Annotated in this window: 47 protein-coding genes and 2 pseudogenes; 21 read left to right on the forward strand and 28 right to left on the reverse strand. The window is 59.5% G+C overall.

From position 1 onward, the window contains the following. Positions 1–354 (forward strand): annotated as a pseudogene (locus C8J40_RS18510) (hypothetical protein); the annotation flags it as partial. Between the two features lie 299 nt (positions 355–653). Beyond that, positions 654–875, forward strand: a complete 222-nt coding sequence (locus C8J40_RS18515; RefSeq protein ID WP_056019259.1) for a hypothetical protein — start codon at positions 654–656, stop codon at positions 873–875. Positions 876–903: 28 nt separating this feature from the next. Here the strand turns inward: C8J40_RS18515 and C8J40_RS18520 are convergent, their stop codons facing one another. The 4 genes from C8J40_RS18520 to C8J40_RS18535 all read right to left on the reverse strand — a co-directional run bounded on the left by C8J40_RS18520 (position 904) and on the right by C8J40_RS18535 (position 5,241). Continuing rightward, positions 904–2,562, reverse strand: coding sequence for a chloride channel protein (locus C8J40_RS18520; protein WP_243693493.1), 1,659 nt, complete (start codon positions 2,560–2,562; stop codon positions 904–906). Between the two features lie 121 nt (positions 2,563–2,683). Continuing rightward, on the reverse strand, positions 2,684–2,965 hold the full coding sequence (locus tag C8J40_RS18525; protein WP_132833781.1) for a hypothetical protein: 282 nt from the start codon (positions 2,963–2,965) through the stop codon (positions 2,684–2,686). A gap of 25 nt (positions 2,966–2,990) precedes the next feature. Further along, positions 2,991–4,766: an SLC13 family permease gene (locus tag C8J40_RS18530; protein ID WP_056019265.1), complete on the reverse strand. Its 1,776-nt coding sequence runs from the start codon at positions 4,764–4,766 to the stop codon at positions 2,991–2,993. Between the two features lie 37 nt (positions 4,767–4,803). Next, positions 4,804–5,241, reverse strand: a complete 438-nt coding sequence (locus tag C8J40_RS18535; RefSeq protein WP_056019268.1) for a DUF202 domain-containing protein — start codon at positions 5,239–5,241, stop codon at positions 4,804–4,806. A gap of 1,138 nt (positions 5,242–6,379) precedes the next feature. On the opposite strand from C8J40_RS18535, the gene C8J40_RS18540 reads away from it, so the two are divergent. The 3 genes from C8J40_RS18540 to C8J40_RS18550 are packed head-to-tail and all read left to right on the forward strand — an operon-like array spanning position 6,380 to position 11,100. Continuing rightward, positions 6,380–6,964 carry a recombinase family protein gene (locus tag C8J40_RS18540; RefSeq protein ID WP_132898277.1) on the forward strand — a complete coding sequence of 195 codons (585 nt, stop codon included), beginning with the start codon at positions 6,380–6,382 and terminating at the stop codon, positions 6,962–6,964. 4 nt (positions 6,965–6,968) lie between these two features. After that, positions 6,969–9,947, forward strand: coding sequence for a Tn3 family transposase (locus C8J40_RS18545; protein WP_132898278.1), 2,979 nt, complete (start codon positions 6,969–6,971; stop codon positions 9,945–9,947). Between the two features lie 34 nt (positions 9,948–9,981). After that, on the forward strand, positions 9,982–11,100 hold the full coding sequence (locus C8J40_RS18550) for a hypothetical protein (RefSeq protein ID WP_132898279.1): 1,119 nt from the start codon (positions 9,982–9,984) through the stop codon (positions 11,098–11,100). A gap of 745 nt (positions 11,101–11,845) precedes the next feature. On the opposite strand, the gene C8J40_RS18555 is transcribed toward C8J40_RS18550, so the two are convergent. From C8J40_RS18555 to C8J40_RS18590, 8 genes are all read right to left on the reverse strand, one after another. Then, positions 11,846–12,118, reverse strand: coding sequence for a ribbon-helix-helix domain-containing protein (locus C8J40_RS18555; protein ID WP_132898280.1), 273 nt, complete (start codon positions 12,116–12,118; stop codon positions 11,846–11,848). A 1-nt stretch (position 12,119) separates the two neighbouring features. Then, positions 12,120–12,797 carry a ParA family partition ATPase gene (parA, locus tag C8J40_RS18560; protein ID WP_132898281.1) on the reverse strand — a complete coding sequence of 226 codons (678 nt, stop codon included), beginning with the start codon at positions 12,795–12,797 and terminating at the stop codon, positions 12,120–12,122. Positions 12,798–12,883: 86 nt separating this feature from the next. Continuing rightward, positions 12,884–13,492, reverse strand: coding sequence for a histidine phosphatase family protein (locus C8J40_RS18565; protein WP_132898282.1), 609 nt, complete (start codon positions 13,490–13,492; stop codon positions 12,884–12,886). Beyond that, positions 13,489–14,106 (reverse strand): recombinase family protein, encoded by a 618-nt coding sequence (locus C8J40_RS18570; protein ID WP_132898283.1) that lies wholly within the window; start codon positions 14,104–14,106, stop codon positions 13,489–13,491. The genes C8J40_RS18565 and C8J40_RS18570 overlap by 4 nt, the downstream gene beginning before the upstream one ends. Before the next feature lie 329 nt (positions 14,107–14,435). Next, complete coding sequence (locus C8J40_RS18575; protein ID WP_132898284.1) at positions 14,436–15,110, reverse strand: type I restriction enzyme HsdR N-terminal domain-containing protein; 675 nt, start codon at positions 15,108–15,110, stop codon at positions 14,436–14,438. 174 nt (positions 15,111–15,284) lie between these two features. Further along, positions 15,285–16,808 (reverse strand): UvrD-helicase domain-containing protein, encoded by a 1,524-nt coding sequence (locus tag C8J40_RS18580; RefSeq protein WP_132898285.1) that lies wholly within the window; start codon positions 16,806–16,808, stop codon positions 15,285–15,287. Next, on the reverse strand, positions 16,808–18,514 hold the full coding sequence (locus C8J40_RS18585) for an ATP-binding protein (protein ID WP_207901270.1): 1,707 nt from the start codon (positions 18,512–18,514) through the stop codon (positions 16,808–16,810). The genes C8J40_RS18580 and C8J40_RS18585 overlap by 1 nt, the downstream gene beginning before the upstream one ends. A 120-nt stretch (positions 18,515–18,634) precedes the next feature. After that, positions 18,635–20,173, reverse strand: coding sequence for a hypothetical protein (locus C8J40_RS18590; protein ID WP_132898287.1), 1,539 nt, complete (start codon positions 20,171–20,173; stop codon positions 18,635–18,637). A 448-nt stretch (positions 20,174–20,621) separates the two neighbouring features. On the opposite strand from C8J40_RS18590, the gene C8J40_RS18595 reads away from it, so the two are divergent. The 3 genes from C8J40_RS18595 (at position 20,622) to C8J40_RS18605 (ending at position 24,483) form a co-directional block, all read left to right on the forward strand. Next, on the forward strand, positions 20,622–22,769 hold the full coding sequence (locus tag C8J40_RS18595; protein ID WP_165911510.1) for a hypothetical protein: 2,148 nt from the start codon (positions 20,622–20,624) through the stop codon (positions 22,767–22,769). A 163-nt stretch (positions 22,770–22,932) separates the two neighbouring features. Then, complete coding sequence (locus C8J40_RS18600; RefSeq protein ID WP_207901271.1) at positions 22,933–23,469, forward strand: hypothetical protein; 537 nt, start codon at positions 22,933–22,935, stop codon at positions 23,467–23,469. A 66-nt stretch (positions 23,470–23,535) separates the two neighbouring features. Continuing rightward, a complete protein-coding gene (locus C8J40_RS18605) occupies positions 23,536–24,483 on the forward strand; it encodes a hypothetical protein (RefSeq protein WP_132898290.1) in 948 nt (315 codons plus the stop codon). A gap of 1,157 nt (positions 24,484–25,640) precedes the next feature. On the opposite strand, the gene C8J40_RS18615 is transcribed toward C8J40_RS18605, so the two are convergent. Further along, a complete protein-coding gene (locus tag C8J40_RS18615; protein WP_132898292.1) occupies positions 25,641–26,546 on the reverse strand; it encodes a hypothetical protein in 906 nt (301 codons plus the stop codon). 35 nt (positions 26,547–26,581) lie between these two features. Then, positions 26,582–27,565: a hypothetical protein gene (locus C8J40_RS18620; protein WP_132898293.1), complete on the reverse strand. Its 984-nt coding sequence runs from the start codon at positions 27,563–27,565 to the stop codon at positions 26,582–26,584. A gap of 359 nt (positions 27,566–27,924) precedes the next feature. On the opposite strand from C8J40_RS18620, the gene C8J40_RS18625 reads away from it, so the two are divergent. From C8J40_RS18625 to C8J40_RS18645, 5 genes are all read left to right on the forward strand, one after another. Next, a complete protein-coding gene (locus tag C8J40_RS18625; protein ID WP_132898294.1) occupies positions 27,925–28,116 on the forward strand; it encodes a CopG family transcriptional regulator in 192 nt (63 codons plus the stop codon). Between the two features lie 89 nt (positions 28,117–28,205). Next, entirely contained in the window at positions 28,206–29,297 is a 1,092-nt protein-coding gene (locus C8J40_RS18630; protein WP_347812487.1) for a DNA cytosine methyltransferase, read from the forward strand. Positions 29,298–29,309: 12 nt separating this feature from the next. Then, positions 29,310–30,359 carry a DNA cytosine methyltransferase gene (locus tag C8J40_RS18635; RefSeq protein ID WP_132898296.1) on the forward strand — a complete coding sequence of 350 codons (1,050 nt, stop codon included), beginning with the start codon at positions 29,310–29,312 and terminating at the stop codon, positions 30,357–30,359. Then, positions 30,356–31,756, forward strand: coding sequence for a restriction endonuclease (locus C8J40_RS18640; RefSeq protein WP_165911512.1), 1,401 nt, complete (start codon positions 30,356–30,358; stop codon positions 31,754–31,756). Before C8J40_RS18635 ends, C8J40_RS18640 begins: the two co-directional genes overlap by 4 nt. Next, positions 31,757–32,746: an HNH endonuclease gene (locus C8J40_RS18645; RefSeq protein ID WP_132898298.1), complete on the forward strand. Its 990-nt coding sequence runs from the start codon at positions 31,757–31,759 to the stop codon at positions 32,744–32,746. 1,266 nt (positions 32,747–34,012) lie between these two features. Here the strand turns inward: C8J40_RS18645 and C8J40_RS18650 are convergent. The 5 genes from C8J40_RS18650 to traJ all read right to left on the reverse strand — a co-directional run bounded on the left by C8J40_RS18650 (position 34,013) and on the right by traJ (position 39,409). After that, positions 34,013–35,296, reverse strand: coding sequence for a DUF4062 domain-containing protein (locus C8J40_RS18650; protein WP_132898299.1), 1,284 nt, complete (start codon positions 35,294–35,296; stop codon positions 34,013–34,015). Beyond that, positions 35,296–36,282 (reverse strand): alpha/beta hydrolase, encoded by a 987-nt coding sequence (locus C8J40_RS18655; RefSeq protein WP_243693491.1) that lies wholly within the window; start codon positions 36,280–36,282, stop codon positions 35,296–35,298. Before C8J40_RS18655 ends, C8J40_RS18650 begins: the two co-directional genes overlap by 1 nt. Positions 36,283–36,406: 124 nt before the next feature. Next, the gene (locus C8J40_RS18660; protein ID WP_132898301.1) at positions 36,407–36,826 is read right to left on the reverse strand and encodes a hypothetical protein; all 420 of its coding nucleotides are present in this window, start codon (positions 36,824–36,826) and stop codon (positions 36,407–36,409) included. Between the two features lie 77 nt (positions 36,827–36,903). Next, entirely contained in the window at positions 36,904–38,985 is a 2,082-nt protein-coding gene (gene traI / locus C8J40_RS18665) for a TraI/MobA(P) family conjugative relaxase (RefSeq protein WP_132898302.1), read from the reverse strand. A 13-nt stretch (positions 38,986–38,998) separates the two neighbouring features. Beyond that, on the reverse strand, positions 38,999–39,409 hold the full coding sequence (traJ, locus tag C8J40_RS18670) for a conjugal transfer transcriptional regulator TraJ (RefSeq protein ID WP_132898303.1): 411 nt from the start codon (positions 39,407–39,409) through the stop codon (positions 38,999–39,001). A gap of 411 nt (positions 39,410–39,820) precedes the next feature. Here traJ and C8J40_RS18675 point away from each other — a divergent pair, with 411 nt between their 5' ends. Beyond that, complete coding sequence (locus tag C8J40_RS18675; RefSeq protein ID WP_165911513.1) at positions 39,821–40,156, forward strand: TraK family protein; 336 nt, start codon at positions 39,821–39,823, stop codon at positions 40,154–40,156. 80 nt (positions 40,157–40,236) lie between these two features. On the opposite strand, the gene C8J40_RS18680 is transcribed toward C8J40_RS18675, so the two are convergent. Continuing rightward, positions 40,237–40,500 carry a hypothetical protein gene (locus C8J40_RS18680; protein ID WP_132898305.1) on the reverse strand — a complete coding sequence of 88 codons (264 nt, stop codon included), beginning with the start codon at positions 40,498–40,500 and terminating at the stop codon, positions 40,237–40,239. Between the two features lie 907 nt (positions 40,501–41,407). Between C8J40_RS18680 and C8J40_RS18685 the strand changes: the two genes are divergently transcribed. Continuing rightward, entirely contained in the window at positions 41,408–42,283 is an 876-nt protein-coding gene (locus tag C8J40_RS18685) for a replication initiation protein (protein WP_132898306.1), read from the forward strand. 468 nt (positions 42,284–42,751) lie between these two features. Here C8J40_RS18685 and C8J40_RS18690 read toward each other — a convergent pair. Then, positions 42,752–43,629 (reverse strand): annotated as a pseudogene (locus C8J40_RS18690) (LysR substrate-binding domain-containing protein). Positions 43,630–43,793: 164 nt separating this feature from the next. Here C8J40_RS18690 and C8J40_RS18695 point away from each other — a divergent pair. Genes C8J40_RS18695 through C8J40_RS18705 form a run of 3 tightly spaced genes read left to right on the forward strand, consistent with a single transcriptional unit; the run spans position 43,794 to position 46,470 of the window. Continuing rightward, positions 43,794–44,831: a putative sulfate exporter family transporter gene (locus C8J40_RS18695; protein WP_051583497.1), complete on the forward strand. Its 1,038-nt coding sequence runs from the start codon at positions 43,794–43,796 to the stop codon at positions 44,829–44,831. A gap of 59 nt (positions 44,832–44,890) precedes the next feature. Continuing rightward, the gene (locus C8J40_RS18700) at positions 44,891–45,961 is read left to right on the forward strand and encodes a sulfite oxidase (RefSeq protein WP_037535043.1); all 1,071 of its coding nucleotides are present in this window, start codon (positions 44,891–44,893) and stop codon (positions 45,959–45,961) included. Continuing rightward, positions 45,958–46,470 (forward strand): MgtC/SapB family protein, encoded by a 513-nt coding sequence (locus C8J40_RS18705; protein WP_107963382.1) that lies wholly within the window; start codon positions 45,958–45,960, stop codon positions 46,468–46,470. The genes C8J40_RS18700 and C8J40_RS18705 overlap by 4 nt, the downstream gene beginning before the upstream one ends. 73 nt (positions 46,471–46,543) lie before the next feature. Here C8J40_RS18705 and C8J40_RS18710 read toward each other — a convergent pair. From C8J40_RS18710 to C8J40_RS18740, 7 genes are all read right to left on the reverse strand, one after another. Then, a protein-coding gene (locus tag C8J40_RS18710; RefSeq protein WP_132898307.1) for an IS5 family transposase occupies positions 46,544–47,301 on the reverse strand; the annotation gives its coding sequence in 2 pieces (ribosomal slippage) (positions 46,544–46,968 and positions 46,968–47,301; 759 coding nt in all). Between the two features lie 60 nt (positions 47,302–47,361). Next, a complete protein-coding gene (locus C8J40_RS18715; protein WP_037535047.1) occupies positions 47,362–47,838 on the reverse strand; it encodes a hypothetical protein in 477 nt (158 codons plus the stop codon). Positions 47,839–47,851: 13 nt separating this feature from the next. Then, positions 47,852–49,096: a molybdopterin-dependent oxidoreductase gene (locus C8J40_RS18720; RefSeq protein WP_207901272.1), complete on the reverse strand. Its 1,245-nt coding sequence runs from the start codon at positions 49,094–49,096 to the stop codon at positions 47,852–47,854. Positions 49,097–49,202: 106 nt separating this feature from the next. Next, positions 49,203–50,354 carry a TDT family transporter gene (locus C8J40_RS18725; protein WP_056056383.1) on the reverse strand — a complete coding sequence of 384 codons (1,152 nt, stop codon included), beginning with the start codon at positions 50,352–50,354 and terminating at the stop codon, positions 49,203–49,205. Further along, positions 50,351–51,223: a LysR family transcriptional regulator gene (locus tag C8J40_RS18730; protein WP_132898309.1), complete on the reverse strand. Its 873-nt coding sequence runs from the start codon at positions 51,221–51,223 to the stop codon at positions 50,351–50,353. The genes C8J40_RS18725 and C8J40_RS18730 overlap by 4 nt, the downstream gene beginning before the upstream one ends. A gap of 88 nt (positions 51,224–51,311) precedes the next feature. Then, on the reverse strand, positions 51,312–52,295 hold the full coding sequence (locus C8J40_RS18735; protein WP_037535050.1) for a malate dehydrogenase: 984 nt from the start codon (positions 52,293–52,295) through the stop codon (positions 51,312–51,314). Between the two features lie 46 nt (positions 52,296–52,341). Continuing rightward, entirely contained in the window at positions 52,342–53,511 is a 1,170-nt protein-coding gene (locus tag C8J40_RS18740) for a hypothetical protein (protein ID WP_132898310.1), read from the reverse strand. Between the two features lie 244 nt (positions 53,512–53,755). Between C8J40_RS18740 and C8J40_RS18745 the strand changes: the two genes are divergently transcribed. The 3 genes from C8J40_RS18745 to C8J40_RS18755 form a co-directional block, all read left to right on the forward strand. Next, positions 53,756–54,235, forward strand: coding sequence for a hypothetical protein (locus tag C8J40_RS18745; protein ID WP_043150680.1), 480 nt, complete (start codon positions 53,756–53,758; stop codon positions 54,233–54,235). Between the two features lie 35 nt (positions 54,236–54,270). Continuing rightward, a complete protein-coding gene (locus tag C8J40_RS18750; RefSeq protein ID WP_132898311.1) occupies positions 54,271–54,639 on the forward strand; it encodes a DUF305 domain-containing protein in 369 nt (122 codons plus the stop codon). After that, the coding region (locus tag C8J40_RS18755; RefSeq protein WP_132898312.1) for a beta-propeller fold lactonase family protein at positions 54,636–55,795 on the forward strand (1,160 nt) is incomplete at its 3' end. The genes C8J40_RS18750 and C8J40_RS18755, both read left to right, overlap by 4 nt.

Genomic DNA, 55,795 nt, shown 5'->3' on the forward strand with positions numbered 1-55,795 from the left:
AACCTGGTGCCGCTCGCGCAGGCCGGCATGAAGATCCAGCTGACTCTATCCGGGACTGGGCGCAGCCAGGTCACGCTGTTCGATCAAGGCCAGGTCCAGATTTTGCAGGCGGCGGTTGCGGGCCTCAGCCCAAAGATGCCCTATGTCCTTGGATTATCCTCCCACGCTGACGGCAGCGGCGTGATCCAGCCTCTGGCGAAGTTCATGACCAATCCGGCGGGCGGCGCGATAGTAAACACGCTCGGACCGCTCCGCCAGATCGTCAGCGACGCGAAAGGCGACATGCGCCGTTACCTCGTCATTGCTCCGGGCGACCCGATGATGCCGGGCGCTGTCGTTCAGGTGCAAAAATGAGGATTCCGGTGAAACCTGCGCCCCGCTGTCCGTGTCCGGTATATTCGGCATGACGCTGGGCTAGGTCGACACGACGTCTCGAGAGTGTCGGAAAGCACTTGTTTGTCGCACAATGGTGATTACGACTGGGTTTTCTACATATCGGGCCGCTGAATGCCGACAATGGGAAGGAAAGCGGACTGGCTGCTTTAGAGAGGGCAGGTGCGCTCCACTACCTGGTGCACTTCCATTTCGTCGCAGCAGGATGCCTTTACGCCTAGCTCATTACAGGCCCCGATCCGGCGCCGCATCGGCCTTCCGTGCCTGCCCGCCTGATAGTGCTGGGGGTCGCCGTCGTGATCCACTCGATCATGTCGCAGCTGCTCTACGCCGGGCTGTTCGTCGCCATATCCGTGCCGGTTGAACAGTTTCGCCGCGGTGCGGAGCTGATGTCAGTACATGGCGCCCAACTCGCCGGAATGGGTCTGCGATGCGGCATGTTCTGGGTCAAAATCGAAGCCCGGCTTAAGCGAGACCGGTAGGACGAAGCGTTTGCTGCGTGCCGGCTGGTCAGCTTTCTCCAAACAACTCACGTTGCGCCTTGTCCAATTCCTCTGCGTAGCGGCGTCGCGCATAGCTCTCGGAGAGGATGCCGAGAACTGCCCCGTCGCTTCCAACTACCGCCAGTTCGTCCGCACCTTCGGTATCGAACGTAGTCATGACGCTTCTGATGTCTGAATCCGGCGTAAGGGCGAGACCCGTGTGGATCGCCAGCGACCCGATCGGTGCCTTCTGATCGACCTCTTCGGCAAATGCACTGGCAGTCTGTACGATACCGCCATAATTTTCGTGGTCATCGACTAGTAGGACCCGACTTGTGGAACCAAGCGGAAACGCCCGACGAAACTCGGCGATCGTCGTGTTGCACGGCGTAGCCCTTTCGACACGTCGCATCATCTTGCCCGCTGTAAGCGTTCTGACCCAGCCGACATCGCGGGCGCTTTTGATGGTTTCGCCCCGGAGATGCAGGCGCCACGTAGAAAAGGAATAGCCGAACAGCTCGCGGACGATGGTGGACGAGACCAGCGATGCTGCAATGGCCGCGCCGGCAAGGGAGAAGTCGTGGGTCGCCTCAAGGACTAGCATCGCCATCGTCATCGGCCCGCCAACTACGGCGACCGCTAATGCGGCCATCCCCACCAGGGCCGCATTGTGCGGGTCGATCACAGGCGATCCGACAATCCATTCGAGTGAACCAGCAAACAGGTGACCCAGCAGGCTGCCCAAGAACAAGGATGCGAAGAACAGGCCACCGCGGAAGCCAAAGCCAAGTGAGATGATGGAGGCCGCGCACTTGACGACGAAGATGGCGGCGAGGAAGCGCAGCGATACCTCGGCTTCAAGATTGAGGTGGAGGGCGCCGTGACCAGCAGAGAGAATTTGCGGCGTGAGCATCGCCAGAGGGATGAGCAGAAGACCGCCCAATATCGGCCGGCAAATCGAGGGTATCGGCAGTTTGCGTGTAGCTGCTTCCATCTCCGCAACAGCCCGCATCAGCAGTATACCAGCGCCAGCGGCACAGGCCCCAAGACCGGCGTAGAGAAGGTAGTGGAACGTCTCGATCTGTTCGCCTGCATTAGCCGCAACCAGATACGGTTGAGCACCAAACGCCTGCGCCACAAGGACACTCGCCAGGCACGCCGCAGCGACAGGTGCCAGCGCTGATATCGTATAGGCCCCGATTACGATCTCAAAGGCATAGAAGGCCCCAGCTAATGGAGCCCCGAATGCACCTGCGATGGCGGCGCCCGTTCCGGCGCCGACCAAGATGCGCAGATCGGACCTGCGTAACGCAAACCAGTTGCCGCTGAGCGAGGCGACGAGCCCTCCCAACTGCGCATACGCCGCCTCAAGCCCCACAGACGCACCGAAGCCGTTGGAAAGGATCGTTTGCCCGGAGATAACGAGGCTGTCGGACCATGACATGCGACCACCATGAAGGGCGTTCGCCTCTACAGCGTCGACCATCCGGCGCCGGCGAGCATGAGTAACCCAAGAGAAGAGTGCGAGGACGGCTCCACCAGCCGGCAGGGCAAGTAGAGCAAGGTAAGGGATCGTCGTGGCCGCACTCAGCCTTTCATCCGGCGACAAGGCATAAAGCAGATGCTGCATCGCCTGTGCGAGCGTACCCTGGACGACACTGAGCAATCCGGCTGCACTGCCGATCATGATGGCCAGCACGATGAGTGCAGCTTCGCTGGATCGAAAAGCTTTACGGAGCCACGATGGCGCCACCCGACCAGATCCAGGTGGACTAGCTGCGCTATCGATCAGTGGCGCTGAAGCCATGTCAGTCGGCGTCCTGCATCAAGGTTGCAAACAGGGCTGCGGCGAGAACGGCGCTCGAAAGCCACATCACAATCGACAGCGTCCAAGACGTCGCCAGTCCAGCTGCCGTGATTGTTGCAAGCAGTAGGACGATGAGAACGGGCATGGCTGCCCGCGAGTGGAAAAAACGCATGAAGCCGCCTACGCCTGCTACATCCGCGGTGCCACAACCTTCCGAGCCGCCCGGTACGCTTCCTCGCCACGGACGCCATTCAGTATCTTCGAACGCCTGCGGCTTGGCCATGCTGCCCATCAACAGTACCCGGCGATCAGTGCAGTGGCCAAGTCCACATCACTAGAGGCGTACCAACCAAGACCACCAGAACCGATAGTGGTGCGCCCAGCCGGGCGTAATCGCTGAAGCGGTAGCCCCCAGGACCAAAAACCAAGGTGTTACACTGATGCCCAATCGGCGTCAGGAAATCGCATCCTGCCCCGATAGCGGTCCCGATGAGGAAGGCTTCGGGGCGATATCCGAGGTCATGCGCGAACACCGCCGCGATTGGCGCCATCACCAAGACCGTCGCGGCATTGTTGAGAAACGGCGTCACAGCCATCGCCGCTACGAGGATCAGGGCGACCGCGCCCCATGGCGGCAAGGAGGCCGCCAGATGGGCAAGCGAGGTCGCGAGTACATCCGACGCGCCGGTGGTGCGCAGGGTTTCACTGACCGGAATGAGCGCGCCCAGCATGATGAGAATTGGCCATTCGACGCCATCATAGGCATCTCGCAGCGGTAGCGCTCCGGTCGCCATCATTAGACCGGCAGCGGCGAAGAAGGCGACGGCCACAGGCACATAGCCGGTCGCGGTTACGGTCATCGCCACCGCGAGGATGATAAGTGGTAGGAAGCGACGCTTCGAACTTCCCAGACGCAGGGCACGCTCTGCCAGCGGCAGCGTACCGAGGTCACGCATGCGTTCCGGCAAGAGTGTGAGGGGTCCTTGAAGAACAATGACATCGCCGGCGCGCAAGACGGTCTCGCTGAGCTGCTTGGTCAGCCGTTTGCCGGCGCGCGATACCGCGATGAGATTGACGCCATAGCGTTGCTGAAGCCGCAGTCGTCCAGCGGACTGGCGGACCAACACGGAGCCGGTGGTGATGACCGCCTCAATGACGCCAACCTCATCATCTTCGCTGCCTTCCGGTAGGTCACGATGCTGTCCGGCAAGTGCTAGGTGGTCACCCGCAATGACACGCTCAAGCGTATCCGGGTCACCGCCCAAGATCAGCGTGTCGCCGGCAGCCAGAAGGAACTCGGCCGTAATGCTCGTGCGCACATCGTCACGGACAACATTGGCGATCGTCACCTCATTATCATGACGGTCGATGAAGGACTCAACCGTTTCGCCGACAGCGGGCGATCCGTCTTGGATGGTCGCCTCAGTGACATAGTCCGTGATGTTTAGAGCTTCGCCCATGGTCGGCGCTGCGCGGCGTTCCCTGGGCAGGAGGCGGTAGCCGAAACGCAGGAAAATGAGGCCGACCACAAGCAGGCCCAGCCCCGTTGGCAGATAATCGAACATGCCGAACGGCTCACCGGTCATCTGCTCTCGTACTCTGCTGACAATAATATTCGGCGACGTACCAACGAGGGTCATCAACCCGCCAAGGAGCGAAGCGAACGACATCGGCATCAGGAACACCGAGGGGCTAGTGTCCGATTTCTTCGCCGTCTGCACGGCTGCCGGCATCAGCATAGCCAAGGCACCGACGTTCTTTACGAGCCCGGACGATACCCCGACTGCCGTAGTCAGCACCACGAGTTGCGACCGGACGCGTGTCACGCGCCGCGCCAGTATCCCGAGCGCGCTCTCGATTAGGCCGGAACGCTGCATTGCCGATGAGATCACCAGCGCCGATCCAACGATGATAACGATGTCATCGGAAAAGCCAGTAAATGCCGCTTTGGGCTTCACCAATCCCAGCGACAGCCCGGCAAGCAGGGCGATGATGGCCGTGACATCATAGCGAAATCGGCCCCAAAGAAAGAGGCCCATCATGCCAATCAGCAGGCCAATCGACATAAGTTGCGGCGTGGTCATGCAAGCAGAATCCGTAAAATGGCGATAGTCACGCCGGTTATTGCAGCCAAATCCCGACGAGTGCCGCCAAGACGGCAATCGCTAGGAAGCCGTTCACAGAGATCAGCAACCAAGCCGGCAGTCGCTGAGTGTCGGGCCGCGGTGGGGCGATAGGAATCATTTCACGCCAGACCGCTGCAACGAAGCAGAAGCCGCTGAACAGGATCAGGACGGTTGCGGTCGCACCGGCAAGCCAGCCGGGCACGATGTTCTCAAGCAATGCGCGGGCGCCAATTCCTGCGGCTAGAGCGGCAAGCCCGGTACGGACCCAGGCTGCGTAGGTGCGCTCCGCTGCCATGACTGTTCGATCGGCAGCAAGCTCCGTGCGCCGATCGGCGCTATCTGCTTGCTGCTTGGCGCTATGCTCCAACCGGTCCGCACCGTGAACGAATGGGCCGTTGAAATCACGGGTCAATGACAGTCGTTCGTTGGCCATGGATGATCAACGATACCCACACGCTTTCAGCACATCGAATGTTAAAAAGGATCATGCCGAATAAGTTATCGAGGTTAGCAGATCCCCCGCCTTCACAGGTGTCAAAACCGGCTGGTTGCGGCACGAAACCTTTCTCGAAAACGATCCAGACCGTGCGAAAACTCCAACCCCGAATGTAGCGTACTAATATAGCTGCGTGTCGGTTGCCAGGTGATTGGCTATCTTGCGTCGCAGCCATATCTGGCGACGTTATGTTTCGAGCATCACGTCTGTATCGGGGGCGGCGGTGAGTTTTCGCACGGTCTGGATCGAATTTCGGGAATGTCCGGGTTGGGCAGGAAAGCGGAACGGCGGCTTTCGGGAAGGTGCTGGCGATGGCCGACATTCTGTGGCGCTGCCTCCTTTTACAGGAGTATCTATCGTTACATTCACACGCTCGGCGGTCTGCTACGATCGAACTCCATTTTGAAGATTCCGTCAGACCTCAAAACATAGGTGCAATGATGCCAATCTTCCTGACTCTCTTTAAGCATGTCACGCCTTAGGGCGGATAGAGCATCATTGACGGATCGGTTCATGGTTCTCTCACCTTCCACCCCCTCAACAAGCTTACCGTTGCACACGACATCGTAGCGCCTCTGTATCCAGTCGTCATGAACTTCTGCCACGATCCATACTTCGGATACAGAAGTCGCTAGCATTGGAGCAATTGCGAGGGCGATGCTCTCCAGCTGACGGCTACTTTCCATTTCTGCATTTACCTCCGATGCCAGATTATATCAGCGTAATCGCTTTTGCGATCCATTTTACCGCGCTTGCCCATTGGCCGTAACTAGACAGCTTTACCAATCCCGAGCGCCCCGATTGCAACTCATGTCTGGAAAGTTCCCCATAATCCCACTGAACGAATGACTACTACCGGGACTCCGAATTACTAACCCGAGCGTCCGGGTGTGGGCGTGAACGGCCCTGCCGTTTTTAAGCGCCGACTAGCCCCGCCAGTGTCGGAAAACACATGATAGCCGACACCCCTGACCTGGGCCTTCGCCGAACCACACGCGCCTCGGCCCATAACGATCGACAAACCCTGTCGCTTTGATAAAGTGTGCGACAACATGCTTTTGATGGTTTGTCGTACATGCTCGTCGGATATATGCGGGTATCGTCGGCTGACGATCGCCAAACGGTCGATCTCCAGCGGGACGCGCTAGTCGCAGCCGGCGTCGATCATCGGAATCTCTATACCGACAAGGCATCCGGCGCGCGCGACGATCGACCGGGCCTGAAAGCCTGCCTCGACTATCTGAACGCGGGCGACACGCTGATCGTGTGGAAGCTCGACCGGCTCGGGCGCTCGCTGCCGCACCTGCTGACGATCGTCACCGACCTGAAGGCGCGCGGCATCGCGTTCCGGTCGCTGACCGAGCAGATGGATACGACCACGCCGCACGGCGAGTTGCTGTTCTCGCTGTTCGGCGCATTGGCGCAATATGAGCGTGCGCTGACTCGCGAACGGGTGATGGCGGGACTGGCCGCTGCCAAACGCCGGGGACGCCAGGGCGGTCGCCCGCCGATAATCGACGCCGAAACGCTCGAGCGGATCACCGCCGCGCTGGATGGTGGGGCGAGCAAGGCGTCCGTCTGCCGGACCTTCAAGGTGCCGCGCTCGACCCTGCTCGGAACGCTGTCGCGGATCGGCTGGACCGCACCGGCCAAAGTCTGATTCGATGCCGCGTCGCGCCGTCCAGTCGGATGAGCAACGCGCGGCGTTGCTTGCGCTTCCCGACGACGAAACCCTGCTCGTCCAGCACTGGACATTGAGCCAGGACGATCTGGCTGTCATCGTGCGCCGGAGACGGCCGCATAACCGGCTCGGTTTCGCGATCCAGCTTTGCGCGCTGCGCTATCCCGGCCGCCTGCTTCGCCCCGGGGAACTGATTCCCGATACCCCGCTCGCATTCGTTGCCGAGCAATTGCAGGTCGAACCCGATGTGCTGGCCGACTACGCGACGCGCGGCCCGACCCGGTACGAACAGCTCGATGCGCTGCGCGACGCGTTCGGTTTCACGCCGCTCAGTCGGCCGCTGCGAACAACATTGCAGGAATGGCTCCTGCCGATCGCGCTAACGACCACCAGCGGGCCCCGGCTCGCGCGGGTGCTGCTGGATGAGTGCCGGCGACGGCGCATCATTGTGCCGGGCATCAGTTCCGTCGAGCGGATGGTCGCCCAGGCGTTGCTCGATGCCGAACGCCATGTTGCCGAGCATCTCACCCGAGGACTGGACGCCGGGCAACGCCAACTGCTCGACGCCCTTCTTTTGCCTCATGCCGGCACGAACCAGAGCGATCTGGCCTGGGTGCGGCAACCACCCGGCAAGCCGGGCCGCAAGACGTTTGCCGCCATCATCGAGCGATTGACACTGCTTCGAGCGATCGGGATCGATCCCGATATCGCCGCAGGCGTACATCCCGAACGCCTGCGACGCCTGTGCCAGGAGGGTGCGCGGCTGACCGCGCAGCACGTTCGGACGCTGCAAGCGACACGGCGTCGCGCCACATTGGTGGCGACCATACTTGAAACCATAGTGACGCTCACCGACGATGCGGTGCTGATGTTCGATCGCCTGCTGGGCCAGATGTTCCGGCGCGAGCAGAACAGCGCGGACACGGCGCTCAAGCGTGACCGACGTACCATCAACGGCAAAATCCGGTTGCTCGCCCGGCTCGGCGATGCCCTGCTTGCCGCCAGGGTGTCGGGCGGCGACATCGCCGCTGCGGTCGAGGCCGCGATCGGATGGGACGATCTCGGCCGTGAGGTCGATGAAGCCCGCAAGCTGATCCGCCCCGATGCCGTCGATCCCGTCACGATCGCCGCGACCCACTACCCCGTTCTCCGACAGGTCGGCCCCTCATTCATCGCGTCGTTCACGTTCGGGGCGGTGCCGGCCTGCCATGCGCTCGCGCGAGCGGTTGCGATCATGCGCGACCTTCATCTCGGCCGCCTACGAAAGATACCGACCGACGCGCCGGTCGGCTTCATCCGGCAGGCTTGGCGTCGGGGGATCGGCTCCGACATTCCGGATCGCAGGATCTATGAACTGTGCGTGCTGGTCGAGCTTCGCGACCGGCTTCGCGCTGGCGACATGTGGGTCGAGGGAAGCCGGCGATATCGTGCCGTCGAGCAGCAACTCATTTCCGGACGCGTATTCGCCACCATGCGCGCGGCTGGCCCATTGCCAATCCCGGCACCGGATACGGCCGGTGTCTGGCTGGCCGAACGACGCACCCGCCTTGCCCGTCGATTGGCCGAGGTCGAGCGAAAGGCGGAAACGGACGCGCTGGAAGACGTGCAACTCAGTCTCGGAAGGCTGCGGATTTCGCCGTTGAAGGCGGTCACGCCCGAGGAAGCCGATACCGCGCTTGCGCCACTCTATGCCCATCTACCCACGATCCGCATCACCGACCTCCTTGCCGAAGTCGATCGATGGACTGGGTTCAGCCAGTGCTTCACGCATCTGCAAAATGGGCTTGTCGCCGATGAACCACGCGCGATCCTGACAGCGGTACTCGCCGATGCCACCAACCTGGGCCACACGCGCATGGCGGAAGCCTGCAATTTTGTGACCCAGCGCCAGCTCGGCTGGCTCGCCTCATGGCATCTGCGCGAGGAGACCTACGGCCGCGCTCTCGCCCGGCTGGTCGATGCCCAGCACACCGCACCGCTCGCCGCCCTGTTCGGGTCCGGCACCTCATCCAGCTCGGACGGTCAGAACTTCCCGCTCGACCGACGCGCCCAGGCAACCGGCGCGGTCAATCCGCACAAGGGGACGGAGCCGGCCATCTCCTTCTACAGTCATATCTCGGATCGCTACGCGCCGTTCCATTCCACCGTTATCTCGGCGTCCGCGAGCGAGGCGGCGCAAGTGCTCGACGGGCTGCTCCACCACGGCGCCGATCTGCACATCGAAGAGCATCACGTCGATGGCGGGGGCGTCTCCGACCATGTGTTCGCGCTATGCCATCTGCTCGGATTCCGGTTCGCGCCGCGCATCCCAAACATCGCCGCACGCCGCTTGCACTTGTTCGACGGCATCGAACCCGGCCCCGATATCGCGCCGCTGGTTGCGGGCAGGATAGACGAAGGTCTGATCGCCGCGCACTGGGACGACGTGTTGCGATTGGGAACCTCGATCCGCACCGGCGTCGTCAGCGCATCGATCATGCTCGAACGGCTCGGCGCCTACCCGCGCGCCAACGGCTTGGCACTGGCATTGCGCGAGATCGGTCGCGTCGAACGCACGCTGTTCACGCTCGACTGGATCGAACAGCCCGAACAGCGTCGCCGCGCCACCCGCGAACTCAATAAGGGAGAAGCAGAAAATGCACTGAAACGCGCCATTTTCTTCCACCGCATCGGCCGTATCCGCGATCACGCGCTGCAAGCCCAGAGCCATCGTGCGAGCGCGCTTAATCTCGTCGCCGGTGCCATAGTCCTGTGGAACACGACCTACTTGCAAGCCGCCCGGATGCATCTCGCCAACCTTGGCCGACCGGTCCCGCCGGACTTGCTCCAACACCTATCGCCGCTCGGCTGGCAGCACATCAACCTCACCGGGGATTACCTCTGGACCGATCCCGATGCGCCGTCCACCGCGCTCAGGCCGCTCCGCCTCATGCGCGCCGTCGAAGGTCTGGCAAAACCTTAGCGTATATCTGGGTCCGTTCTATGTACCGACCCCGGTGAAGACGCTGGCACAGCGGTTCAACATCTCGGACGTTGGCCTGCGCAAGGCGTGCCAGCGGGCTCACATTCCCCTCCCGCCGGCAGGCTATTGGGCCAAGGTCGCAGCGGGCAAGAGGGTCACACAACCCTCGCTACCAGCCCGACCGCCGGGCATGCGCGACACGGTGGCGCCAGGTGCAGGCCGTTATGACAGCTACTCTTATCGGCAATGGAGCGACACCGTACTGCTGGGACCCCTGCCCGCGCGTCCGACATTCACGCCTGACCTCGACGCTGTCCGAGCAGCGTGCCTGAAGCAAATCGATAAGGTCGCTATCCAACATGATCTCACGCGCGCCCATCACGCCATCGCCAAGCTTCTCGCGACCGACGAACAGCGGCGCATCGCGCAGCTAGGTAGGGGTTATGTGTCGTCTTGGGATGCTCCGCGTTTTACCTCCCTCTTCGAGCAGCGGCGACTGCGTGTTCTCAGTGCCCTCATGATTGCGCTCGCCCGGGCAGGCGCCAGCGTCAGGCTGACCGGCAAGAATGCACGCAGCATCTACGTCACCGTTCACGATACCGCCTTCTGCCTCAGGCTCGATGATGAAGCCGGTGTTTCGAAAGAGGCCAATGAATATGAGCCCCCCAAGACTGCGGCGGGATCGGCACTTTTCCTTGCCATTCCATCAAACCATGGCGGTGCTTCATCAATCCAATGGGGCGACGACAAGATCGGCAAACTGGAAACGAAACTGCGGGATGCCGTCGCAGAGATCCTGGTACATGCCGAGGCCAGCTATCGGTCGACGTGCGAACACCGGCATCAATGGCGCATTGAACGGCGCGCAGACCGCCTCAAGGAAATTCATCTGGCGCGACTGAAGGCTGAGCAAACCGAGCGCGATCGTATAGAACGCTTGAAACAGGAACGCGTCACGCGTCTGTTGGACGAGGCTGCAGCGTTTCAGAAGGCAGAAACCATCCGCGCCTATGTCGCTAGCGCCCGTGACCGGGTGAGCGCTCACGCCAGCGATGAAGTTGCGACATGGGCACAGTGGGCACTCGACGTAGCAGCCAGTATCGATCCCGTGGGGAACGGCACGTTCCTTCTCGGCTTCGCGCGGGACAGCTAGTGACCTAGCGAATTATCAAACCCGGCCATTCCCAAAACTCGATCCAAATCGAGACGCTTGCGGGCACCTAGCATACGGTTCGGACCATCTTATAGCCCGCGTCGCACCATCAAAGCCCTGGTCTACATATTAACGTGTTCACACGTGGGTATGTTCACGTGTGCTCGTGCTCGCCAGCGAAAGCTCTAGTGAAACCGTGGGTTCCGATGCCCTGATGCGAGCAGCGACCTGATCGCCTTCTCGTAGAAGCTCTAACACTTGCCGTTGGATTTCATCGAGCCTGGCTTGGTCATCACTCTTGGCTCGGGGTGGGTCTGTGACGCTGTAAGCCGCCAGAAAGGTGGTTATCCGCTGCCGCCTTTCCTTTAGGATCGCCGCTGGCAAGTCGAGCCCCGTCAAGTGGACTTCCCACGTTTTGTTTCCTTTGCGGGAATTGCATGGTTTGCAGCAAGGGAGCAGATTCCCAATCCGGTGGCCATGCCCACTAAATCGGCTGTTTTGAACCGTCGCGAACACGTGGTCCCACGTCTCAGCCGGCTGACCACAGTAGGCGCATGTCAGATCATCGTTCGGATCAATACCCAGCAGCAAGAGGGCGTCGCGGACCCTCCCCTCGTCATAAGTATCCGAAGGCGCGACAGCGGATGCGAACGCGTGATTGATCGTGGTACGCCGTCTTGCCAGCATGATGTACGGGCGCAAATGGGTAGCGATGCTTTTTAGCTTCATTGCCTAATTGCGCTCGTTATCGCTCGCCGAATGGATGTTTTCCATACTGCCGCATTAGAAGGTCGATCGCTTCTCCAAGCAACGCTTGCAACGTCGTTCCGTTCTCGGCGGCTAGGATGTTGAGGCCCCGGCTCACCTCTGGACTGAAATAGGCGCTTACCGCCTTCTTTCCTTGCCGTGCTGCCGCTCTCGATGCCGTCGCACCTTCACTCACCGGTACAGCCGGGTTCGACTCCGGAGCCTTCGCGCGCTCCGCTCGCTGCTGCTTCATCGCACCGAACTTGCTCATGTCAGCCCCGCTTTTTCTTAGGTTTTTTGCGTGTGGACAGGTTCGCATGTTCACGTGCCCACACCCAAAGTGCTGCGACTTCCTCGGCCGCTTTGCCCTGCGGCTCAACCTCGGTCGCCGTTTTCCCCTGAGCGGTGCTGTGGTGGTAGATCGCGCGCTGGGTCAGCATGACAGGTGCTACCGGAACACCCATGCCTGCCACGCCATCGCTACCTTCGATCAGTTCTCGTGCATCCCGATATGTCGTGGGGGCTCGTTGTGGGCCTCCCATAAACAGTACGAACGCCGGCTTGCCTGCGGCCTTCACTAGCTCGGCGGTCGTCTCCACGGCTGACAGGTCGAATGCCTGAGGGCGACACGGAATAAGGATGAGGTCCGCAATCTTGCAAGCCTCGCGCGCCATAATATCAGCATGGGGCGGCGTATCGATGACGATGAGGTCGGCACCTAAGTCGGCCGCCTGCTGCACCTTGCGCGGCAAAAGGGTAGGAGAGGCGCAATCCACAACCTCCGGGTCATTACCGCCCCGCCAGTGATTCCACTGGCTTGCCGTTGCCTGAGGATCAGCATCGAGAATCAACGTAGACAAGCCAGCGGCCGTAGCTGCACCTGCAATATGAATGGCCAGCGTGGTCTTACCCGCGCCCCCCTTCTGGCTGATTATAGATATGGTTCGCATGTCGCCACCTGAACGTGTCCGCGTGTGAACACGCGTGATAGCGCGCATGTTCACATATTAGCAAGCACACATGTGAACTAGCGGCGCTAGGAGAGACGCTCCCACCGTTGGTCGGAATATACAAAGCTGACCAGCTCGGCATTTCCGATCACAGGAGGCTCGCCCTTGCGCCAGAAGCGGAGCATCTTTCCCCGATCGTCCAGTTCGGATTCCGTCACCACGGCGCGCACCGCCTGGATGAATTGCCCATGGCTGAAAACATAGACCGGGCCGGGTGAGGGCAGGGCGGCAAGCCGCCCCAACGCGGTCTCGGCGCGGCGTAGCAGCGCCCCAAAACTCTCCGCGCCGTCACCATCGCAATAGGCCGGGTCGGCCTCGCCCCAATACCGTACCAGATGCGGCGCCCGGTCCGCTGCCAATGTGCCGTTCCAGCGGGAGGGCTGGAGATAGGTGAACTCCTCGATCGGCCACACCTCAACCTGCACGTTGGGGTAGCGCTCGATCGTCGGGGCGGCTGTCTGCTGGGTACGCAGGAAAGGCGAGGTCACGATCAGCGATGGTGTTTCGGTCCAGTCCGCCGCAACCTGGCGTGCCTGGTTCCAACCCTTCTCGGTCAGCTGGATCGTCGCCAGATCATGACACGGCATGCCGGCGTTGCCGGTGCTCTGGCCGTGCCGGATGAATATGGCTCTCATGCCTTCCCTTCCTTAGCCGCAAGCTCCCTCAACCCCTTGTAGAGGGTGGTCCGGCTTACCTCGTAGCGTTCGGCCACGGCCGTTACCGTCGCGTCCGGATCAGTGAGCAACAGCCGTGCTTCGCGAAGCTGCTTGGAGGTGAGGGCAGGGGGCCTGCCTCCCGATCGGCCGCGAGCGCGCCCGGCGGCCAAGCCGGCACGGGTACGTTCGCTGATAAGGTGGCGCTCGAAGTCAGCGAGGCTGGCAAAGATATTGAACACCAGCTTGCCGGACGCCGTGGTCGTGTCGATCGCCTCGGTGATGCTCTCAAAGGCGATACCGCGCGTCGCCAGCTCGTTCACGTTCGCGATCAGGTCGGGCAGCGATCGGCCGAGCCGGTCGAGCCGCCACACGACCAGCGTATCCCCGGCGCGCAGCGCCTTCATGGCGTTCAACAGTTCGGGGCGGTCGGACTGCTTGCCGGACGCGTGCTCCGAATAGATCGGATCGCACCCCTTTGCGCGCAGCACGTCGAGTTGGGGCGCAAGATCTTGGTCGACCGTGGACACCCGCGCATATCCGATCCTGCGCGTGTCGGCTTGGCCGGGGCGAGGGGAGGGCGTCGCGTTCAACATTCAATCCATACGATACGTTTTCTAAACGTAGTTTCTCGCACGGGTTGTTGAACATATCAACGCCATAAACGACTAGGTTTCCAGCCGCTACCAGCGGTGTGCATCAAACGGTCGTTTGTTGAACATCGCGGCCAGCTATGAACGAGCTTTATTGTGACGTGGGATTCTGCACCGGCCGACACTGCGGTCAAACGCAACTCAAGCTCTCAAGTCAGAACCGACCGGATGTGACACCCGCGGAAGTGAGAAAGCCAGCCTTCCCCAATGACGGAAAAATATCCAAGTCCGCTGTATCCAGCGTAGATTAACTGACACATCTCTATATTGCGTCAAATATTCCTGTACTTGTTGTCGTATGAGAAGTCGTGCATCATTACATGAGCTTCATCAATAACCCTATCGAGATAGGTATGCTTCTTAAAATCACTATCAATGCCTGGCCACTGCCCTCCGTCTAGTGCTTGATAGTTGAAATTGTATAAAAACTCATCCAGCATGTCACCGTCATTATAGAGGACGGTGTCATATAGATTAGTGCGCATCGCCTCGTATTGGTAGGGGTATTGATTTTGCGGATTGGTAAGGGCTTCACGAAAGACGATCCACTCCAATCCATTTGTCAGAATGGCGTATCGGGGGTGTAAGCAATCAAAATAACGGAGAGTCTGGTCAATAGGACTCCAGGAATTTGGATAGCCATGTCTCGCACTCAAGTCAGACGATGCCTTTTTCGCTTCAATTATGCCAAGCTCCTTGCCGTACAGTCTAATAGAAAAGTCGGGCCTTAAACCAAAACCATCTTTGTGTTTTATCTGTTTAACAGTTTGCCGAATCGATCGTGTTGGAAACCTTAGAAGCATGAGAACGGGAATTATACACAAGTATATTGTATCTGCCTCTTGCCAGTTGAATCTATCGCTTTTCAGAGTTTGAAAGATATCTCGTAACTTTCGCAGCGTCTCATTGTGCCAATCAGGATGAATGCGAGGCGTATAATTCAACATTTACAACACCTAGACCAATTTTTTTGTCTCAGAGTCTTACCACTATGGCAGGTACATCTCCATAACGAATTTGCTCCTAGCGCACTCTTCACCTTCACAGCCCTCCAGTTTTGACACTAATCACTTCGTCGTTCCAGCCTGCAGGCACGCCATCAAACTCCAAAATAGTGGTCTTCAAATCAAAAATAATGGACTTGGCTGACCGCGCGAAACCACCATCAGTATACTGCTGGTGGCTCGGCTGAGGGCGACATAGAGCTTCGCACGGGCCGCCCGGGTGTTGCTGAAATTGGCCGCGTCGCAGGGCAAAAGCATCACGTTCTCAAACTCCAGCCCCTTCGCTTTGTGGATCGTGCTTATCGCCTTCAAGGGGAGCTTGGGCCGCGCGTGGGTGCGACGTCGAGCGAGTTCTGCGAACCCTTCATCAGCATTCTCGAATTTGGCGAGCTGTATCGCCTCGGAAAATTCGCGGCCATGATGAACCCTCACGTCAGCGAAGGCGGCCTCGTTCGTCACTAAATCGCGGAGGTGTGCCAAGGCCGCACCAACTCCCCGGTGATCCGGGGTCTCAACAATATGTCGCGCCATCGCCTGAAGGTGCAGCGGCTTGCCGGTGCAATTCGCTGCGCAGCCGTTCTGGGCTTCGACCACGAAGCGGTTGCCAAACGCTGACGGAGAAAAGCCCGTTGCGACAGCTCCCATGAAAGTAAGTGCGCCCCTCGCCAGTTCGGTCGGGTTGCCTTTGTGTGCGTTTGCATGGGTGATCAATCCCGCCAAGCCGTCCCTGACGTGTCCTTCCCAAATCGGAATCTGCCTGCCGAAGAACGTGCGGAGCGAAGTCACAGTCGCATTTTGGCCTGTCAAAACTAGAAGGCCTGCTGCCCCGCCTGATCGGACATATATCGGTTTCCGAAGATTGCTTTCGACGCTGAAAGCGCCATGCTGCTGCGCATTGTTGTCAGCGTAATGAACGGATAGCCCTTGAGGCAGATTTTGGGTGAGGTCGATCTGCCCGCCATCGCGAAGCCTCGCTCGGGCATCCAGTATCCATGTGCCAAGAGCAGGCTGGCTGTTCGCCCAGCGGTGCGGCACATCCAATTCTTCAAAACGGTTTGCCTCATTTTTTAGGTCGGCCCACCGTTGATCGGATGCTTCCATTTGCGCCTGTGTGCCGCTGAATATCTGCTGCATGGGATCGGCAAATATCCGAAGCGCGGAACCTGCCGCGTGGAGGGTCATGATGACGGCGTGCTGATCCGCGCTTGCGTCCTGATGCTCATCGCAAATGATGATCGGATAGCGATGGGCGAGGCTAGCCACGATCATCGGATTGGCCGTCAGGAGAGCAGCTGCTTTTTGGGCTACGGTACTATATCCGTTCGCACCCTCTCGCCGCGCCCACGCCCCGACATCGGCAGGAAGGTCCAGCGCCTTGTGATAGGCACAAGCAATTTCGGTGGTCAGGCTATCGATCGTGCGGATTTCGACCCGACGGCTCATGCCCTTCGTGCGCAATGCGAACACGTCGCAAGCCGCGTTGGTGTGAGTGAGAATGAGAAGACGGCCTTGGCCGAGTGTCGGGGCAACGTCCCGCGCGTAGCTCGCTCCCTGAAAAGTCTTTCCGCAACCGCCCGGCGCTTCGACAACGACTAGGCGGGCATTAGACCTCAAGGCTTCGGCAACGGAAGCATCGCTCATCAATCCACCGTCTGCACCGGTGGCAAATTTACAGCGGCCCGAACGGCGTTTACGAAGGGCAGAAGCCGGTCCTGCATCTTCGGCCAAAGGCCGAGTTCAAACATCTTATTGGCAAGCTCGACGCCACCGGGAGACGACTTGAACCAGCGCTGGCCGTGCTTTTTCCAAGCCTTCTTGATGGCGTCAGGCAGGTCGTTGGTGACGCTGCCGCTGGCCGCCTCGACCATGAGTTTTCGGATATTGTCCGTTGCAGCCTGGACGGCTGCTAAAGTTTTATCTTCGGTGCCCGCACGCTCTGCCAATGTCCGCAACCGCTCACCGTCGTCGCCGTCTGGATCGCGGATGAAGGCTTCGAGCTGATCGTCGGCCAAATGGGGAATGACGTTCGTTTCCAAGCATCCTTCTGGCCAGCGCATTAGAAGATCCCCAAGCTTCGCTTTGACCTCCGCCCAAAGGCCGGTTTGTGTTCCTTCGTTGTCGGCGAACCCGGCGACTTTCAGGCCGCTATTTGAAAGGCCGCGCAGGACGGTCAATGCTTCGGAATTGCTACCACCGTCGCTGACCCAGATACCATAGCGGCGCATATCCTCGCCTAAGGATCGGTTGATGAGCGTGGTGACAAAGCCGACCTCCGTTGCCCCTTCGGCGATGATCGCAACACGCGCGAGGAAGGTTTCAGGGTCGCGCTTTTGCTGGGGACCGATCGCGGCTGGCAGTTCGCCAACGGCGCCGCCTGAATCAACGTACCAGAGGCTCGCTCCCACTGCAGCATTTACGGCAGGCGCGCTGTGCGTGGTGATGAACACCTGTGAGGGCCGGGCAATCAGTTCTTCCATCAAAATGCGCTGACGGTAGGATTCCAGCCCGCGTTCGATCTCATCCACGACCATGACGGGATGCTCGACCTGATGCGCTGCCGCCACTTCCAGCGCAGCTAATCGTCGTGTGCCAGCGCCCCAACTCGACATTGGAAGCAAGGTGCCGTCTTTAGTCGCCGTCAGGCCGATAAGCGCATTGAGCGAGAAACCCGGCCCGCCAACGAGGCCGAGGCTCAAGTCCGTCGGCAAAGCTCGCTTCTTGAAACGCCCATCAAGCGTATCGAGCGCGGTTTTCGCGTCATCTTGAAGAACGCTTTTGACGTCGGTCTTAGCGATTTCATTGCCGAGCCGGGACCGCAAAGTTTTGTCGTTCAAAAGGCGCTCCAGCGCCGAGCCTTGGATAAGGCGAAGATCCCGGTCATTGCGATCATCACCGCTCAACCGCACCAGGCCAATATTCCGCCGCACCGAAACAGGAAAATGATCAACGGTATCGTCTGGCTGCAAGATTTCGTGCTGCAACTCAAAGTCCGGCGTGCCGGAAACGCGAAAGCAATAGACAGGATCATCAACTTGGCCATCGCCGGCCTCCATGTCAGGAACCTTCGCAGTTTTTCCGTTCCAATGCCAAGGCCAGACCGTCCTCTTCTGATCGCCTATGCCCGATGATAACGGCAAGGCCATGATGGCGCCGATCTCGAAACCGTCCTCATATTTCCGCTGCCAATAATCCGCGTCAGACAAGGAAATGGCATTGGTCGGGTTGAGCAGCAGAGCGATTGCTTCAAGAATAGTTGTCTTGCCGACATCACCCCCGCCGAGGAGAATGTTAACGCCGCGACCGGGGCACCAGACGAGCTTTTCGATCCCCCTAAACCGCTTGATCATTAGCAGGCGGATATAGGGAGCCTCGGTCACGGGCGGGGCTGGTTGAGCGGGTTGGTCTCGCATGACTTAGTCCTAGCGGAAGCCGCGACCAGAGAAAGCGGAAAGGCGTTTTCCGTAGAACTAGGAAATGAGCTTTCCCGCGTCGTAAGGGACAATTGCTGTTCTGATTGGTGTCGGATTTAGAAAGTCCGGCAACGCGGGCGTCGGCGGCGTGGCGACGATCTTGTTCACTTCCGACAGCGGGTGCGATAAGAAATGCTGGTAAAGCGCATCCGCGATGGCCTTTTCCTTCCCAGCTTTTGCCACCTCCAAAACGCCTTGCCCGTCCTTCCAATTTATCTCCGATTTGGTCCATTTGGCTTTGGTGCTTTGCAGAAGTGCCAACGCATCTGGGTCAATCGTGCCTGTCGTCCAAATCTCAAAGACCTGTTTCGCTTCGCGCAAGGTTGGATGGGCGCGTAAATGGCCTCGGAATGTTGGCAACTTTGTGATCCATTCTTCTACTTCCGCTTTGGAAAGCGACCCGCCGGGCATTTTGCCCTTCGCTTCGATTGTCGCCGCCTCGCTTCCAAGAGCTTTGATTTTTAGAATGTCGATGTCGGCGGTCTTGCCCGTGATGGGATCGCGGGCAGTCACGCCCATCTCGATCGAAACTGCGTCCCTGCGGGCCAGGTAACCTGCAATCAACTCAAAAAGAACTCCGCGCAGGTTGCCTGCACGGCCTTCGATCTCGGTCAGCGTGTCAAGCAATTGGGTGAGACGCTCGGGGCTGGTAGAAGCGTATGCCGCCGCATTGTTCAGAGTTTCCATGAGGGTTACGAGGGCGGCACCGACACGTCGGCCAAACAGATCTTTCGGGGTCGCCATCATGATGCCCGCGGCGTGGCCCGCTTTTAGGGCCGCGCCCGTGAAGCTCCCTGCGACAAGCATGGACATTACGCCGATCTTGGGCAGGAAGGATTTGAGCATCCTCGCTTTGCGGATGAAATACTGAATGTCAGATTCTTCGAGCATTCCCTCAGCAAAGGCGTCGGCGACCAAAAATCCCGGTTGAGAGCCCTGGCCCTTGAGCGGCAACAGATAGCTCGGGCCTGCGAGATCGAACGCGAAAGGTCCGATTGCCTTCAAATCCACTTCACCGCGAATGCGAATGGAATTGAACCCGGCCATTCCGATGTGGCGTGCCCATTCGCGCACTGCGTCCAGCAGGACGCCTTCGGCAAGCATCCGCGCACGCATGTTTCCGAACCCGTGCGAATGGAGGCTGGGCTGAATTTGATAGCACATGCCGTGATCGGCCGTTTCAACCTCCTTAATGAAACTGGCTTTGATCAAGGTTTGCGCAACGACATCGACCGATAGCTGACCTTGAATTGGCAGAATCGGCGCGCCGCTTATCACCTTGAACGCATCCTTGGTGACAAGTCCGCCGCGTGCGCTCATCCCGTCGATCGCCGCACCATAGACCGATCCTGATGCGCGCAAATCGCGCATGAAATTATCCCAGAATTTTTCGGTGTTCCGCTGATCATCGAGGTAGAGAAAAAATTCCCCTTTCGGCAGGAGACTGAGCGGAAATGAATATACTGGTGGCTTCGACCTGGAGACGCGCTGGCGCGCAGCGGCGGCCGATATCCCTTCTTTTTTGAGTGCCGCCACTATTGTAGCGGAACGGCTCGGACCATGCTCGTACAGGTAGCTGGATATGCCTAAAGTCACGGTGTCACACTGCTTAATTTATTAATTCTCCTACCTTGCGAGCACTACTTTTTGAAGGTCTATGTAGCGTCGTTTAAAATCAATTAGTTAGAAGCCGGTTTCAGGCACTATCGGGCGATGGAATGTCACAGTGGAGCGTCACAGAGGCGTTGCCCCTTCGCAGACGGCAGCAGTTCAGCTAGACCTTTTTACCTCCGCTCGGTGTGTCCGTACCGGTGTCAGAACCGACCGGTTGTGACACCAAGACCCAATCTCAGCCACTCAGCCACGCTGCAGCGCGTCCTTAAAGCAGACCCCGTTCAGTTGATTGCCCATTTGAAGGGTTAGGTGCCTCGTTTGCAGCTGGGAAATGCTGGCCGCGGGCGGGGCCGGCGTCTAGACGTGGGCCATGACTGGACATCAGGATCAATTGAGCGAGGCCATCGTCACCGACGCCATCGACGCGCTCAGCTGGAAGGATCTGCGCGACCACTTCGACGCCTTGACGCTCGACGCGGATTCGGCCGAGCGTCTGGTCGGCATCGTCCTGCGGTCGCGGTCGCTCGTCTTCCGCTATCCCGGCAAAGTCGCGAAGCGCGCGGCGATTGTCGCCGGCGTCGTGGCGAAAATCCGTGCCGATCTCGGCGACGAGAACGCGGACGGAGTGGCGAGGCGGCTGGCCGTCTTCGAAATGATCGACGAGGGCTACGCCGGGATCCGGGCGCTAATCGACGGCCTGCCGCTCGCCGCGAGGCCCAGGACGGAGATGATCGCCGCTTACCTCGCGTACGCCGCCAAGGCGTGGGCCGACCTGCGCCGCCAGATCGAGGAGGCTCCGCCCGCGACGCGCGTCGGCGGCAGCGTCGTGCTTTCAACGGACTACGGCGATCGGTTCGGCGCCGACGCGATGACGTCGGTGCTCGTCGGCCTGCTCGGCATGAACGTCACGCTTGCCGCATACCAGGGCAAGTGGTTCGACGGTGACGACCTCGTCCGGCTGCCGGAGCTGCCGATCGCCGCCGAGGCCGACGTCGTGCTGGCTGGCGCGGCGGACGGGACCGCGCTTGCGTGGCAGCAGTGGCAGCTGGTTGAGGAGCGCTGCCGGTATCTTCAGGGATCGCTCGCGCGCAGGGCGTCGACTGACGAGGATGGTGTGCCGGCTGGGAGTGAGATTTTCGTCCACGAGCCCGGGCTGGTTGAATGGGAGTTGCTGGACACGGTCGCCAACGAGCGTCTCGGCGACCGCCTGCGCCAGACGTTCCAGGAAATGTGGATTAAGACGAACCTGCCGACGGTCGGGCGGGGCGTATCGCCCGGCGCACCTATGCCGCCGGCTGGCTACGTTTCCCCACAGGAGATGCACAGCGTCGTCATGCTGAGCGAATACCTCGGAATCAACGTCGCGACCCATTCCGCTGAACTGGGCGGTCTCCGACTGTGCGAGTGGATGCGTGGTTTCGCCGTCCTGCAGCAGTTGGCTAACGACCGTCTCGAGGCCGGAGGCGACGAAGAGGAGGCGGCCTTTCCGCGTTTCGAGGTGACCGACCTAGAGGACATGCTCCGGCGGAACGGGCTCGCTGGCGGGAAGGCGGGCAGGTTCATCGACCACGCGAGCTTCGCCAAATCCAGCCGCGACCTGTACGACGCGCCGATCATCCGCGGCGCCGGCGACTGGTGTTTGCTCGCGGTTCCGGCGCTCTCCGAGGCGCTCCTACTTCGGCTGGTGTTATCGACCCTCGCAAACAAGCGGCTCGACGTCGTCGGGAAGGGCGAAGCGTTCGAGGAGCAATTCCGGACCTCTATCGCCACCCAGGGCCTGCCGGTCTACCACTTCGAGGCCCGCCGCGACGGCAAGACCTACGAATACGACGCCGTGGTGCCGTGGAGCTCCCACCTGTTCGTGTTCGAGTGCAAGAACCGCGCGCTCTCCGGCACGAACCCGATCGCCTCCTCAAACTTCCTGCGCTCGGCGCTGGACCACATCGCGCAGGTCCAGCGATTGGCAGCGGCGCTGAAGGCTCATCCCGATATTCTCGTCGAACACGTGCCGGAGGACTGCAGCGGGTTGACCATCGTGCCGGTCGTGCTCAGCTCCATGCCTTTCAGCATCGGCGGGGATATCGATGGCGTCTACTTCAGTGACGCGGCCTCGATCGGCCGCTTCTTCCAAGAACGGTATTCCTTTACGAGCCGCCTGCACGAGGTCGCCGGCGTGAAGGTGCTGCACCGCGTCGCCACCCACTCTCAGTGGTCGGGCGACGAGCCGACCCCCGAGGACCTCATCAGGCATCTGGAGAAGCCGCTGCAGTTCCGCGTACTGCTGCCGCACATGGAGGTGCGTCCGATCGGTTTCCAGATCGGTTCGCACCTCTATGCGCACACTCCCGTCGTCCGTCGCAAGGAAATGACGATGGAGTCGATGGCGGAAACCGCAGGCCTCACGGCCGAGGCGATCGAGGCAGAGATGGCGCGCGTCGCGGAGGAGGCGATCGAGCCGCTTCGCGCCAAGCTGGAGGAGCCTCCGGGGAATGGCGACGGTGCCGACGTTGAGGGGTGACCATCCCATCATGCCGAGCACCGCCTCTCCGCCAACGCGACCGGCTGGTCGAGCCATGAAAGTGTGGAGGGCCGTTGCGGCGGCAATGTCTCCCACCTTCGCTTTCGCCGACCGTCGGAAGCGCGACCACGATCGCGCGGGCAGGGCGCGTTTCATACGCCGCATGAACGCGCGCTATCTCGCGGTCGGCGCGACCCTCGCGGGCATTGCGTTCGTTGCCTCCCATCATGGTGCCGGAATGGTGGACTGGACGGCCTGGTGGCCGGTCCTCGCCCCGGTCGCGTGGTATCTCCTCTCGCGGTGCAACGAGGTGTTCCTGGCCTTCTACCTCGACGCGTTCGACAAGCTGCGCGTCAACCAGCGGCCGTCGAGCGCGCTGGCGTGGCCCACCCGGGTGCGGCTCGCGCTGAACAGCTACGCGGAGCTCGTCCTCAACTTCGCGGTGCTCTACGCCATGACGCCCGCCGACTGGTGGCAATGCGGGGCGCAGCGCCCGACTTCGTTCACCGACCTGCTGACCTACAGCGCCCTGACGATTACTACGAGCGGCGGCGGCGGGTTCGTGGCGAGGCACTGGGTGCCGCAGCTACTGACCGTCTACGAGGTGATGTGCGGGCTCATGCTGCTGGTCGTCAGTTTCACGATCTACACCGGGCGTGGACTGTCGAAGCGAGCGGCGACACACCTAGGCAAAGGGTAATGGTTCGCGATAGTCGATAATAAAACCTGTATCGGATAGCCAAGCAGCGAGATAGAAAAGTAGTCAATGACGCCAAAAAGAGATACTTCCGCGGTTCTGGTCAAGGCTGAAATGCAGCCAAGCCCGCTAACTGCAATGGATGCGCTGGCCTCATACGTCACAGCGATGCTCATAGCAGCTACATGCATTGCCATCGTCACTGCAGCGGCCGTTCAACTCCTCAGACCCTTGCTTAGTGCCGGCAATCAAATGCGTTGCATTTACGATTGGGGATTGGAACGACTGAGACGCTCTTACCAAAAAGTTCACTCATTTACCGATCAAGATAGTTGGCTGGCCCGGCAGGCGTACCATTATCCGATTCTGATCGCCGCGCGATCAGAAGCATTGGACACCCTGCGTGACGCTGCGAATAAGCCGATCCGCACTCTGAATATTTTGCTGATTAAGTGGGGTAAAGATCTTATAATTGAACAGTTCGGCATCCGAACCCAACCAGCTATGCTTTCTGATGAGGTTTTTATGGCCGGTATTCAGAATGAGGTAAGATCGGTCATTGCGCGCCCCGCTGACAATGTTCCGCTATTTCTTATCGCAACTGCCGATCTTTCCGCAGTTGACCAGATTGATCTGTTAACCTTGAACTGCGCTGCTCGCCGAGACCCGAGTGCAATGGCTCGCCTACTGGCCCCGGTAGATACCAAAGACCATTCTATGGGAGAGGCGGATGACCAAAATTATGACCTCAACTCCATCGTTGCCAATCTTGAGGATGTAGCTTCAGGATCGATGGAAACGGCATTGGATCAGCTGCAGCGGCGCCTGCTATCCCGCCGGAGTATTGTAAGCCGTCTCTTCACGCTGACTCTTGCGCTGCTGGTGTCTATGGGCGCTGCCTGGGCCTCGTCCGTCATGCTGTCAGTCAACGTATACGCAGTAGGTTTCATCTCAGGCCTTCTGGCCGTCGCCCTGAGAGATATGCTCAGTGTCGGAATGAAGCGCCTCCCCCGTTGATGTTGAGGTAATGACGGGCATGACACAGAAACCAGATCCGCCTGTGGCGTACCATGCCTTCCCACGTATAAACCTAAGATGTGGTGATAGCGGGGGTGCAATGCTGCGCACCGCGCAGGTTGTCCCGAGATACTTGCTAGTAAACGCCACAGAAGTGTTGCTTCTTATTCACGGTTACAACAATGACCGTGATACTGCACTGATCTCCTACGCCGGGTTCCTGCATAATTTAGGCAATCCATGGCACGAGCTCGCCGCCGGACTGTTCTGGCCAGGTGATGGCATTACCTCTTACGGCGGGGGGCGCAAACCAGGATTGCTGTCCCGCATGTGTGGTAGGGCTACATATATGTGGCAGCCTCCTCGGGCACAGGAGGCTGCCACGTATGTGAATGAGCTACTAATCGCCACAGCTAAGGCAAAAAGTGCTCAAGCCAGTAGACTTGGGCGTACAGTTCGCCCCCTTACTTTGAACATCGTAGCCCATTCGATGGGGTGTCGCCTCGCACTAGAACTTCTTCGATTACTCCAAGGGATGGTTTCGTTAGGACAGCTTCGCGTACGCAGCGTTACCCTAATGGCAGCAGCAGTTCCGCTTTATCACGTAGAGGAGCGAGGCCTTTTAGAGTCAGCTCTGCAAACAGCAGAAATTACGCGAGTACTCTGGTCCAAAGCCGACCTCACCCTAAAGTACTGGTTCCGCCTAGGGCAATCACTGGAGCGCCATGTGTCTCGTGGCTTTCTGCTCAGCGGCCGCCAAGCACTTGGCAGGAGTGGGCTGACCACACGTCCACGAGTCTATACACAGGAGACGCAACTAGATCATTCTGATTACTGGAAAAGTTCAGACGCAGCTCATTGCGTCCGTAAGGACTTAAACACGCAAGGAGTGCCTTCAACAGAAAGATACCCTGCTTCCCGTACCATCTCTTTCAGGCGGCTAGGAGAGCGCCATCTTCGTGATAGCTGCTAAGGATGGGTCCCTAAGCAGCATAACGGACGTTCGGAAATGCAACCACCATGCTGTTCACTTCTGCTCAGATCATATCTTCGGCCGTCCGTTCGCTGAAACAATTCGTTTGACCATTCTACAATCTGTGCAACGTAATTTGCTTATTATCTATTGGTAACCGGGCAGCCCAGAAGGTATACGCAAATCATGATAACGCTGCTACTTTCGGCAATGTTAAAATTCTTTCAGAAACCCAATCGACAAGCTTCGCAGCCAACTCCCCGCTTACCCAAGCTTTCTCTCCGAGCCCTGGTGCGAGGAGACGATGACGATCTAGCAAAAGTCCGTCGACAACGTTCGTTCGCTGAATGAACTCTTCCTCTTCGATAGCGTAAGGCATTGAAAACGCCTTTTTGGGATCCGCTGCGAAAGTGATGATTTTAGTCCAGATCCTAAGATCTGGTGTTTTCAGCTTAGTCTTCCAATCGGCGCCGCTTGCACATTGCAGGAGGTAGACAGGTATCCCAACCCGTCCATCTGGGAAGGGGCGGAAGCACAAAAGATCAAGTCCCGCCTCTTTCGCACTTGCAGCGGTCCAACGCTTTAGTTCCCCCGTTGCCTCACCAAGTTGGGCGGCCAAGTCCTCAACGATTTTACCAAGCTGGCTAGGATTAGATTTGGTCCACCCTGTTGGATGGACTGTCCAGTCTTGAAAAGAGCGTGAAACACTCTCAGCTGTTAAAGCTTCAAAGAGCTCGCCTTGGGCAGTATAATCCTGTCCGAAGTCGCGAGCCCAAGTTGGATAGACGCTCGGAAGCGAAAGTGCGAGACAGAAAGCATAGGCTGGAAACTCGCGCCAATCTTCTACTCCGACAACACGAGTACCGCCACTTACGCGAATTGGATAGCCCTCGCCAAGCTTTCTCGCCCTCGACCTGATAGCAGCGAATACTATATTAACCAGATCCCAAGCAAAGTCTTGATCTCGGTATATCTCGTTTTCCCGAAGAAGATCGACTATATCAGCCCCCGCAACGTCCTCCCCCAAAAAAAGGACGCTTGCCTCAATCCAGTCATAGATTGCGGCAAAGTCTACATTATGGTTCTTCACTGACCGATGAAGACCCCGAGCCGGTAAACCAAGCATCAGCCTTCGTCTTCGTCGAGCACTTCGGCCTTTAGGCCGGGAATAATAGTTAAAAGTTGTAGAGCATCTTCTCCGAGACGCTTCGCAGCAACTCGGAGCTTCTTAGATTTGGCATACCTATGTGCTCTACTAAGAGCCGCCTCGATATTATCTGCCGCTGCTTCAATCATTCTTACTATTTCAGGCTCATCACCTCCAGCAAGTTGGTAAGCAGCTTCAAAGCTGGGACGTGGCGTCCTTTCCAAGTACTCAATAGCTTTTTTGCTTAGCAGTACCTGACCAAACTGATCCACCTGGCGTGAGTCTCGAACTATCGGCGCCTTAGTGCTTGTTCCAAACAACCATAGTGCGAAGTTCGCTAATTGCTTGAGGTGAGAACGCGGAACGGGGTGCTGAGCCTGCCCTGGCTCAGCCTGCATGTCTATTTGCAGATACTTTTGCACGCCCTCGGTACGAAGAGACAGGAAAAGAACGCTAAACCTTTCTTCCACTTCTTCGGTAGAAAGCTCATCCACTTCTTCCATTTGCAAAAGAAGACGATAGGATATGTAGTTTTGGCGAACCGTAGGGGTCTTGCTTCCTATCTTACGCATTACCTCACGATAGGTGGAACCGTCTTCTACCAACTTGGCAATGTATTCTGCCTTTTCTGCCGGTTTCCACTCTTTAATACCGGTGACATGGCGAAATCCGAGAAATGCGTCGACATCCGATCGCGCATCTACCTCAATATAAGGAATACGCTTAAAGAGTGTCGCAGAGAGTTTTAAGCCATCGGCTATTTCTAACCATTTCCGGTCCTTAATTGAACCATTAGTAGCATCTTTTAGGAGTTTTAGGGCCGCTAATCGCCGATTCCCTTCCACAACGACTAGCGATGGCTTCCCATAAAGCTTTTCACGTACAACAATAAGTGCTTCTTGGGGCCAAAAACCATTTTCTATGAAAGAAACCGCCAGTTCGTCAAGCGTCCAGTCTTTCATCAAATCTATAATTTTTGTCTGTCGCACAGTCGCGCCAGTATTCCCGCGCCCTAATCGCGGGTTCATCGGGTCTAGAAACAAGTCCTCGACGCTGGAGTACTTAATTTCGCTGTGAACTGCCATTCCACCCTCAGAAGCCCGACGTCACGATAGCCGTAATGCGGATGCTTCACGCTACCATAGCGGCATCGAACTTATAATGACAGCTAGCTGAAATTGGAGGGGGTCTGGCGGCGACGTTGCTGACCCTGCAGCAGGTGACTGCCGTCCATGAGCGGCGATGATCTTGATATGTTCCGCGCTTGCATCGTTGTGAGTCAGGATGCAGAAGAATGCTGCAAATTGTGTAGGGACATGTAATGGCAGTGATAGCGGAAGAGGGCGTGGTACGTGTCACGGCTTCGCTAAGCCGAGCGCAGGAGGCTGCTCTCAAAGAGCTGGCTCTAAAACACAAAGTCAGTGTCGCATGGCTGGTTCGATACGCCGTCGACCAGCTTGTCGAGCAAGGGCAAGGGGCGCAATTCCCGCTCAACTTCGGGCTGCGTAACTGATTATGGCGCTGCTCGATTTGGCTACCCGACCACACAACGCTGAGGTCGCTTCCACCGGTTCATTTCCTGTGCGCAAGGGGCGTGCACGAATGCCAGTTATCGACCTTTTCGCGGGCGCCGGTGGCCTTAGTATAGGAGCGACCGACGCCGGCTGTGAGGTCCGCGCCTGTGTAGAGTTAGATCCAATTGCTTGCCGAACGCTACGTGCCAACGAGAGTTATCATGGCGCTGTGCTCGAGGCCGACGTAGCTGCCATCACAGGTTTGGACCTACGAGAAGTTGCAGGACTAGCGCCTGGCGACCCGCTCATCGTAGTTGGCGGTGCGCCATGCCAACCTTTTTCAAAGGCCGCTTATTGGATCGAGGACGGCGAGGAGTCTCGCTACCGTCGTGCTCGCGCAGCAGGCGTCACGATGAACCGCCCTCCGGCCCCAACCACAGCTCGTCCAGATGCGCGACGCACACTCATTGAGGAATTCTGGCGCCTCATCTTCGAAGCGAATGCGGATGGATTTGTTTTTGAAAACGTCCCCAGCATTAAGCACCCTCGAAATCTGCCTGTGCTCGATGGCTTCCGGCACGCAGCTGAGGCAGCAGGCTATGCGGTTACTCAGGTGACAGCGAATGCGGCAGAGTATGGTGTCGCCCAGGCACGCGAGCGGGTATTCCTACTTGGAGCAAAGCGCGGCAAGCCGACTACCCCCGAACCTACACATACGCTCAAGGGGGTCCCAGGCCGGAAGCCGGTCGTCACCGCCGGTGAGGCACTGGTAGGTTTTGATCGTCCCAAATATTTCGAACCCGAGGAACTCGTCACTGGTCGCTGGGCCGAGCACTTAAAAACAGTGCCACCAGGAGGAAATTACAAGGCGCACACGGCTTGGGCAGGGCATCCTAACCCCACCTTCGAAACCGAAACACGCTTCTGGAATTTTCTTTTGAAGCTATCGCCCGATCGACCATCGTGGACGATCGCTGCTTCGCCGGGCCCGTGGACAGGCCCTTTTCATTGGTCGAGCCGACGGCTGCGCACGGTTGAAATGGCTGCGTTGCAAGGCTTCCCAAAGAAATACGAACTCATTGGCAGCCGACGCGATCGGGTCCGTCAGCTTGGCAACGCAGTGCCGCCGCCACTCGCTAAGCGAATGGTTGAAGCCGTGCTCGCGACCGTAGATCGATAAGGATAATAGCGTTTGCGTAGTATAAGTCTTTTCAGCGGTTGCGGAGGCCTTGACCTTGGATTGCACGATGCCGGCTTCAAAACCGTGCTTGCTTCCGATTTCGAGGGTTTGTGCGCGAAAACCTGGCGTCAAAACATGCCAGCTACACCGTTCGTCGTTGGCCGGATCGGCGACCTAACCCGATCCGATCTGACTTCTCAGCTGGGCGGCAAGATCGGCGAAATTGATTTGATCGCCGGTGGTCCACCTTGCCCTCCATTCTCAAAAAGCCGCTTTTACCTGAAGGACAAACCTCGCGCGCTTGATGATCCCAATGGCTGGGAAACGATCAACGGCTACCTTAACATGCTCGATTGGGTGCGGCCCCGTGGCTTCATCCTCGAGAATGTGAAGGGGTTAGCCTACAAGGTTCACGCTGACGCGCTTGCGACAATCATCGAACGAGCCGAGAAGCTAGGCTACAAAGTCAGCACAGCGGTATTGAACGCGGCCAATTATGGCGTGCCCCAAATTCGAGAACGCTGCTTTGTGGTAGGCTCTCTTGACGCATGCATCGAGCTTCCGAAGCCTACCCACTCGAACGATCCTACCTCGTCTCTTCTGCCTTGGGTAACAGCAGGAGATGTATTGGCTGACCTAGATACTGAAGAAAATGCATCGGATGAAGGTCATTTTGCAGGCGGTCAGCATAATGGCCTCCTTCAGCAAGTACCTCCTGGCGACAATTACCTTTATTTTACGGAGAAACGGGGGCATCCTGAGCCTACCTTCAAGTGGCGAGGTCGCTACTGGTCGTTCCTATTGAAGCTGAGCCCCGATATGCCCTCCTGGACAATACAGGCACGTCGATCGAACAATATGGGCCCGTTCCACTGGCGCAGCCGAATTTTACGGATCAGCGAAATCAAACGCTTGCAAACCTTTCCCGATGCTTTTGCGCTTGCTGGAACGGTTGAGCAGCAATGGCGCCAAATCGGCAACGCAGTGCCACCACTGCTTGCCGCCGCGGTTGGTCGAAGTGTCGCGGAGGCGATAGGCGCACCACTTCGGGATGCAGCATGAGGCGGCTACCATCCTTCAACGATTTCTCGCCGGGCATCATCAAAGATGTCCGGCGCCCGCTTGAGATTCTTGATCAGCTGGCACCTGACTTGGTGGCCGTGATCGCCGAATGGGACCGCGTCTTCTTCAATAGCGCCGGTAACAAACGGGCAAGCACAAACACCCCTGCAACACTGACAAGCCTCGGGCTGATGACGCGTGCACCGCTCGCACTTACCGACGCTGGTAAAACCATCCTTGTCGCACCCGATGCGACGGAAGCGGCTCGCCTGCTCGCTCGCCATGTTGTCGATACACGCAACGGCATGACGATCATTGATGCGGTTCGCTCGCTCAACGCTCGAGGAGAGAAGCTTAGCAAGGAAAGCCTCAAACGTGAGCTCGAGGTAATCGGCATTGAGGGCCTCTCAAATGCCACCACCGACCATACGACCCTTCTCAATTGGATGATCGAAGCAGGGCTGTTTAAACGTCATGGCCTGGCCAACCCAGAACCGGACGAGGCGGTGATGAAGGCAGCGCTTGGTATCTCAGCCTCAGAGCGTTCCGGCTTCGCCGAACTCCCGCTCGCTCAACAGATCTTCCTTCAAATTCTGCGGCGCATCGCGGAGGGAAATGGGGGCGCCGATCTTCCTGCCAAGCAGGTCATTGACGAGTGTCTCCGAGATCACCGCGGCCGGTTCGATGAGGATCAGATACGCGCTAAGGTCATCAAGCCGTTGGTCGATAGCGGCTGGATAGAAGTGCCCGACGGCGTCACCTCAACCGGACGCGGTGGTAAAAGCGGTCCGATCCGACCATCGGCGAAGTTGATTGGCATTCCGATCGATGCGATTCTCCCGGACTTCGATCAGATCGTGCCGGCAGACCTTCGCGCAAAGATCGATCTCCCACGTTCAGAGGTCCGCCGCCTGCTTGAAAGCAGTCAGACTTATGATCGTGGGCTTGGACTCGAACTTCTCGCACTCAAGATGATCCTCGACATAGGCCTCGAACCGCGAGCGTTCCGGCTTCGTAGTCGAGATACAGCCCATGCAGAGGTTGATCTGACCGCTGAGGGCAAGAACCTCCTGTTCTCGCGCTGGAACTTTCAGTGCAAATGCATCACCGGACGCGTAAGTCTTGGCGATGTCGCGAAGGAGGTGGGCCTCGCCATCTATTCCAAAGCGCACGTTGTCGCTGTTGTCACCACTAGCGACTTTTCAAGCGAGGCATTCGCCTACGCTCGTGAGATTACCCAGGCTACGCACCTTCAATTCCTACTGGTGAACGGAACGGTTGTGCGCAACTATCTCGACAAGGGGGCTAGCGTCCTGCTTGACCATGTTGCCAACAACGCCGTGAGCGTGATGGCGCAGAAGCGCAGCCAACCGATTGTGCCGGAGGATGCATCTTAGATGCCGTTGAAGCGCGACAAGGAAGAGCTTCTCGATCGCGTTAAGAACGCGCTGCGACTCTCCGGTTGGCAGCTAATCTGGCTAAACGATGACCATCCAGCACGTGCAAGGCTGATCAAAGACAACCTGTCGATCGATGCCTGGATTCATATTTGGAATGTGTCCTCGGGGGGGCGCTCGAGTTCACGGCCGCATGAGAGACGAATTCAGCCGACCGCTATCGGTGACCATTTTCGCGCCAGTAAAGGCATGCGCACCTTAATTTTGGGCTGGTCATCCGAGGCGGAGGTTTTTGCAGCATTCGATTATCGTTTTCACGAAGGACAAATCGGCACCTCCTCCTCCGTGCAGACGGACCTGCCGGCCCTCGAAGCAGCGGCGCAAAAGGGTATAGGTGTCTTCGCTAAATCGACTGGAGAACTCTCAATCGCTGTGCGCCCCGACCTGCTCGGGCTTTACGTAGAACAGATGATCACCATCCATGACTCAGGTGGCGCCCCGGCCCAGCTAGCCGCGCTGCAGCAGATGGCGTCTGACCCACTCGCTATTGAACCTGATGACCTACCAAAATCCCGGCGTAAGGTAATGGCTACCACACTACGCCTTCTGCGCGACCGCAGGTTCGGAGAGCAAGTCCTTGAAGCCTATAATCATCGCTGTGCTTTCTGCGGCATCCAGCTTCGATTACTTGATGCGGCGCATATCCTTCCCGTCAACCACCCCAAGAGCAATGACAAAGTAACTAACGGCATAAGTCTTTGCGCTCTTCATCATCGTTCTTATGATAATTCCCTTGTTACTTTTAATGAGAAGTACGTCATCAAGATAAGCAAAGTTAATTTGGCTAAGTTAAAAGTGGACGGACGCGATAATGGTCTTAAAACATTCATTAAGTCTCTTAAACCTTTATTGCTACTACCCAAGATCCAGGCAAGCTATCCTTCCACACAGATGGTTATTAAAGCCAATGCACTGCGCGGCTGGGAATGAGGTATCATAACCTCCAATTGTGAAGCTCTTATAGGCTTCCTTAAACCGGGATCTATCTGCCGGCTGAGACGGCGGACCGATTAAGGGACATTCAAAGGCACCCACAGCGCTGCCCATAAAACCTTGATGATGCAAAGCAGCCTTAGCCAATCGCTGCGTCAGCTAGCGGATCTAGAAGCTACTTCCGTAAGCGCTTTCATTGCCGCACCCGCTACCTCGCGATCCCGATAGACCGGGGTTTGCTCATAGGGGGGAGGACGCTCGATACGATCAACGACCATTTGGCGCGCGAGACGGTGCGCCCTGGCGGGACGCGCAAAAGGAGCCCATGGTCAATCCGACGGCACAACCAATTGCTCTGCTATGCGACGCGGTTAGAGAATATAATGCCGGTGTTGCATCGACGCTGACTTTTGCACGGGTTGCACCGATGCCGGGATATGCGCCGATAACGTTATCGACCTACCGGATGCGTCCCTTATTCGATCGCTTTTGGAAATCATTTCGTACGGCGTTTTGATAGCCGGTTTGTACGCCACTTTGTAGCGATCGGTTTGACGTACTTTTTCAGCATCAATTTTCCACTTATATATTCGCGTACATATTCGACGTCAGATTTAATGTACGTGTCGACGGTACGGTCAATAATCCGGCATTTAATCCCGTTCCTAATTTCGATCTTTTGTTGACGGTATTTCAAACTAATAATTTAGTTCTAGATACATAATGCAGCTTTACACCGTACATCAATGATATACTTGAAAAAGACCGTTGACGAGGTCCGCACGCCCGGTTAGACATCGAAACGCCCCATGCACGGCATCCAACCCTTGGCATGGCTTGCATACGGCATAACCCCGCCGTGCTCGAACACGACGGGGTCTAGTCTCAGGCTTGGGCATCAATGGGCCGGCTCGCGAGCAATCGCGAGCCGGCTTTTATTTAGCGGTCATAAAATTTGCTGTCAATTTAAAACGCAATAGTAGCAATTAAGTTTTGTAGTGCGAAACCGGCGATATCAGCACTAAACCAATAATGCTGTAGCGAATGGTCGATCTTATTGTGTCAGTACCTGCATTGGCAGCATTGCCTAAATAGGCTCTACCTTTTCAAGGTGACCATCCAAATCCTTAACACAATCACGTAATTAGTTATCCCACTCGGCTACATTTCAACATTGTGCGAAACGGGGTCATGCGCACGCTAGCGCTAGTGGGCGCTCTGCAAGGTATAGTACATTTGCATGGTCGTAAGCTGAACCGGATTCTAGCCGCACCGCGGCGCATCAAGACCCATCGCTGCCCGAAGTTCGGCAACCGTGACCCGCTCGGCCTGGTATGCTTCCTCGAAACCAACGATTGGCGAGAAGGGCATCAGTTCGGGCATCTGGAAGAGATTACCCTCGAGATGCAGGATTAGCGCCTGGGTGAGTTGGACGATATTGATCCAGCGGTGCGCGACCGAATAGACCATTCCAACCTTCATCGCAGGTAACGTAAAAGCGCCAGTCTTGCGTCCGCCTAGCGAACGGGGCGAGGTCTCGAAGATGACTGAGAGGTTGTCAGTTGTCGCGAGGTCATTAAAATGTCGGATTTCCTGCCACAAGCGCGATAGAGCGTCATAGGCAGGACTTTGAACATAGCCCCCCCTGTCGGCGTCATAGTCGAGGAAGATCGTCGAGGTAAGCGCATCGTCGATCACCACCGTCTCGAACTGCAGTCCAAGCACCTGATATAAAAGGGTGGTAAACTGGCCCCAACTCGCGAGATCCACGGTCACCGACCCCGCGTCTCGCATTGCAACGGTAATTGGGTTTGCATCTAGGCCTTTTTTGAGTCCGACGCGCAGATCGAGCGGTTTACCGTCATACTTGACGCACAACCTACTCATGACAATTAACAGTTCGTTTTGTAGCGCCTTTCGGTACGCCGCTTCCTCCGAAGTCAGCCCGCTGAACGCGAGCGGCGCCAGCACGTCGTGGATGTCCCGAAAATTTTGAAAACGATGTACCCAATTGCCGGTCGGCTTCGCCTCCCCCAATTTGACGGCGCGGCTAGTCTCAAGGTTGCGGCCGGCCTCGGCGATAAAGCTGGTGATAAATTCTGCGTCGTTTGCGAACTTGCTCGGTGAGCCTACGATCGCCTTACGCTCCCGATCGGCGAGCTCAAGCTCATTCAGGTAGCGCTCGAGTTCCTTGCGCTCCTCCTTGAGCTGCCAGACCTCCTCTCGTACGAAGGTGACCAGCCTGAGCTTACCCAGCCGGTGGAGCTCGTAGGCCCTGCGGTATTCCTGCTGCGTGATACTGATGCGGTTGGCCACATCGTACCAGCCCCCCACTCGCGATCCGATAAATAAGACGAAATAATCGGCCTGTTCGATATTGGTGAGGCAGGTCTCATAACTGTGCTGATCGAGTGTGCCGCCGAAATCGTTGAACTCGGACGCGAGTACCCGGCAACCTCGTTCCTCCAGGCTGAACTTGATTGCGCTCCGGAGATCGCGAAAATCGTAGATGGTCGAAGACAGAAAAAATGTCGGACGCCGCGCCATCACAGCACACCGACATTTTGCAGCCACTGCTTGACCTGCCCCGGCCACTGCGTCGTGATCGGGTCAGCAGTCGAGCGCATCCCGAAGGCATGGCCGCCCTTGGCGTAGAGGCGCATATCGACTGGCACGCCGGCGTCGTTCAATGCCAACGCATAAGCCATCCCTTGACGTATATTATCCGTCGGGTCGTTCATGGCGTGGATGATAAGCGTCGATGGTGCTTTCGGACTAATCTTCACCCAAGGTTGCAGTTCGAGGTCATTCTTCCCCTTACTGTTATCGAGCATTCGCGCCGTGTAGGCCACGATCGCGAAGTCCGGCCGGGGCGATTGCTGATCGGCCCCGTCGGCTAAGGGGTAGGTGCGTTCTTCCGTATTACTCATATTTGCCACGAGATATGCGCCCGCAGAGAAGCCAATCACGCCAATCTTGTGCGGATCGATCCTGTAGGTTGAGGCCCGCTGCCGCAACAACCCCATAGCGCGCTGGGCGTCTTCCAACCCCAATAGCACCTTTGGTCGCTGCTGCTTTCCGTTCTCTTTCGGCCACACCTGCGGTGTGCGATATTTCAGCATGACGCAGGTCATGCCCTGCTGCACAACCCAATCGCAGATTTCGGTGCCTTCCAAGTCGGTGGCAACCGCGTAGAACCCACCGCCTGGCAGGACCATCATCGTGGCGCCGGTGTTCCGCCCTTTCGGCTTGTAGATGGTCATGGTTGGCCGGCTGACATAGCTTGCCCAATGCCACATCCTGCCGCCGACGAGGGGTGAGCCATTGCCGGTAGCCTCGGGATGATCGCCGGTATCTGGCTTCGCTAGAGCGACATTAGGGGCCCAGAGCGGCACCTGGATTCCACCAGCGGTCGGCTGCCATACCCCATCCCGTTCCACCTTCGGGACCTCAATCTTCGCTGGAGGGGGATCAGTTTTGTCGGCTTGACCAAAGGCAGCTCCAGCGATGCCGATTGCGACGAGCGAGGTCACGAAGAACCTGAACCGCGACAAACCGTATCTCCTGTTCGAGAGAGCAACCACGCTACAAGATCAGTTTGGTTGCGGGAGCGCAGATTAGCGGCAGTGGCTTATTCGCCAACCAAAACCTTTCCGATTAGGAGCCGCCAACGAAACGGTCCGAGCGGCAATCGCCAGGATCTCGCCCGCCGTGGCGGTAGTAAAGATCAAGGGCAAGGATCAGTTCATCCCGCGACCAAAGCGGATTACGGGCAGCGATCGTCGTTGGTGGTTCAAAAGAGAAGCCTAAGGCCTTCAACACAGGCACGACGTAGACCAGCCCCCCACTGAACTCATCGAAGCGAAGCGGAGGTGGATGGCTTGGGAGATGGCCAAATGCGGCGCCAATGATGGCTTTGCTATCGTAGGATTTGCCATCGTGCCAGAGTTGGTACTTGGTCGCACGGCCATAGCCGTACCTTTTCAAAAACGGTTTCTGTCCCAGTTCGTCGTACTCAGCCAATGCCGCGAGCACCGCTGATCGTGTCACGTTGCTTGTAATCCGCTCGATTGCCATCTCGCCCCCGTTCTTGGCGCCCAACCACGCAACCTAGGTATGGGCCGGTTTTCTCTATGATGCCGGAGCTAATTTCATTATCGGCGACGTCCTCGACCTGTCACAACTCCATCGGACTTGATCTCTATCCGGTCCCCTATCGCTAATCTGGCAGCTCGAGCTGCGCTGGTGGCATCGACCGGCAACACCATGATTTCGCTGCCGCGGCGCAGAAGTGCCATCTTTTGCCCCTCCACTTCCCTCGTGCCAGCGTAAAAGAGCGGGTCAGTGTCGGCTACAAAGGGCACGTGTTTGGGTATATTCATCCCAGCCTGACGCTTAGCCTCACGTTCGGCAATATACTTCTCGGCCGCCCCGACGCGCTCGAGCTTTGCCCCAGACTCCGGAACACCCCAATCCAATAGGCGGTGTCGTCGGGCTTCGGCGCCGTCCACGTCTGCGCTATCATCACGCGCGAGTAACCGCGAAGGTCGCTCGTCCATGCTGACCATGCCGATTTCGGTCAAATCCCGCAGCCGCGTCCTGGCTTCGGGCGGGGGATTTTCACCAATACGACTGATGTTCGGCTTTCCGTTTGGAAGCCCTTTGGTTTTCCTAGGCGCTTCCTGCTGCGTGAGACCAGCGACAAACGCTTGGCGGCGACGCTCAAGCTCGGGATCATCGAACCGAACGGGAAGCGCGGAGCTAGCTGCGGCCTGCGCGACGCGTTCTTTGAACTCGGCGCTGCCGACGATCGACAGTTCCTCGCCGTACCGCTCGCGCGCAATTCTAAGCGCAGCGGTGATCCCCTCGATCTCGGCGCCACGCGAGACGTGCAAGCTCGCCCCATCATCCCTGATGGCCGCACTCGCGGTCCGGTAGATGATAGTCCCGCGCTTGGTAACATGGTCGACACGCTCGGTCGTGCTGAGCCCCTGCGCGGAGGTCGAGCTTGCCTGCACGGCGTTCGCCGGAGCGTGCTTGCGCCCCTCACGGGCGCGAAGCGCAACCAATGCCTCAGCGTTTCCCGTCTTCGCCTCGGTCTGCAACCACTCGTGCCAGCCCTTGCGATCGTTGCGCTGACTGATCCGCTCACGCTCGCGCTGATAGGCAGCGCTGATCTTATCGAGTGCCTGCTTGGTCGCGTGCGATGCGACACTGTAGGACAGCTTGCGGGTGAGACCGCCCCCACCCAACAGCTTGATCGCTCCCCTGCGCAGCCGACTGGCGCGCTTTACCGCTTTGATCGCGGCCGCCTTTTTCGCAGATGCCACAGCGAATTCAGCCGATCGAGCGGTACGGTGCTTGCCCTGCTGATCTTGGTAGCGGGCAAATAACGCTGCCGTATCCACGCGAGAAGCCATTGGGCGAGGCTCATAGGCCCGGGCCGGCGCTACAAGCACGCGCGTGCCCTCGGCCGGCCTGAACGGCCCTAGCCGGCCTTCCAGCGCCTTTTTTGACAATTCTCGCGCGATCGAACTGGCTTTGATGGCTGTCCCATTGTCAGCAATTACGACAAGGCCGTTGCCGCTGGCCTGCATCGCGAGCCCGTTGGCCGCCATGGTGGCATGCAACGCCTGCCAGCTATCGGCTGTCTTGATATCCTCGCCGCAGGTACGGCGCACCCACCCGATCATACTCTCAAGGCCGGCAATCTGCTCCATGTCAGCGGCACGGGTCTCCCCTCCCCGCTTCCGCGACATATGGTTCACGCGCTCCAGCGCGTGATCGATTTCGAGTTGCTCGCAGATCTCGGCAAGGGTCCGATAGTCGCGCAGCGGGGTGTGGATCGTCAGTCGTTCAGGGTGAATCTTGTTGATCGCGATATGCAGATGCGTGTGATCGGTATCGTGGTGGACCGCGCTGATCCGCTGATGCTCGCTAAAGCCGAGGCCAGCGCAAAGCCGCTCCTCAATATCACGTAGGGTGTCGAGTTGGGGATGCTCGCCAGGGGCAAAGGACACGATCAGGTGATAGGTCTTGTCCGAAACCGATCGCTGGTTCGCCGACTGCACCAGCATCACGTCATGGGCCGCGCGCTCCGGCTCATTGGCTGCGCTGTTCGTGATCGTGATCTCGCCAACTCGTTCGTCGCGGCCTTGGGCGCTCGTGATGTAGCGGACCAGGCCGGCGAAGTCGCTCTTGCGAGTGACCTTCATGGGGCTGTGTTTGGCGATCATCGGTTGGTCAGTTTCAGCCGCTAAAATTCTGACGCGATCGAAGCACGGTTTTGATGATGTCGTCCATCTGCTCCTGGTTGGCCTCGATCCGTTTGAGTACGCCTCGGATGATAGCGGGCATATTCTCAGGCTTCAGCGCATCCAGTTTTGCGTCGTCAGTAAGCCATAGCTTTAACAGCCCACCTAGCCTGCCAAGGTCGCCATTCACCCGTACGAGCTCACGGGCCTGCTCGACATCGACCATGCTGCGAGGCTGGTAACCGATCCCGACAAGGCGAAGATAGGCCGCGATCGGCAAGCCCACATGCTGCGCCAACGCCTCAATCTGACCACCCTCCTCGGCCGTCACAGGCACGCGAAGATGCCTGCTACGACGGTTGATGCCGGCTTCGGCCTCCGCACTGATCTCTTCCGTTTCGACCATGGCGTTCTCCTCACGGCGGTAGCCGTTTGACCTCGTAGAGCAAGATAACCGTTGAGCAGCCCCGCTGCGAATAAGGTTATGTGATGGTGGCTGGCCCGCGTGCGGGTTAGCCAACATCACCTATCTTGCCCTTCGTTAGGTCTGTACAAACGCGCTACACCTTTGGACATGAATTCGGACATTGCCGGACAAAGCAGGACGTCTCGAAATTTCCAGCTTTGTCCCGCTTTGTCGTCGTTTATAGCAGAATTGTCCGAGGTTCGTTCGATGAATGTCCGATACATGTGCGGACCGTGAACGCTTCTGACACGCACTGTCTCGCTATGTCCGGCCTTGTCCCGCTTTGACCGGAAGCGTATTGTTTGAGGCGCTATGACAAACGATGCACCCCAAAAGCCCGTTATGGAGCGCATGTGGGATTTCCTGGATGCGCAGGAAAAAGGCAGCAGCTGTCGAAACCGCATCGAGTTTCGACGGGCGAAGGCTGACATTCAAGCGGCTCTTGAAGAAGGATGGTCCGGTCGCATGATCTGGGAACAGCTGCGCGATGAAGGGCGCATCCGGTTCGGCCACAGTGCGTTTGCCAAATATGTGCGCACCGAGATCCAAGGGAAGCCGGCGCTGGGGACGCCACGATCAACAAGCAAGCCGAGCGCTACTGCTCAGCATCCGGTTGCCGTGCCTTCCGCCAGCCTCCAGCAGCCGTTTAGGGTGACTTCTACCCCCCGGAAAGAGGACCTGATCTGACCATAGCACTCTAACGCTTGCCAAGGCTTCCGCTGTTCCGGCGCTGGCTAGCTGTTATCGATCGTCCGCCCTTCCCCGCGTTACCGTCGCCTAGGTTTGGGGTGGAACTTGCGTGACGGAGCCGAACCAAAAAACATTCTCAGCATGTCTGCGTGTTCGGTCAGATGATCGGCCATCCCCATCGGGTCACGATCGGTCAGTAATGTTACTACCGACGTCACGATGTCCTTCGGCGTCGCTTGAAATTCCATTTCAAGCACGCCGATCATAGCCTTCACTCGCGCGTCTAGGCGCTGAAGCACTTCATCCCGAGCATCGTCATCATGAAAATCGTCGTCCAGCACAGTCACCTCCATCGTCGTGTTGGAGGCGGTGCCCGGCCTGAGAGCCGGGCGTTCGTAACCCTGCACGTCGCACAAGGCGCCGCCGCTTTTAGGCAGAGCCCTGGACATGTGCGTCGGCCACCCGGCCGAGAAACTCGACCAGATCGACGTGGTGAAGGGGTTACGACGCCCCACGGACGGGATTGACCGTGCCGCTTAGACACGATCGCAGAACGGGCCGGTGTCGGCAATGGGGAGTGCGATCACCCCCACACATTCAAAGGTGAGTTTTGGGGTATGCCCTCACCTTTGGCGCGGTAGTTCAAACTTATGCCCTTCAACGCTGCCGCAAGCGCTGTCGACGATCGTTCCACTCTGCCGGTTCCGCATGGCTTTATCGGAAAGCCATTTGGACGGTTGCTTTTGGCGATAATTTTGGTTTTTGGGGGAATCGGTTCAGGCGTGCCGCTGGCGAAGCCAGCCTAATCGTAGTGCATCGGGCAACGCCCGATTCATTGTCTTGTCACTCGTTCGTTTCGTGCTTGCGTCCTTGTCGGCCTAAGTTATCCACAGCTTGGCCTACCCCAAAACTCACCGTTGCCAGTTCAGATTCAAATATTCTTCTTAGATTCTAGATTCAGGGCTCCGCCTCCCCCGGATTTCTGCGGAAAACTGCCTCTAACAGTGAGTGTTGGGGATGATTCGCGTGAGTGTTAGGGTAGCCCTAGGTGAGTTTTTGGGTCGGCTGCGGTGAGCGTTGGGGCCGCTTCAGGTGAGCGTTGGGGTATGCCGCCCCTGTCTTCCAGATTCACGGTGAGTTTTGGGGTACTACGCGCCTCTTTTACCGGCGAGCTAGAGGGTTTGCCCAACTCACATTTCATTGTTAAGGTGAGCCAGGATTTCACTCTCACTCACCGTTGGTCAAGCTATGTCGCAACCCGCCGCCGCTGATCTGACCTTCCGCACGCTGACGCAGAAAGGACGTGGCAACCCGTTCGATCCCGCCAATTACGGGGAAATCGTCAAGCCTGGCGAGCTGGTTGATATCGTGGAGTTGAGCCCGCTCACCCTAGCTGATCGTCGTATCTACAACCTGCTCATAGCCAATGCGTGGGAGCGAATTGGCGAACCGATAATTCACAGTATTTCCAAGTCAGCCCTAAAAGGCACACATCAGGGCAACGAACGCATAGAGAGTTCCTTGCTGCGTCTGATGGGTACGATCGCGATCGTGACGATCCGCAAGGGGGGCAAAAGCTACAAGCGCCGTGTCCAGCTCCTGGGTCCCAGCGATGAAAGTCTCGAAAAGGACGGCTTTCTTCACTATCGGATTCCTGAAGAACTGATCGAGATACTCCGAAATAGTGAGGTTTATGCTCGCCTCAAAACACAGGTAATGTACTGCTTCGAATCGAAGTACTCCCTTTGCCTTTATGAAATGATCGAACGTCGTATCGGCCTTGAGTACAAACAAAAGGAGGATTTCACGATTGAGGAAATACGGGGTCTCCTTAACGTGCCGAGTGGCAAGCTTGAACGCTTCGCCGATCTTAATAAATACTGCCTCAAGGTAGCCGTCGAGGAAATCAACAAGCTCTGCCCCTTTTATGTGGACTTTACTCCCATCAAGAAAGGCCGCAAGGTCGAGCGCGTTGCGCTTCACTGGTTCCCGAAAACATCTAGCGGCAAGCGTGACGCACAGAACCTGATCGATCAGCACAGCATCGTGCGACGCGCCAAGCTGCGAGGCGGCATACCCGAACTGCCGGTCTTGGTTGATTTCCGCGCGCCGGCCGAAAGGTGAGCACGTACCCCAAAACTCACCGATATATCCGTTGTCGAATTTAGCGGCTAAAATGTAGCCCGCTTTCCATCCCGGAGGCTAGGTCATCGCATCGTGACGGAAGAACTGAGCCGCCAGGCCCTTTACGATCTGGTGTGGGCAACGCCGGTGAAGGGGTCGGTACATAGAACGGACCCAGATATACGCTAAGCGCCGACAGGTCTGCTTGGGTGTCCGAAAACACCCGTTTGTCGTGCATCCAGGATGGCGACAGGGTTTTCCGCCGTAATCTACGCCTTCTAGGACAAGGGCGTCGTCCCGGCACGGTCTGCCGAACGACAGCTACTGCCAGATCCGGCCGCTCGTGGGCGATGTCCCGTCCTACTATGGCGCAAATCTGGTAGAGTGCGGTCAGACAGGTTTCAGGAAGGAGATGGCGATCGCGGGCGGTCCCAAAAAGGATGGCGTTTTGAGAATGCCGATGCGTACCTACCGCCGCTGCAACCCGATCACGTCCAACAGCGCATCCGCGGCTTTCGTGCGATAGCGTTCCTTATGCCGCAGCCCGAAGAAGGGGCGAGGAGCGAATGTGATCGGTGCGACGTGCAACAGACCTGCCTTGATGGCCGGGTCGACCACTAGCGCCGACAGGACAGCAACGTCCGCCCCAGCCTCCACGGCCGTTCGGTCGCTTTCATTAGACGGCATCGTCAGCGCCACGTCGAGGGCAGCCGGATCGACTCCCAAGCTGCGCAACTCGCTATTCAACGTCGATCGCGTGCCTGATCCAGGCTCCCGTTGCCCCCAGCGTGCTCGTCGCAGCCATGTCACGTCGATGTCGGCGTCGCCGAAAGGCTGTGCTCCGACGAGCAACAGCCGGTCTTCGCCGATCGGCCAATGCGCCAACGCCGGGTTGTCGATCTCGCCCTCGACAATACCCAGATCGGCCTTGCCGTCATAGACGCGTGCCGCGGCCTGCCCGGTGTTGCCGATCGACAGTTCGATACTAATCGCCGGATAGCGCTCATGGAAAGCCGCAAGGATGGGCGGCAACCAGTAGGCGGCGATGGTCTGGCTGGCGACGAGGCGCAGCGTGCCCCGCTTCAGCCCGCCAAGCTCCTCCAGCACCGTCTCGGCCGCGTCGGCCCGCGCAAGAACTCCGCGAGCCTCGGTCAGGAACAGCCGTCCGGCCTCTGTCAGAGCGATGCCGCGCCCGACGCGGTGGAAGAGCTTGGTTGCGTGTCGCTCCTCAAGCGAGGCGATGGCTGCGGAAGCCTCTGACTGCGTGACGTTTAAGGCCGCGCCGCGACGGTCATATGCTTGCGCTCGGCCACGCCGACGAAGATGCGCAGTTGCTCCAGTGTCACACCGCACCTGATATAGAAACCGATCACGATTGACGATCGGAATGACAACAAGGCTAAGTTGGAGCGATCGGTAGGCAGGGTTTAGATCGTGCGACGGAAGGAACACCGCCGTGGCCAGTTTTGCCTATCCCGATCGTATATTCCCTACCGTCCAGACTAGCAGATTGCCCGCGCTGCTGCCCGGCGTCGGCCTCTGCCTCGCCGTCACCGGCTCGGCCTACGCGCTGGAGGCGGGCGAGCGCGCACTGGCCGGCAAGGCGTGGCTGGAGGCGCTGGTGCTCGCCATCCTGATCGGCACCGCCGTGCGCAGCCTTTGGACCCCGGATGAAAGGTGGCACGAAGGCATCGCATTCAGCGCCAAATACTTACTGGAGGTGGCGGTCGTCCTGCTCGGTGCTTCGGTCAGTGCCGCGACCATCTTGGCGGCCGGGCTGCCGCTCCTCGCCGGTATCGCCGGCGTGGTCGTGAGCGCAATCCTGCTCAGCTTTGGGATCGGCCGATTGCTCGGCTTGCCGACGCGGATGGCGCTGCTGGTGGCTTGCGGCAATTCAATCTGCGGCAACTCCGCCATCGCGGCCGTGGCACCGGTAATCGGCGCCGACAGCGACGACGTAGCTGCCTCGATCGCGTTCACGGCGGTACTGGGTGTGGTGGTAGTGCTTGGCCTGCCACTGCTCGGGATTGCGCTCGGCATGGGCGGGCTCGCCTTCGGGGCGCTCGCCGGGCTCACTGTCTATGCCGTGCCGCAGGTGATCGCAGCCGCCTCGCCGTTGGGCGCCACCGCCGTGCAGATGGGTACGCTCGTCAAGCTGGTGCGCGTGCTGATGCTCGGGCCGGTGTGCCTTGTTCTGTCGCTGGTGGCGCCTCGTCTCGCGCCGCAGTCGGTTCCCGAAGGCGAGTTCGTCGCCGGTGCGCCTACGGCCAAGCGGATGGACCTCGCCCACCTCGTGCCCTGGTTCATCATCGGCTTCCTCGCACTGGTCGCCTGCCGCTCGCTGGGTCTGGTGCCGACCGTCGCCATCGCGCCGATCGGCCGGAGCGCCACGCTGCTGACCGTCGTTTCCATGGCGGCGCTCGGGCTCGGCGTGGACGTCCGCACCGTCGCCAAGGCCGGGGGCCGCGTGACCATGGCCGTCGTGTTGTCGTTGCTCGGCTTGGCCGCGATCAGCCTGACGCTGCTGGCCGCGCTGCACATCGCATGATCGGGCAAGATAGTGAGGATGAGGCCGAGGCCAAACCGATTGTCAGGCGTTACAATAGCATGAGCGAGCTGATGATAGAGCGGAACCCCGAGCCCTACAACGCCGAGCCGGTGCCCGGCGCCTTGATCGAGCGGTTCTTGACGCCACAGAACCTGTTCTATGTGCGCAGCCATGGGCCCGTGCCGGACCTGCCGGCCGATCACCGGATTGAGGTGGGCGGGATCAGTGTGGGCGAGTGCTCCATCTCGATTGCGGAGTTGAAGGCGCGCTTTCCGGTCCGGACTGTCACGGCTGTGCTTCAGTGCGCCGGCAACCGCCGGACCGATCTCCAACAGGTGGGCAAGACTTCAGGCGATCCGTGGGACATAGGCGCGATCGGCAATGCCGAGTGGACGGGCGTGCGGCTCGCAGACCTGTTGGATGCAGTTGGAGCATCGGACGCGTCCAACCTGTTCGTCTGCTTCACCGGCGCTGACGAGGTGGATGTGGAAGGCGAGGTGGCACCGTTCGGCGTCTCGATCGCTATGACCAAGGCGCGGGCGCCCGACGTGCTGCTCGCCTGGGCGATGAACGGCGAACCGCTGGCATCCGAGCACGGTGCGCCGTTGCGTCTGGTCGTGCCAGGCTATGCTGGCGTGCGTAGCGCCAAGTGGCTGACCCGGATCGAGGTCAAGGACACGCCCTCCGAGGCGCCGATCCAGGCGCACGATTACAAGCTTTTTCCGGCCGACGTGACCAGCGAGACGGCGGACTGGACGCAAGGGCTGACGATCAACGCCATGCCGCTCAACGCCGCGATCTGCTCGCCTGGTTCGGGCGAGAGTCTGCCCGCGGGCAAGGTCCGGATCGAGGGCTATGCCGTCGCCTATGAGCGCGACGTGTCGCGGGTAGAGGTGTCGCTGAACGGCGGTCGAGACTGGCGGCAGGCCGATTTCTCCGACGATCCGGACGGGCAGTGGAGCTGGCAGCGCTGGTCGCTCGATGCGGAACTGCCCAAGGGGCGCCAGCACCTTGTGGTGCGCGCGTTCGACGATGCGGGCCAGGGTCAGCCCGAACTACCCGATACGATGTGGAACTTCGCCGGATACCTCTGCACGGCCTGGCACCACGTCCACGTGCTGGTCGAGTGAATCCGCCGCCTTTGTCGGTCGATCTCGCCTTCTGGGTCGACGCGATCGGCAGGATGATCGTGGCGACGGCGGCCGGCATGACGCTCGGCTGGGAACGGTCACGCGAGAACCGACAGATCATGGGTCTGCGGACGCTGGGGCTGGTCGGGCTCGCGAGTTGCATCGCCGTCCAGGCGATCGTCCACAGCGGCTTGCCGAACGTGAACGCCGATGCAGCAGGTCGAGTGATGCAGGGCATCCTATCCGGCGTCGGCTTCATCGGCGCGGGCGCGGTCCTGCGCGTTGGCAGCGGGCAGGAGGTGCACGGGCTAGCAACGGCGGCGTGCATCTGGGTGTCAGCGACGCTCGGAGCGGCAGCGGGATTGGCGGTGTGGCCACTACTTGTGGGCGGTCTGCTGCTGGCGATGCTAGTGTTGTTCGTCGGCGCACCGCTCGAACGCCGTATCCGCGAACGCGCTCGGCAGACCCCGGCCGAAGCGGACCGGCGGGACGCCGAGCAGAAACCCTGAATAATCCTTGGCGCGAAACGGTGCACCAGTAGTTTTGCAGACGGAGGACTTCATGAGGGTCAGGACTCGTTGATCAAAGCCAGAAGATGACGGTGGCAGCGAGGGCGATGGCGGACAAGAAGACTGTCGGACACCTATCGTAGCGGGTCGCAACGCGGCGCCAGTCCTTCAGCCGTCCGAACATGATCTCGATACGGCTACGGCACCTGTAGCGGCGTTTGTCGTATTTGATGGGCTCAAGCCGAGACCTCCGACCTGGTATGCATGGCTGGATGCCCTTGGCCTGCAAGGCATCCCTAAACCAGTCGGCATCGTACCCGCGGTCGCCGAGCAGCCATTGCGCCTTGGGCAGATCGTCGAGCAATGCGGCCGCACCGGTGTAATCGCTGACCTGTCCGGCGGTCATGAAGAAGCTGAGCCGACGGCCGTTTGCGTCAGTCACGGCGTGGAGCTTCGTGTTCATGCCGCCTTTGGTGCGACCAATCAGGCGCCCGAGATCCCCTTTTTAACCCGCAGGCTCGATGCCGTGCGGTGCGCCTTCAGATATGTCGCGTCGATCATGACGGTCTTTGGGTCGGCATCAGCGGCAGCCAAGCCCTCCATCATGCGGAGGAACACACCCATCTCACCCCACCGTTTCCAGCGATTGTAGAGCGTCTTGTGCGGGCCGTAGTCGCTGGGCGCATCACGCCAGCGCAGCCCATTGCGATTCACGAAAACGATGCCGCTCAACACCCGCCGGTCGTCAACTCGCGGCTTGCCATGGCTCTTTGGGAAATATGGCCGCAGGCGCGCCATCTGCTCCTCCGTCAGCCAGTACAGGTCGCTCATCCTCAGACTCCTCACGGAGCCTGAATCAGATCGCGCCTCTCACATCAATGGGTCCTGACCCTAGCCTGATCCCCCCGATACGTCGGGCGCAGCCTTCGGATCGGGGTCTTGCGCCTTGCCCTTCGCGGCGCCCGGCTGCTTTGCGCTCATGGCGGTCAGATAAGCGACGATCGCCGGCACGTCGGCTGCGGCGACGGGGGCTTTGTAGACCTCGCGCATCTTGGTGACCTCCGCGGTCCACTGGTCGGCGGAGAGTGGCGGCTGGTTCAGCGCCATGCTCGCCGAATGACACGAGGTGCAGTTCGCATTGATGACGTCGGCATGCGGGCCGGCGGGATATTGCCCTTCGTCGGTTGGGAGATCGACCGAAGTGGACGCCAGCGAGAAGCCGCGCGCCGAGACGCTTGGCGGCGGTGGTGCGGTCGGGGCGGCAGGCGGCGGGGCGACGCGGCTGTTCGGGGCACCAATCGCGAGCAGAAGAACGACGGTCGCGCCGACGAACCCGAACGACAGCGTGCCGATGGAAGGCGTTTTCATGGGGGAGCGCTCCTCAGCCGACGACGATGTTGGTGGTTTCGATGTTGCCGCGCATGAACCCGCCCGGGTTCCAGATCGGCGTCATCGGCTGCGCGATGCCGGCGGTGTTCCAGCAGCGCGACATCAGCCTGGTCGGGCCCGCATGCGTGAGCGGCACCTGCGCGTCCCAGCGGCGGAAACTGTATTTGCCGTGATCGGGGCCGAGCACTGTCTTGTACCAGGTCTTGCCGTTGTCGGTCGACACATCGACCTTGGCGACGCCGCAATCGCCCCCCATCGCAATGCCGCCCAGCGGGATTGACCGGTCGAACGCGATTGCCTGCCCTTCGTCGAGGCTCGTGACCCAGCTGCGCGGGATCATCTTGTTGATGGGCACGGCCGGGAAATCCTTCTGGCCAGGCCGCACGTTCGCGCCTGGAGTGTCAGGGATCTTGTACGCCTTGGCCATCCAGTAACCGTCGTCGGGTGCGGCGAGCACCTCGATGTCGTTCAGCATCTTGACCCAATAGGTCGAATACCAGCCGGGTACGATCAGCCGGACCGGGAAGCCGTTGAGGAGCGGCATCTGTTCGCCGTTCATCCCGAAGGCGAGCATCACTTCGCCGTCGCGTGCGTGGTCGATCGACAGCGACTTGGCGAAATCCGGTCCACCCGCGACCACCGGTTGGTCGAGCGCACCGAACCGCACCGCAACCGCGCCCGGCTTCACGCCGGCGATGTCGAGCACGTCGCGCAGGCGCACGCCGAGCCATTTGGCGTTGCCCATGGCCCCGTGACGCCACTGCGCACCGGCAACGGGCGGCTGGAACAGCGCACGCGAATTGCCCGAGCATTGGTTGATCGCCGCCAGCTCGACGCGTGGCAACTTCAGCAGTTGCGCGAGCGAGATCGACAGCGGCCGCGTGACCGCGCCGTGCACCTTGATCCGGAACGCCTCGACATCGATCGCGGTGGGGATGTCAGCCCAGTGCCAGCGGACGAAGAACTGGTCGTTTGGCGTGAAGACGTCACCATTGAACACGCTCATCGGCGTTTCCAGCAAAGGCGGGTGGATACGCTGGAGGATCATGTTGCCCTTGCCAGGGAACGCACTGGTCATCGGTCGTTCCGACGGACCGCCAGGCAGGTGCAGATCGACAATGCTCTGCGCCAGCGCGGGTGCGGCGATCAACGCGCCGCTGCCGATCGCAGCCTCTGCGAGAAAGCGACGGCGGTTCGTCGCCTGCGCCAGTTTCATATCCAGGCTGTCCACCAGCATTCTCCCTTCGATGTCATGCTCTTATGCGCGATCCGTCCGACGGTCTGCCCGGTACGGGTCGATCGGATGCGCCGGTTCGATCCGGCAGGACGATCAGTTCGGCCCATCAATTGGCTTGGGCGATGCAGGGCGACACGAACAGGTTTCCGCGCCAGCCGCCTGTGACCGTCTTGGCGCCGACCAGCAGCCACATCGCTGCGAGCGCGATGGTAAGGACGGTGCCGACGATCCCGAAAAAGCCGAGCTGGAGCGTCGTGCCGAGCTTGAAGGTGGCGACCGTGTAGACGCCGAGCGGGAAGGTGTAGCCCCACCACCCGAGGTTGAACGGAATGCCCGCGCGCCAGTAGCGGATCGTGATCAGCGTCGCGAGCGCCAGCCACCACAGGCCGAAGCCCCAGAGCAGCAGCCCGGCGATCGTGCCGATCCCCTGCGCTACCGCGCCGATCTGGCCGAGGCCGTTGGCGGCGAGGATCGCGGGCGCGTCGCTGCCGAGCACCAGCATCCCGAGCGCACCGGTGCCGATCGGGCCTAGTGCGAGCCAACTCGATGCGGCCATGCTCTCGTGCGGCAGCTTGTGCAGCGCCATCCGCAGGATGAGGATCGCGAGGATGCCGAACGCGACCGGCACCGAATACGCCCAGAGGACAAAGGAGGTCGCCAGCACCACGAACTGGTGGTGCGCGTCCGCCAGATGCGGTGCGAGCAGGCCTCCGCTCGCGCCTGCGACCTCGGCCGCGACCACTGGCAGGAGCCACACCGCGGTCATGCCGTCGAGCGAATGTTCGTGCCGGGTAAACATGAGGTAGGGGATCGCTACACCGCAGGCGAGCGACATCGCGACGTCGATCCACCACAATGTCTCGGCGATCGGGATAACGCCGGCGCCGAACCGCGGCAGGCCGAACGCCAGGAACCCGTTGATGATCGTCGCGAGGCCCATCGGGATCGTGCCGATGAACATCGACACGGTATTGTGCCCGAAGATCCGACGCGCCTCGTGCCCGAACATCGTCCAGCGCGCGGTGTAGAGCCCGGCGAACAGCGTGAAGAGCGCGATGTTGAAATACCACAACGCCTCGCCGACCGGGTGCAGCGATGCGCCGACGCCCGGCACCTGCGGCAAGGCCAGCGCGAGGATGCCCGTGCCCATCGTAGCGGCGAACCAGTTGGGGGTGAACTGGCGGATCATCTCGCGCGGAGAATCAAGCCGGCTGAGCGGCTTCAGACCATCGAGAACGGGTTTCAGATCGGCAGTCACTTGCCAGTCTCCTTGATGAGATCGGTCAGCGCGTCGGCCGCCCGGGTACGATAGCGCTCCTTGTGCCGCAGCGCGTAGAATGGACGCCGCGGCAGACCGAGCGGCAGATCGTGCAACGTGCCGGCCGCGATTGCAGGTGCGACGACATGCTGCGACAGCACCGCGACGCCCGCGCCGGCCTCGACCGCGCTGCGGACCGCCTCGTTCGATGGCAGGGTCAGCGCTATGGTAAGGTCCGACGGATCGACGCCGCGCTGGCGCAACACCTCCTCGAACGACGAGCGCGTGCCCGATCCCTGCTCGCGGACGATCCAGCGCGCGGTCCGGATCCAGTCCTCGTCGATCGTGTCGGCAGCGCGGTCACTCACCAGCACCATGCGGTCGTTCGCGACGGTCCAATGCGCGAGCGCGGGCTCGTCGATCATACCCTCGACGAAGCCAAGCTCGACCGCACCGTCGAGCACGCGCGCCGCGGCCCCCTCGGTGTTGTCGATCGCCAGTTCGATTGAGATCGCGGGGTAGCGCGCATGGAACGCGGCCAGCTGGCGGGGCAGCCAATAGCCCGCGATCGTCTGGCTTGCGACTAGCCGCAGAGTGCCGCGCTCCAGTCCTGCATATTCGGCCAGTGCAAGTTCCGCGCTGGCGGCACGGCCAAGCACTGCGCGTGCGTCGACCAGAAACATACGGCCCGCTTCGGACAGTTCGATCCCACGGCCGACCCGGTGGAACAGCGGCACGCCGTGCCGCGCTTCTAGCGCGGCGATGGCAGCGCTTGCGGCTGACTGCGTCACATTGAGCGCTTCGGCCGCGCGCGTCATGTGCTCGCGCTCGGCGACACCGACGAAAATCCTGAGTTGTTCCAGGGTCATGCCCGATCTCCTTGCCCCAATGATAGGGAAAGGAGATCAATCGCACCAACCAAAGATTACGGTCATTCCAATCATATATACCGATCGGTCATTTCAGAATGTCGATAACCGCCTCACGTTCATCGACCAGTTCGGCAATCGTGCGATCAAGCATCGTTCGCTGGAATGGATCGAGGATCAGTCCTTCGATACGCGCATACCCACCGCTTTTGCAGTGCACCGGCACGCCGCACACCAGCCCTTGCGGGATACCGTAGGAGCCATCTGACACCACGCCCATCGACACCCAATTGTCGCCTGCGCCGTGCACCCAATCGCGCAGATGGTCGATCGCCGCATTTGCTGCCGACGCGGCCGAGGACGCACCCCGTGCTTCGATGATCGCGGTTCCGCGCTGCGCAACGGTGGGGATCAGGGTCTCGCGGTACCAGGCCTCGTTTCCGATACGGTCGGCAAGCTTTTGGCCATCGAGTTCGGCATTCCCCCAGTCGGCAAACATCGTCGGCGAATGGTTTCCCCAGACGACGAGCTTTGTAATCGCATCGACACCGACACCCGCCTTGGCCGCAAGCTGTCCCTGCGCGCGGTTGTGATCGAGGCGGATCATCGACGTGATGTTTTCGGCAGGGAAACCCGGTGCGCTTTGCGCAATGATCCAGGCATTTGTGTTGGCGGGATTACCGACGACCAGGATCTTGGCGTCGCGTTTGGCCACTGCGTCCAGCGCTGCGCCCTGCGTCTTGAAGATCGCTGCGTTGGCAGCGAGCAAATCACGGCGCTCCATGCCCTTCGAGCGGGGACGAGACCCGACCAGCATGGCCGCATCGATGTCCTTGAAAGCCACCATCGGATCATCAGTAATGATCACATCTGCCAGCAGCGGGAACGCGCAATCCTCCAGTTCCATGACCACGCCGCGTACTGCGTCCAGCGCCTGCGGCACGTCGAGCAGTTGAAGGATAACGGGCTGGTCCGGTCCGAACACGTCACCCTGCGCGACCCGGAAGAGCAGCGAATAGCAAATTTGTCCTGCGGCACCGCTGATCGCGATCCTGACGGGGGGCTTGGTCATTTTGGAAAGGGCTTTCGTTGGGAGATTACAGACGGTGTGAGACCGATCAACGCGCCGCCAGGGCAAGCGCCGTATCGCGCCCGGATGGCACCAGATTGGCGAGACCTTTTCCTGATCTTACGGCACCAGGAACGTAGATCAGGCTCTGCGCATCCGTACTGATCGGGATCGTCGACACGGTGGTGTACGTCAGCGTGTCGATCCCAGCGACCTTGTTGGTTCCGGCCAGGCTGGCATAGATCCTCGTACCATCGCCCGACGGCCAAACCGCACTCGGAGCCGCTTGTAGCGGGACGGTTGCCACAGCCTCCAGGCTGTCGGTTCTATAGACCTTGATTGCAGGTTGATCGCCGCCAACGCTGACATAGGCAAAGGAATCGTCTGCGCGCTGGGCGAAGTTGACCGCGCCCGTTGCTGGACCAGTGTTTATCACTTCGCGTACCGCAAACGGCGGTTTGGCAGCAAAGACCGTGGTCGTGCCGCTCTCGCGGCGTGTTGCCCAGATCTGTTTGCCATCTGGCGAGACCGCGATTGCTCCCGCACCTGCACCGTTGCTGGCAACGTGTCCGACGACGCGCCGATGCTCGACGTCGACAACCAGGATGGACGGCCTTTCAGTAAGCGATACAAAGGCATAGCGTCCGTTTGGCGACAGGATGGTCGCGCCCGCTCCGCCACTTGCTGGTACGCGGGTGATCTCCCGCGCTGTCTTAGGATCCACGACCGCGATGGCATGTTCATCGCCGAGCGAAACCCAGAGTTCGTGCCCATTGGGCGTAAACGCGACGGCGGTAGGCGACGTCTGGAACACGGTCCGGCCTCGTTCCGTGTTCGTGGCCAGATCTACGAGCGTCACACTGTGCTGCGCTAATGCCGATACCGCCAGGGTCCGCCCGTCACGCGTTGCAGCCAGGTGCTGGACTTTGGGGCTGGAAAAGCTGGGCTCAGCTATCGCGCTTTTGGCGAGGTCGATCCGTCCCAGTTCGTTGCCCGCTGCAGGATCGATGACAACGATCTTCGTCGATGTAGGGTCAGACACATAGATCCGGTCATGATGGCTGAGGTCGATATCAGCCTTCGACCACGGTGCCTGAACCGCCTTGATATCGTAGGGAAAGTCGTCCGCCGCAGGTGCAGCCCAATAGGCCTGAGCGATCGCCGGGACTGGCGCTACGGAGGCCAACATCGCGGCAACCAGAACGATCGCAGCTTTCATCGTTTGATCCTTATCACGGACCCGGCGGGTGATCGTGCCGGTCCGATGCCGCTAGATCGACCGATATGTCCCTCGCGTCCAACGCATGGTCGCGATGATTTCAATACGAAAACGCGATTATAGATCGCCGACCGTTCCTGTTAAATGATTGGAATGACCGTGGTTATGCGTTGGACCGACCGCCCCGCCGCAATCATCTATCCTGTCACGCTCGGCATTCATCGAGACGCGCGGAGACTTCCTCATGGCAACACAGCCGATCTACGATCTCGCTACCGAGACACTCGTTGCTCCTAAGCCTGTGCGTCGACATCTCGCAATCGTGCCGGATGCAGGCAATTATGACGAGCTGGAAAGAACGGCTCCAGGCATCGCATCGCGCGGCGTCCATCCTGCCACGTTGGGCTTGCTCGTCGGCGTGTATGCAGCAATGTTGCTGACTTTCTGGACCTTCTTCGCACGTGATGCAGCTACGGCGCTCGTCCTGACGGTCGTGTCGGTCTTCATGATCCTGTATTTCGGTCTGATTGCTGGCGGCATCGTACTCAGCGATACTCCCGCCCCCGGCGAACCCCTCCGTTCGTTCTCGGAGTTCATCAAGGGCCCGGTCGATATCTTGACGGGCACGATCACAGGGCGCGAAGCGGCTATACAGATGCTCTTTCTCCCGGCCTGCATGGCCGTGCTAGCAACGATTATCGGCATCATCGCTCGCGTGTCGTAAACAGGAAAACTAGGGACAGGACGATGAGATCACGCATGACCTTGCTGATGGCGATAGGCTTGTCCGTATCGACCGCTGCTATCGCGCAAACGGACGGCTTCGCGTCCGCGATGGATGCGGCGATGACGCGGATGCACGGCGCGATGATGACTGGCTATTCAAACGATCCCGATCGCGACTTCGCAAGGATGATGATCCCGCATCATCAAGGTGCGATCGACATGGCTGAGATCGAGCTGCGTTACGGCAAGGACGAACGCCTGCGCCGGCTTGCGCAAGGGATCATCGTCGAACAGCGTCAGGAAATCGCGGTGATGCAGGGCATCCTATCCGAAGGCGGCGCGTTGTCACGTCACACCGGACCGACCGCGACTGGTCACCCCCATCACGGAGACCGTCCATGAAGCGTTTCACCCTAACCGCCTGCACCGCCTTGTGCTTTTCAGGCCCTGCGTTTGCCCAGCAAGTGCCCAATGCGACCCCCGACATCCCTGTCAGCGCGCAGGACCGGTTCTACACGTCGGACCAGTTCTCCAACACCGTGTCGGTGATCGACCCATCAACCAACACGCTGCTCGGCGTCATCAAGCTCGGCGACCAGACCCCCGCCAACCTCAGCCCGCTCTACAAGGGGCAGCTGCTTGTCCACGGCATGGGCTTCTCGCCCGATCGTAAGACGCTGGCGGCGATCTCGATCGGTTCGAACTCGGTGACGTTCATCGATACCGCGACCAATGCCGTGAAGCACACGACCTATGTCGGGCGCTCGCCGCATGAGGCGTTTTTCCGCCCCGACGGTCGCGAAGTCTGGGTCGCGGTGCGCGGCGAGGATTATATCCAGGTGCTCGACGGCAAGACCTTCGCGCCGACCACGCGCATCCCCGTTCCTAATGGCCCCGGCATGACGATCTTTTCGCCAAACGGGAAATACGGTTACGTCTGTTCGAGCTTCTCGCCCGAGACAGTTGTGATCGACACCGCCTCGAAGAAGATCGTCGGTCGCGTCAAGCAGGCGAGCCCGTTCTGCCCTGACATCGCCGCGACGCCCGACGGTAAGCAGGTCTGGTTGACGCTCAAGGACGTCGGCAAGGTCATGGTGTTCGACGCCAAGCCACCCTTCGCAGTGCTCAAGACGTTCGATACCGGCGCGATCACCAACCACGTCAATATCGCCCGCAATAAGAATGGCCAGTTCGCCTTTGTGACGGTCGGCACCGAGAATGTCGTGAAGGTGTTCCGCACCACTGACTTCGTGCAGGTGGCGAGCATCCCGGTCGGCGCGCTCCCGCACGGCCTATGGCCGTCGGGCGACGGCACGCGGATGTATGTCGGGCTGGAGAACGCCGATGCGGTCGCGGCGATCGACACAGCAAGCAACACCGTCATCGCGACGATTCCAATCGGTCAGGGGCCGCAAGGCGTGGCATATGTTCCCGGCGCGGTGCCGGTAGGCGATGGCCGTGCAAACCTGGTGCCGCTCGCGCAGGCCGGCATGAAGATCCAGCTGACTCTATCCGGGACTGGGCGCAGCCAGGTCACGCTGTTCGATCAAGGCCAGGT

Source organism: Sphingomonas sp. PP-CC-3A-396, from assembly GCF_004343105.1.
Taxonomy (GTDB): Bacteria; Pseudomonadota; Alphaproteobacteria; order Sphingomonadales; family Sphingomonadaceae; genus Sphingomonas.

Bases quoted from the DNA above. Each gene is read 5' to 3' on its own strand.
- C8J40_RS18520 (WP_243693493.1), bottom strand. From the start codon at position 2,562: ATGATCGGCAGTGCAGCCGGATTGCTCAGTGTCGTCCAGGGTACGCTC.
- C8J40_RS18525 (WP_132833781.1), bottom strand. From the start codon at position 2,965: ATGGCCAAGCCGCAGGCGTTCGAAGATACTGAATGGCGTCCGTGGCGA.
- C8J40_RS18530 (WP_056019265.1), bottom strand. From the start codon at position 4,766: ATGACCACGCCGCAACTTATGTCGATTGGCCTGCTGATTGGCATGATG.
- C8J40_RS18535 (WP_056019268.1), bottom strand. From the start codon at position 5,241: ATGGCCAACGAACGACTGTCATTGACCCGTGATTTCAACGGCCCATTC.
- C8J40_RS18540 (WP_132898277.1), top strand. From the start codon at position 6,380: ATGCTCGTCGGATATATGCGGGTATCGTCGGCTGACGATCGCCAAACG.
- C8J40_RS18545 (WP_132898278.1), top strand. From the start codon at position 6,969: ATGCCGCGTCGCGCCGTCCAGTCGGATGAGCAACGCGCGGCGTTGCTT.
- C8J40_RS18555 (WP_132898280.1), bottom strand. From the start codon at position 12,118: ATGAGCAAGTTCGGTGCGATGAAGCAGCAGCGAGCGGAGCGCGCGAAG.
- parA (WP_132898281.1), bottom strand. From the start codon at position 12,797: ATGCGAACCATATCTATAATCAGCCAGAAGGGGGGCGCGGGTAAGACC.
- C8J40_RS18565 (WP_132898282.1), bottom strand. From the start codon at position 13,492: ATGAGAGCCATATTCATCCGGCACGGCCAGAGCACCGGCAACGCCGGC.
- C8J40_RS18570 (WP_132898283.1), bottom strand. From the start codon at position 14,106: ATGTTGAACGCGACGCCCTCCCCTCGCCCCGGCCAAGCCGACACGCGC.
- C8J40_RS18575 (WP_132898284.1), bottom strand. From the start codon at position 15,110: ATGTTGAATTATACGCCTCGCATTCATCCTGATTGGCACAATGAGACG.
- C8J40_RS18580 (WP_132898285.1), bottom strand. From the start codon at position 16,808: ATGAGCGATGCTTCCGTTGCCGAAGCCTTGAGGTCTAATGCCCGCCTA.
- C8J40_RS18585 (WP_207901270.1), bottom strand. From the start codon at position 18,514: ATGATCAAGCGGTTTAGGGGGATCGAAAAGCTCGTCTGGTGCCCCGGT.
- C8J40_RS18595 (WP_165911510.1), top strand. From the start codon at position 20,622: ATGACTGGACATCAGGATCAATTGAGCGAGGCCATCGTCACCGACGCC.
- C8J40_RS18600 (WP_207901271.1), top strand. From the start codon at position 22,933: ATGAACGCGCGCTATCTCGCGGTCGGCGCGACCCTCGCGGGCATTGCG.
- C8J40_RS18605 (WP_132898290.1), top strand. From the start codon at position 23,536: ATGACGCCAAAAAGAGATACTTCCGCGGTTCTGGTCAAGGCTGAAATG.
- C8J40_RS18620 (WP_132898293.1), bottom strand. From the start codon at position 27,565: ATGAAAGACTGGACGCTTGACGAACTGGCGGTTTCTTTCATAGAAAAT.
- C8J40_RS18625 (WP_132898294.1), top strand. From the start codon at position 27,925: ATGGCAGTGATAGCGGAAGAGGGCGTGGTACGTGTCACGGCTTCGCTA.
- C8J40_RS18630 (WP_347812487.1), top strand. From the start codon at position 28,206: ATGCCAGTTATCGACCTTTTCGCGGGCGCCGGTGGCCTTAGTATAGGA.
- C8J40_RS18640 (WP_165911512.1), top strand. From the start codon at position 30,356: ATGAGGCGGCTACCATCCTTCAACGATTTCTCGCCGGGCATCATCAAA.
- C8J40_RS18645 (WP_132898298.1), top strand. From the start codon at position 31,757: ATGCCGTTGAAGCGCGACAAGGAAGAGCTTCTCGATCGCGTTAAGAAC.
- C8J40_RS18650 (WP_132898299.1), bottom strand. From the start codon at position 35,296: ATGGCGCGGCGTCCGACATTTTTTCTGTCTTCGACCATCTACGATTTT.
- C8J40_RS18660 (WP_132898301.1), bottom strand. From the start codon at position 36,826: ATGGCAATCGAGCGGATTACAAGCAACGTGACACGATCAGCGGTGCTC.
- traI (WP_132898302.1), bottom strand. From the start codon at position 38,985: ATGATCGCCAAACACAGCCCCATGAAGGTCACTCGCAAGAGCGACTTC.
- traJ (WP_132898303.1), bottom strand. From the start codon at position 39,409: ATGGTCGAAACGGAAGAGATCAGTGCGGAGGCCGAAGCCGGCATCAAC.
- C8J40_RS18675 (WP_165911513.1), top strand. From the start codon at position 39,821: ATGTGGGATTTCCTGGATGCGCAGGAAAAAGGCAGCAGCTGTCGAAAC.
- C8J40_RS18685 (WP_132898306.1), top strand. From the start codon at position 41,408: ATGTCGCAACCCGCCGCCGCTGATCTGACCTTCCGCACGCTGACGCAG.
- C8J40_RS18700 (WP_037535043.1), top strand. From the start codon at position 44,891: ATGAGCGAGCTGATGATAGAGCGGAACCCCGAGCCCTACAACGCCGAG.
- C8J40_RS18715 (WP_037535047.1), bottom strand. From the start codon at position 47,838: ATGAAAACGCCTTCCATCGGCACGCTGTCGTTCGGGTTCGTCGGCGCG.
- C8J40_RS18720 (WP_207901272.1), bottom strand. From the start codon at position 49,096: ATGCTGGTGGACAGCCTGGATATGAAACTGGCGCAGGCGACGAACCGC.
- C8J40_RS18730 (WP_132898309.1), bottom strand. From the start codon at position 51,223: ATGACCCTGGAACAACTCAGGATTTTCGTCGGTGTCGCCGAGCGCGAG.
- C8J40_RS18735 (WP_037535050.1), bottom strand. From the start codon at position 52,295: ATGACCAAGCCCCCCGTCAGGATCGCGATCAGCGGTGCCGCAGGACAA.
- C8J40_RS18740 (WP_132898310.1), bottom strand. From the start codon at position 53,511: ATGAAAGCTGCGATCGTTCTGGTTGCCGCGATGTTGGCCTCCGTAGCG.
- C8J40_RS18745 (WP_043150680.1), top strand. From the start codon at position 53,756: ATGGCAACACAGCCGATCTACGATCTCGCTACCGAGACACTCGTTGCT.
- C8J40_RS18750 (WP_132898311.1), top strand. From the start codon at position 54,271: ATGACCTTGCTGATGGCGATAGGCTTGTCCGTATCGACCGCTGCTATC.